60 protein-coding genes, 1 tRNA gene and 1 pseudogene (1 of these 62 only partly in view) are annotated in these 54477 nt (G+C 70.0%); 25 read left to right on the top strand and 37 right to left on the bottom strand.

Annotated features, from left to right (window positions below; all coding sequences use genetic code 11):
• The 20 genes from ACT53R_RS18110 to ACT53R_RS18015 form a co-directional block, all read right to left on the bottom strand.
• Positions 1-603, bottom strand: the 5' portion of a protein-coding gene (locus tag ACT53R_RS18110; protein WP_476173316.1) for a phage adaptor protein. 108 nt of this gene lie to the left of the window's left edge; 603 of the gene's 711 nt are visible here — the first part of the coding sequence; its start codon is at positions 601-603; the stop codon falls past the left edge of the window.
• A complete protein-coding gene (locus ACT53R_RS18105) occupies positions 603-1004 on the bottom strand; it encodes a hypothetical protein (protein ID WP_476173315.1) in 402 nt (133 codons plus the stop codon). The genes ACT53R_RS18110 and ACT53R_RS18105 overlap by 1 nt, the downstream gene beginning before the upstream one ends.
• Positions 1005-1072: 68 nt before the next feature.
• Positions 1073-1702, bottom strand: coding sequence for a hypothetical protein (locus ACT53R_RS18100; RefSeq protein WP_476173314.1), 630 nt, complete (start codon positions 1700-1702; stop codon positions 1073-1075).
• Between the two features lie 20 nt (positions 1703-1722).
• Complete coding sequence (locus tag ACT53R_RS18095; RefSeq protein WP_476173313.1) at positions 1723-2673, bottom strand: hypothetical protein; 951 nt, start codon at positions 2671-2673, stop codon at positions 1723-1725.
• Between the two features lie 107 nt (positions 2674-2780).
• On the bottom strand, positions 2781-3833 hold the full coding sequence (locus tag ACT53R_RS18090; RefSeq protein WP_476173312.1) for a hypothetical protein: 1053 nt from the start codon (positions 3831-3833) through the stop codon (positions 2781-2783).
• 163 nt (positions 3834-3996) lie between these two features.
• Positions 3997-4266 carry a hypothetical protein gene (locus ACT53R_RS18085; protein WP_476173311.1) on the bottom strand — a complete coding sequence of 90 codons (270 nt, stop codon included), beginning with the start codon at positions 4264-4266 and terminating at the stop codon, positions 3997-3999.
• Positions 4263-4658 carry a hypothetical protein gene (locus ACT53R_RS18080; RefSeq protein WP_476173310.1) on the bottom strand — a complete coding sequence of 132 codons (396 nt, stop codon included), beginning with the start codon at positions 4656-4658 and terminating at the stop codon, positions 4263-4265. The genes ACT53R_RS18085 and ACT53R_RS18080 overlap by 4 nt, the downstream gene beginning before the upstream one ends.
• 17 nt (positions 4659-4675) lie before the next feature.
• Positions 4676-6049: a hypothetical protein gene (locus ACT53R_RS18075; protein WP_476173309.1), complete on the bottom strand. Its 1374-nt coding sequence runs from the start codon at positions 6047-6049 to the stop codon at positions 4676-4678.
• Positions 6050-6094: 45 nt separating this feature from the next.
• Positions 6095-6679, bottom strand: a complete 585-nt coding sequence (locus ACT53R_RS18070; protein WP_476173308.1) for a hypothetical protein — start codon at positions 6677-6679, stop codon at positions 6095-6097.
• Positions 6680-6692: 13 nt separating this feature from the next.
• Positions 6693-7073, bottom strand: a complete 381-nt coding sequence (locus ACT53R_RS18065) for a hypothetical protein (RefSeq protein ID WP_476173307.1) — start codon at positions 7071-7073, stop codon at positions 6693-6695.
• Positions 7063-7398, bottom strand: a complete 336-nt coding sequence (locus ACT53R_RS18060) for a hypothetical protein (RefSeq protein ID WP_476173306.1) — start codon at positions 7396-7398, stop codon at positions 7063-7065. Before ACT53R_RS18060 ends, ACT53R_RS18065 begins: the two co-directional genes overlap by 11 nt.
• A 54-nt stretch (positions 7399-7452) precedes the next feature.
• Complete coding sequence (locus ACT53R_RS18055; RefSeq protein ID WP_476173305.1) at positions 7453-9546, bottom strand: hypothetical protein; 2094 nt, start codon at positions 9544-9546, stop codon at positions 7453-7455.
• 9 nt (positions 9547-9555) lie between these two features.
• Positions 9556-11013, bottom strand: coding sequence for a terminase large subunit domain-containing protein (locus ACT53R_RS18050; RefSeq protein WP_476173304.1), 1458 nt, complete (start codon positions 11011-11013; stop codon positions 9556-9558).
• Entirely contained in the window at positions 11000-11599 is a 600-nt protein-coding gene (locus tag ACT53R_RS18045) for a terminase small subunit (RefSeq protein WP_476173303.1), read from the bottom strand. Before ACT53R_RS18045 ends, ACT53R_RS18050 begins: the two co-directional genes overlap by 14 nt.
• 4 nt (positions 11600-11603) lie before the next feature.
• Positions 11604-11768, bottom strand: coding sequence for a hypothetical protein (locus ACT53R_RS18040; protein WP_476173302.1), 165 nt, complete (start codon positions 11766-11768; stop codon positions 11604-11606).
• Positions 11769-11963: 195 nt separating this feature from the next.
• Positions 11964-12248, bottom strand: coding sequence for a hypothetical protein (locus ACT53R_RS18035; protein ID WP_476173301.1), 285 nt, complete (start codon positions 12246-12248; stop codon positions 11964-11966).
• 200 nt (positions 12249-12448) lie between these two features.
• On the bottom strand, positions 12449-13018 hold the full coding sequence (locus ACT53R_RS18030) for an N-acetylmuramidase family protein (protein ID WP_476173300.1): 570 nt from the start codon (positions 13016-13018) through the stop codon (positions 12449-12451).
• Positions 13019-13485: 467 nt separating this feature from the next.
• Positions 13486-14313 carry a hypothetical protein gene (locus tag ACT53R_RS18025; RefSeq protein ID WP_476173299.1) on the bottom strand — a complete coding sequence of 276 codons (828 nt, stop codon included), beginning with the start codon at positions 14311-14313 and terminating at the stop codon, positions 13486-13488.
• A complete protein-coding gene (locus ACT53R_RS18020) occupies positions 14310-14939 on the bottom strand; it encodes a helix-turn-helix domain-containing protein (RefSeq protein WP_476173298.1) in 630 nt (209 codons plus the stop codon). The genes ACT53R_RS18025 and ACT53R_RS18020 overlap by 4 nt, the downstream gene beginning before the upstream one ends.
• 99 nt (positions 14940-15038) lie before the next feature.
• Positions 15039-15314: a hypothetical protein gene (locus ACT53R_RS18015; RefSeq protein ID WP_374298022.1), complete on the bottom strand. Its 276-nt coding sequence runs from the start codon at positions 15312-15314 to the stop codon at positions 15039-15041.
• Between the two features lie 87 nt (positions 15315-15401).
• On the opposite strand from ACT53R_RS18015, the gene ACT53R_RS18010 reads away from it, so the two are divergent.
• The 3 genes from ACT53R_RS18010 (at position 15402) to ACT53R_RS18000 (ending at position 16899) form a co-directional block, all read left to right on the top strand.
• A complete protein-coding gene (locus tag ACT53R_RS18010; protein ID WP_476173297.1) occupies positions 15402-15845 on the top strand; it encodes a helix-turn-helix domain-containing protein in 444 nt (147 codons plus the stop codon).
• 98 nt (positions 15846-15943) lie between these two features.
• On the top strand, positions 15944-16315 hold the full coding sequence (locus ACT53R_RS18005) for a hypothetical protein (RefSeq protein WP_476173296.1): 372 nt from the start codon (positions 15944-15946) through the stop codon (positions 16313-16315).
• A 311-nt stretch (positions 16316-16626) separates the two neighbouring features.
• Complete coding sequence (locus ACT53R_RS18000) at positions 16627-16899, top strand: pyocin activator PrtN family protein (RefSeq protein WP_476173295.1); 273 nt, start codon at positions 16627-16629, stop codon at positions 16897-16899.
• Here the strand turns inward: ACT53R_RS18000 and ACT53R_RS17995 are convergent.
• Positions 16891-17961 carry a site-specific integrase gene (locus ACT53R_RS17995; protein ID WP_476173294.1) on the bottom strand — a complete coding sequence of 357 codons (1071 nt, stop codon included), beginning with the start codon at positions 17959-17961 and terminating at the stop codon, positions 16891-16893. The genes ACT53R_RS18000 and ACT53R_RS17995 overlap by 9 nt on opposite strands.
• Before the next feature lie 169 nt (positions 17962-18130).
• On the opposite strand from ACT53R_RS17995, the gene dusA reads away from it, so the two are divergent.
• The 5 genes from dusA to ACT53R_RS17970 all read left to right on the top strand — a co-directional run bounded on the left by dusA (position 18131) and on the right by ACT53R_RS17970 (position 22908).
• Positions 18131-19081, top strand: a complete 951-nt coding sequence (gene dusA, locus ACT53R_RS17990) for a tRNA dihydrouridine(20/20a) synthase DusA (RefSeq protein ID WP_476173293.1) — start codon at positions 18131-18133, stop codon at positions 19079-19081.
• Positions 19081-19992, top strand: coding sequence for an arginine deiminase-related protein (locus tag ACT53R_RS17985; protein WP_476173292.1), 912 nt, complete (start codon positions 19081-19083; stop codon positions 19990-19992). Before dusA ends, ACT53R_RS17985 begins: the two co-directional genes overlap by 1 nt.
• Positions 19993-20146: 154 nt before the next feature.
• Positions 20147-20518, top strand: a complete 372-nt coding sequence (locus tag ACT53R_RS17980; RefSeq protein WP_476173291.1) for a hypothetical protein — start codon at positions 20147-20149, stop codon at positions 20516-20518.
• 188 nt (positions 20519-20706) lie between these two features.
• Positions 20707-21393, top strand: a complete 687-nt coding sequence (locus ACT53R_RS17975; protein ID WP_476173290.1) for a response regulator transcription factor — start codon at positions 20707-20709, stop codon at positions 21391-21393.
• Between the two features lie 102 nt (positions 21394-21495).
• Positions 21496-22908 (top strand): ATP-binding protein, encoded by a 1413-nt coding sequence (locus ACT53R_RS17970; protein WP_476173289.1) that lies wholly within the window; start codon positions 21496-21498, stop codon positions 22906-22908.
• On the opposite strand, the gene ACT53R_RS17965 is transcribed toward ACT53R_RS17970, so the two are convergent.
• Entirely contained in the window at positions 22909-23718 is an 810-nt protein-coding gene (locus ACT53R_RS17965) for a M90 family metallopeptidase (RefSeq protein ID WP_476173288.1), read from the bottom strand. It abuts the gene before it with no gap.
• Between the two features lie 13 nt (positions 23719-23731).
• Entirely contained in the window at positions 23732-24022 is a 291-nt protein-coding gene (locus ACT53R_RS17960) for a hypothetical protein (RefSeq protein ID WP_476173287.1), read from the bottom strand.
• Positions 24023-24162: 140 nt separating this feature from the next.
• Here ACT53R_RS17960 and ACT53R_RS17955 point away from each other — a divergent pair, with 140 nt between their 5' ends.
• The 10 genes from ACT53R_RS17955 to ACT53R_RS17910 all read left to right on the top strand — a co-directional run bounded on the left by ACT53R_RS17955 (position 24163) and on the right by ACT53R_RS17910 (position 31985).
• The gene (locus ACT53R_RS17955; RefSeq protein WP_476173286.1) at positions 24163-26037 is read left to right on the top strand and encodes a DegV family protein; all 1875 of its coding nucleotides are present in this window, start codon (positions 24163-24165) and stop codon (positions 26035-26037) included.
• Positions 26034-26417 (top strand): hypothetical protein, encoded by a 384-nt coding sequence (locus ACT53R_RS17950; protein ID WP_476173285.1) that lies wholly within the window; start codon positions 26034-26036, stop codon positions 26415-26417. The genes ACT53R_RS17955 and ACT53R_RS17950 overlap by 4 nt, the downstream gene beginning before the upstream one ends.
• An 82-nt stretch (positions 26418-26499) precedes the next feature.
• Positions 26500-26805, top strand: coding sequence for a hypothetical protein (locus tag ACT53R_RS17945; protein WP_476173284.1), 306 nt, complete (start codon positions 26500-26502; stop codon positions 26803-26805).
• Positions 26802-27431, top strand: a complete 630-nt coding sequence (gene plsY, locus ACT53R_RS17940; protein WP_476173283.1) for a glycerol-3-phosphate 1-O-acyltransferase PlsY — start codon at positions 26802-26804, stop codon at positions 27429-27431. The genes ACT53R_RS17945 and plsY overlap by 4 nt, the downstream gene beginning before the upstream one ends.
• The gene (locus ACT53R_RS17935) at positions 27428-28252 is read left to right on the top strand and encodes a biotin--[acetyl-CoA-carboxylase] ligase (protein ID WP_476173282.1); all 825 of its coding nucleotides are present in this window, start codon (positions 27428-27430) and stop codon (positions 28250-28252) included. Before plsY ends, ACT53R_RS17935 begins: the two co-directional genes overlap by 4 nt.
• A gap of 7 nt (positions 28253-28259) precedes the next feature.
• On the top strand, positions 28260-29000 hold the full coding sequence (locus tag ACT53R_RS17930; RefSeq protein ID WP_476173281.1) for a type III pantothenate kinase: 741 nt from the start codon (positions 28260-28262) through the stop codon (positions 28998-29000).
• The gene (locus ACT53R_RS17925) at positions 28997-29716 is read left to right on the top strand and encodes an SPOR domain-containing protein (RefSeq protein ID WP_476173280.1); all 720 of its coding nucleotides are present in this window, start codon (positions 28997-28999) and stop codon (positions 29714-29716) included. The genes ACT53R_RS17930 and ACT53R_RS17925 overlap by 4 nt, the downstream gene beginning before the upstream one ends.
• A gap of 74 nt (positions 29717-29790) precedes the next feature.
• Positions 29791-29866, top strand: a tRNA-Thr gene (locus ACT53R_RS17920).
• 32 nt (positions 29867-29898) lie between these two features.
• Positions 29899-30822, top strand: a complete 924-nt coding sequence (gene rocF / locus ACT53R_RS17915; protein ID WP_476173279.1) for an arginase — start codon at positions 29899-29901, stop codon at positions 30820-30822.
• Positions 30819-31985, top strand: coding sequence for a DUF4419 domain-containing protein (locus ACT53R_RS17910; protein WP_476173278.1), 1167 nt, complete (start codon positions 30819-30821; stop codon positions 31983-31985). The genes rocF and ACT53R_RS17910 overlap by 4 nt, the downstream gene beginning before the upstream one ends.
• A 16-nt stretch (positions 31986-32001) precedes the next feature.
• On the opposite strand, the gene ACT53R_RS17905 is transcribed toward ACT53R_RS17910, so the two are convergent.
• Entirely contained in the window at positions 32002-32802 is an 801-nt protein-coding gene (locus ACT53R_RS17905; RefSeq protein WP_476173277.1) for a hypothetical protein, read from the bottom strand.
• The gene (locus tag ACT53R_RS17900; protein ID WP_476173276.1) at positions 32799-33170 is read right to left on the bottom strand and encodes a Rieske (2Fe-2S) protein; all 372 of its coding nucleotides are present in this window, start codon (positions 33168-33170) and stop codon (positions 32799-32801) included. Before ACT53R_RS17900 ends, ACT53R_RS17905 begins: the two co-directional genes overlap by 4 nt.
• Before the next feature lie 73 nt (positions 33171-33243).
• Between ACT53R_RS17900 and ACT53R_RS17895 the strand changes: the two genes are divergently transcribed.
• The 6 genes and pseudogenes from ACT53R_RS17895 (at position 33244) to ACT53R_RS17870 (ending at position 37996) form a co-directional block, all read left to right on the top strand.
• A complete protein-coding gene (locus ACT53R_RS17895; RefSeq protein WP_476173275.1) occupies positions 33244-33522 on the top strand; it encodes a hypothetical protein in 279 nt (92 codons plus the stop codon).
• A 56-nt stretch (positions 33523-33578) separates the two neighbouring features.
• Entirely contained in the window at positions 33579-34313 is a 735-nt protein-coding gene (locus ACT53R_RS17890) for a fumarylacetoacetate hydrolase family protein (protein ID WP_476173274.1), read from the top strand.
• Positions 34314-34422: 109 nt separating this feature from the next.
• Positions 34423-34836, top strand: a complete 414-nt coding sequence (gene mscL / locus ACT53R_RS17885) for a large-conductance mechanosensitive channel protein MscL (RefSeq protein ID WP_476173273.1) — start codon at positions 34423-34425, stop codon at positions 34834-34836.
• A 139-nt stretch (positions 34837-34975) separates the two neighbouring features.
• Positions 34976-36409, top strand: a complete 1434-nt coding sequence (locus tag ACT53R_RS17880) for a M28 family peptidase (RefSeq protein ID WP_476173272.1) — start codon at positions 34976-34978, stop codon at positions 36407-36409.
• Positions 36410-36467: 58 nt separating this feature from the next.
• Positions 36468-36782, top strand: a pseudogene (locus ACT53R_RS17875) (RebB family R body protein); the annotation flags it as partial.
• 398 nt (positions 36783-37180) lie between these two features.
• Positions 37181-37996, top strand: a complete 816-nt coding sequence (locus ACT53R_RS17870; RefSeq protein WP_476173271.1) for a 3D domain-containing protein — start codon at positions 37181-37183, stop codon at positions 37994-37996.
• On the opposite strand, the gene ACT53R_RS17865 is transcribed toward ACT53R_RS17870, so the two are convergent.
• Genes ACT53R_RS17865 through ACT53R_RS17855 form a run of 3 tightly spaced genes read right to left on the bottom strand, consistent with a single transcriptional unit; the run spans position 37941 to position 39612 of the window.
• Complete coding sequence (locus tag ACT53R_RS17865; RefSeq protein WP_476173270.1) at positions 37941-38735, bottom strand: TrmH family RNA methyltransferase; 795 nt, start codon at positions 38733-38735, stop codon at positions 37941-37943. The genes ACT53R_RS17870 and ACT53R_RS17865 overlap by 56 nt on opposite strands.
• 24 nt (positions 38736-38759) lie before the next feature.
• Positions 38760-39242, bottom strand: a complete 483-nt coding sequence (locus ACT53R_RS17860; RefSeq protein ID WP_476173269.1) for a ribosomal protein L7/L12 — start codon at positions 39240-39242, stop codon at positions 38760-38762.
• 16 nt (positions 39243-39258) lie between these two features.
• Positions 39259-39612: a hypothetical protein gene (locus ACT53R_RS17855; protein ID WP_476173268.1), complete on the bottom strand. Its 354-nt coding sequence runs from the start codon at positions 39610-39612 to the stop codon at positions 39259-39261.
• Between the two features lie 76 nt (positions 39613-39688).
• On the opposite strand from ACT53R_RS17855, the gene ACT53R_RS17850 reads away from it, so the two are divergent.
• On the top strand, positions 39689-40201 hold the full coding sequence (locus tag ACT53R_RS17850) for an O-acetyl-ADP-ribose deacetylase (RefSeq protein WP_476173267.1): 513 nt from the start codon (positions 39689-39691) through the stop codon (positions 40199-40201).
• Between the two features lie 10 nt (positions 40202-40211).
• On the opposite strand, the gene ACT53R_RS17845 is transcribed toward ACT53R_RS17850, so the two are convergent.
• From ACT53R_RS17845 to ACT53R_RS17805, 9 genes are all read right to left on the bottom strand, one after another.
• Positions 40212-43334: an efflux RND transporter permease subunit gene (locus ACT53R_RS17845; RefSeq protein WP_476173266.1), complete on the bottom strand. Its 3123-nt coding sequence runs from the start codon at positions 43332-43334 to the stop codon at positions 40212-40214.
• 3 nt (positions 43335-43337) lie between these two features.
• A complete protein-coding gene (locus ACT53R_RS17840) occupies positions 43338-44516 on the bottom strand; it encodes an efflux RND transporter periplasmic adaptor subunit (protein WP_476173265.1) in 1179 nt (392 codons plus the stop codon).
• Between the two features lie 283 nt (positions 44517-44799).
• Positions 44800-45804: a class I fructose-bisphosphate aldolase gene (locus ACT53R_RS17835; RefSeq protein WP_476173264.1), complete on the bottom strand. Its 1005-nt coding sequence runs from the start codon at positions 45802-45804 to the stop codon at positions 44800-44802.
• A gap of 122 nt (positions 45805-45926) precedes the next feature.
• On the bottom strand, positions 45927-46784 hold the full coding sequence (fabD, locus tag ACT53R_RS17830) for an ACP S-malonyltransferase (protein WP_476173263.1): 858 nt from the start codon (positions 46782-46784) through the stop codon (positions 45927-45929).
• A 117-nt stretch (positions 46785-46901) separates the two neighbouring features.
• A complete protein-coding gene (locus ACT53R_RS17825) occupies positions 46902-47483 on the bottom strand; it encodes a hypothetical protein (protein WP_476173262.1) in 582 nt (193 codons plus the stop codon).
• Between the two features lie 67 nt (positions 47484-47550).
• Positions 47551-49017 carry a pyruvate kinase gene (gene pyk / locus ACT53R_RS17820; RefSeq protein WP_476173261.1) on the bottom strand — a complete coding sequence of 489 codons (1467 nt, stop codon included), beginning with the start codon at positions 49015-49017 and terminating at the stop codon, positions 47551-47553.
• Positions 49018-49120: 103 nt separating this feature from the next.
• Entirely contained in the window at positions 49121-51505 is a 2385-nt protein-coding gene (locus ACT53R_RS17815) for a tetratricopeptide repeat protein (RefSeq protein WP_476173260.1), read from the bottom strand.
• Complete coding sequence (locus tag ACT53R_RS17810) at positions 51502-53553, bottom strand: DUF3857 domain-containing protein (protein WP_476173259.1); 2052 nt, start codon at positions 53551-53553, stop codon at positions 51502-51504. Before ACT53R_RS17810 ends, ACT53R_RS17815 begins: the two co-directional genes overlap by 4 nt.
• A gap of 37 nt (positions 53554-53590) precedes the next feature.
• On the bottom strand, positions 53591-54265 hold the full coding sequence (locus ACT53R_RS17805; RefSeq protein ID WP_476173258.1) for an HAD family hydrolase: 675 nt from the start codon (positions 54263-54265) through the stop codon (positions 53591-53593).
• Positions 54266-54477 lie beyond the last annotated feature (212 nt).

Genomic DNA, 54477 nt, shown 5'->3' with positions numbered 1-54477 from the left:
CTGCTTGGCGAAAGACTGCGCCGATTCCATGTCGACGGAGTAGGCGCGATACAGCATCCACTCGATCAGCGCGTTGTGCATGCGCCCCGGCGTCACCAGCACATCATTGCGCGGATCGGCATCGTCGAGGTCCGCGAGCGTGATCGCCGCGGGGCAATGCTGGCAGACCAGCGCGATGGTGTACGACTGCCCGTCGTCCGGCACCGGCGGATCGACGAAGAACGCCCGCGGGTCCTGCGGCGTGAAGCTGTAGCCGCTGACGCGGTACCCCGCCTCGTCGCAGGCCCACATGCAGCCGGTGCCGGCAAAGGCCTGCAAGAGCCCGTCGTCGACCTTGCGGGCGCGCCCTGCGTCGCCGGAGGAGCCGATGACCTTCTGCAACTGGCAGCCATCGGGCAACGGCCCCTGACGAGGGCCGGGGACCAGCTCGAACACTTCCGACCGCGCGTACAACTCCGGCCGGTACAGGTAGACCTGTCGCTGGGCGTCATTGAGGTACTCCAGCAGATCCGCGCGGGTCCAGCGGATGTGCTCGTAGCCGGGCTCGGCGTCGTTGAGCAGTCGCGCGGCTTCGACGATGAGCGCAGCAGCGAACTCGGCCATTACAGCAGCGCCCCATTGGCGCCATCGTCGATTCGCTCGTTGCGACGCTTGACGAGATCGCGTCGGGCCTCGCCGATCCGGTTGTCGGTATCCTCGAACCCGCCCTCCAGGCCGGCGGTCGCCACGTCCAGCGGATTGCCGTGGATGTCGGTCTCGATGGTCGGAACAGTGAGGATCGAGCCGACCTTGCGGATGGTCTCGCCGGCACGCTCGAAGTCGCGGCCGTTGGTGGTGTAGCCGGGCGTGAGCCCCGGGAGCAACTCGAACTCGTCGTCGCGCGGGTACAGATGGCCGTGCTCGTCCTGGAAGACGGCCATCTTCTCGCCGGTGTGTTCGATGTTGCGGTGGACGTCGAGTGACGTGTGCGGCTGGGGCGTCTGAGGCAAAGCGAAGGGTTGCATGGGAGTCCTCGGGCAACAAAAAGCCCCGCCGAAGCGGGGCTGTGGGACGGAAACGATGGGAGGTGGGCTCAGTTGCCGGTGTCCGGATGGAAGACGACCGCCGAGACGGTGAGCCGCAGCTTCGTCGGACCGGTCGCAGGCCAACCGGACACGGCCAGCGTCACCGCGTCGGCGGACGCCTGCCAGGCGTTGACGACGGCGTAGCCGCTGCCGAGGACCGAGGCATCGATCGGCACCTCGAAGGCGTTCCGCACGGTGGACGCCTGGAAGGTCACGCCGGTCTCGGCGGACTCCACCTTCCAGTAGAACCCGTGCAGGAAGCAGCCCGGCGGGATGACGATCGGATAGATCACGTCCTCGTTGCCGATGTCGTGGCAGATCAGGTACTGCTGCAAACCGGGCTGCAACCGGCCCTCGTCGCCGTTGGGCACGACGCAGTCGCCACGCATCGTGTAGCCGGTGTCGACGAGCCCCGGATAGAAGTCCAGCGAGCGCGAGAGGCCGTAGGCGACATGGAGCTTGTGGCCGGCGGCTTCGGTGTTGACCCGGTCGAGCAGTTCGGTGGTGAGGGCGCCGGCCAGATCAGCCGGCGTCGGACAGGCAGCGCAACCATCGTCGATCCAGCCGGCCGCGTTCTGGCCGAACAACGCATCGAACGGGGTCTTGCCGCCGCCGTGGTACAGGTGGTGATAGGCCATGTAGGTGTTCTCCTCTGCGGTCAGTTGAAGCGCACGTAGGCGACGCCAAGCTGCTCGGGGAACAGCGGCTTGTGGCCGAAGATCGACAGACCGCGGAAGTAGCTGCCGAAGAAGTGCTCGGACTTGATGACGTCCGCATCCGAAAGTTGCTGCACGTAGCCGGTCGCGTTGCGACGGCCGAAGATCACGAAGCTGCACTGCGCGTTCGCCGTGGTGTCGTAGACGGTCGGGACGAAGTTGCTCCCGAGCAGGCGGAAGCCGGCCGGATCGATGTTGCGCATCGGTTTGCCGCTGGCATCGACGAGGAAGCTGCGCGGCAGGCCGGTGACGAAGGCGTTGGACAGCGGCGAGGTGAACAGCGGCGCGGTCGCGGCGGGCGGCAGGATCATGAACATCTCGCCCGCTTCCCAGACGTTGCCCTCGGCCATGACCTGGTTGCAGCGGGCGAAGAACTCCAGCAGGTTGCCGCCGGTGATCTGGAGCGGATTGCCGACCGCACCGAGGTTGACGTTGCGACTGTTGAGGCCGGCGTTGATCCCTTTGTTGTAGGGCGCCGCGTCGCGGATCATCTTGGCGAGGATCGCCTTCTCCTGGGCGTAGCCGACCGAGCGGCCACCGGAGCCGATCAGGACGTTCTGCAACTCGTCCGCGTTGCGGATCTGCTTCGCGTCCACGCGATCGAGCTTGTAGTTCCAGTAGAACCCTTCGTCCACGGTCAGCGTGGTGGTGTCGATCTCCGGGGTATCGGTCTGAAGCCGGATGTTCTTCTGGTAGCGGTGGATGCGCGCGACCGGCTCGCGCTGGAAGGTGATCTGGTCGCCGAACTGGCGCAACTGGCCGGTGTAGCTGGTGGTGGTGATGTCCTTCATCAGCGTCTCCGCGTAGGAGCGCATGAGGAAGCGCGGATAGAAGTGCGGCTGGATCAGCGACCCGCTGTACTGCGGGTAGCCGGTGGCGGCGGGAATCGCCATGGGAAAAGTCTCCGTGCATCAGCGTTGGGGATGCGCTGTCCACGGCCCTCAAGCGAGGAGGCAATGCTGTCGACACCCGCACGATGCGTGCGTGTGCCGGTGATCGATCAGGGATCGACGCGCCCCTCGCGCAGCGCCTGCTGGAAAGCGCGCTCGAACTGCTGAAGCTCCTGGAACGTCTTCTGCCCGCGTTGCCACAACCCCATCATCGCGTCCATGTCACCGCCCCGGAATCGTTGGCCCGGCGTCGGCGTGCCGCTCGCGTGGACGCGATCGGGCACGGCGAGCGCATCCAGCCCCGACGGGGAGGCGCTACGTTCGGATGAGGGGGGCGTGCGCTGCTGGAACGCCTGCACGATCTCGACGATGCCGTCGATGTCGCGCCGGGCGTCGGCTTCCAGCAGCGCCTGGTTGAAGGTCTTGCCGCCGCCGAAGGGGATCGGCTGGAACACGAAGTCGGCCCAGGCCGCGTCCTTGAACACCGATTGCGCGGCGCCGAGGCGCTGGGCGAGGCGTTCGCGGAAGCCTTGGGCTTCGGTCTGCGTCAGGCGCGTTTCCAGCGGCTTGACCTGCTCGGCGACCTGCTGCTGCAGGCCGTCGACCTTGGTCAGGAGCGCACGGATGGCCTTGGCACCGTTCTCGCCGAACTCGAAGGCGAGGTCGTCGTCGTTCAAGTCGCCCAGTCCATCACCCGCCGCAGGAGCACGCGCGGGGTCGGTCAGAGCTTTCTGCTTGAAGGCGTCGATTTCCTGCGCCTGTCGCTGCGTCAGATCGCGCAGCAATTGCAGTTCGGTGGTCGTGTCGATGCCGTCGCCCTGTCCGCCCCGCGCCTTGAGGGTGCGGACTTCTTCGGACAGGCGCGGGACTTCGGCGTCGTACTTGCCCTTCAGGGCGTGGTAGCGGGCTTCCCACTTCGCGTCATCGGCGCTCGGTGCGGCGGTATCCGACCCGACAAGCGCGGGATCGGGTCGCCAGTGTTCGAGGTCGACGTACTGCGCGTCAGCCGCATCCGGGGCGGCCGGCGGAGCCGGTGTCGCAGCAGATGCGGGCGCAGCGGGAGCGGGTTGCGTTCCAGGGGCCGATGTCGGCGGCGTGCGCGTGGCACCCGGCGCGGCATCGGCCTGCTGTTGCAGTTGTTCAAGCGAGAAAAAATCGGACATGGGTACCTCGGGATCGGAGCCGCGAGCGTCCCGCACGTCATCGCGCCGGAGTCGTTCCTCTGGGCTGGCCAGCCGAGAGGGAACCGGTGTTCCGGTGCGATACCCGCGTGGGCGTCGTCGGTATTCCTGGGAGGAGAAGCGAGCCGGCTTGCGCCGGGGAGCACTACAGCAGCGGGCCGTTCGGCGCCGCGACCGTGGTGTGGTGGGCGCTGTCGGCGGAGGCCGCCAGCGCATAAATCTGTCGGATGGCACGCGCTGCGCCCTGCTGGCGCAGCATGTCGTGGGTGTCGTCCATGCCGACCAGCCGGTCGGCGGCGTCCTGATCGAGCTGCGCGAGGTAGCCGACGAACACGCGCCAGGCATTCGGATTGGCGGACAGCGAACGCACCGCCTCGCGCACGCGCATCAACTCGCGCTGCGGGTCACGGCTCATGCCAGCGCCTGCATCGGTGCGTTGCGACGCAAGACGATCACGGTCGGCATGTCGATGCCGACCGCGACGCCCTCGGCGACGAGGCGATAGCGTCCCGGCCAGACCACGGCGAGTTGGGTGTTGTCCGCGTCCAGCCGCAGCGGCCGGCCGTTGTGGACGACGGGCGCGTACAGCGTCGAGTCGCGGTAGCCGCTGACCGCCTCCACGCGCACGCGCTGCCCGGGCTTGAGGTCGAAGGCAGTGACGATCGCCGCCGCAGCCAGTACCTCGAACTCCGGCGACTCGATCGAGTCGGACTGCGGCGAGAGGTACACCTCGTCGCTGCGCCCGGTCGTCGGCGCAACGCAGGGCAACCCGGGGTAGAACCCCGGGGGATCGAAGATGCTGGTCATGGCGGGCGCGTCGTGGATCAGGGACAGGTGGCGTTGATGCCGGTGTAGACCTCGAAACCGCCGAACGCTTCGTCGACGGTGACTTGCTGGTCGGCGATGCGCCGGATCTGCACGTTGCCGGCGATGTTGGCGTGCGTGCCGCAGCCGAGCGTGCGCGTCCAGTGCCGCGCAATGCCAAGCGGCAACCACACATTCAGCGCATCCGGGCCTTCCGACAGCGTGCCGGTGACACGCACCTCGTAGTCGGCCGGGTTCACCCCACTGCTGCCGATCCAGTTGCCGCCGTCGCCCGCAGCGGTGCCGCCGATGGCGCCGTTGGTCGCGATCGACAGGTCCGCCAGGTAGAAGTTCGGATCGGGTGGCGTGCAGGCGAGCGCGAAGCACGACCCGGCATCGCGCATGAGCGCGCCCGGCGGCAGGCCGGGCGGCCCGTCGTTGTCGGTGATCGTCACCGGCACGCTGGCGCCAGGAAAGGTCGGCAGGCGCGCGGCCGTGCCCACGTCCAGCGTCAGCAGGCGATTGGGCTCGTCGACGGTGTCGTCCACGGTCTGCACGCACAGCGTCGCGCTGGACTGTCCGATGGACACCATCAGCGGTGAGACGATGGGATAGGCGTGGATCGCCTGCTCGTCGCCGGAGAGGCCGACCGGGATCGCGAGCGCGGCGCCGGCGACGGGACCATTCAGGACGATCTGGAAGCAGACGTTGGTGCCTTCGGGCGCTGTCTCCCCGGGGAAGACGTTGATCGCCTCGATCGTGTGGGTCGACGGCGGCGTGCCGTCGTTGTCGAGGATGTGGACGCAAGCCTGCCCGCCGGCCAGCAGCGACGGCGCCTGCACGTGCAGGCACAGGTCGCGCTCGCCAAGGACCGACTCGTCATCAAGCGTCGGCACGCAGACCTCCACCGCAGTCTGCCCGATGGGGATGACGATGCCGCTCGGGACGGGATAGCCGCGCAGGTCCTGTTCGCTGCCGGAGAGCGTGAGGGTCAGCGGCAGGTCGCTGCCGGCGACGACGGGCGTCACCTCGATCCGCCAGCAGGCGGGCTGGCCTTCGACGATCGGCGTCGTCACCGGCGCGATGCCGACCAGCTGGTACTGCGCATCGCAACAGGTGTTGGAGATGATCCGCGTGCCGCCCGGCCCGATCGTGATCGCGATGCCGGGACCGGCGACGATGCGCGCCAGCGTCGCCTGGATGGCGAGCTGGATCGCGGTGTTCATCTCGGCACAGGTCGGGATCGCATCGCCCGGCTGGTGGTCGGCGCCAGCGCAGGTCTTGAACGTGCCCGCGAACACCTCCGGCGGGATCACGCCGGGCGGCAGGGTGTCGCCCGGGACGAACGGAGTGTGCTGCCCGTTCTCGTACTTGAGGGGGGTCTTCTCGGCCATGGGGGCTCCGCGACGAATCAGGCAAGGGGCGTCGGTCGATGACGCTCAGAGGGTCTCGGTGCCGACGGTGCCGCCGCAGTCGACGAAGGCGTAGTACGGCAGGACGTAGCCGCCAATGTTCACCCAGCCGGCAGGACGGCCCAGCAGCGCATCGCGTGCGCCGTACAGCGTTGTCGGCAGTGTCGGGGTCTCGGTGGTGGTCGGCGGGTTCGCACCGGTGATCGCGAGCCGGCTGCCGGCGATGGCGTCCTGCATCTGCGCGCAGGTCGGCAGTTGCGCACCGGCCGCATGCGGCTGGCCGGCGCAGTCGCGGAATACCGCCGCCACCTGCTCCGGCATCACCGGAACATCCGTCTCCACGGTCGAGCCATCGGAGAAGGTCAGCACCAGCCGGCCATCGGCGGTGAAGGTGATCGCCGTGACCCGCGGCATCGGCGCCGGCAGTGTGGCGAGCGCGGCGTCGAGGTCGGCGCACGTCGCGAGCGGATGCTGGCCGGCGAGGACATCCCCGCCCGCGCAGTCCTTGCCGATGACGGTGCCGAGCAGGCTGCCGCCGATGATCCGCGCATTGATGAGCGTGATGTTCTGGACGGTGGTGCCGTCGATGTTGGTCTCGTCGCAACAGGCCATGCCGGTTCCTCAGTCAGTGGGACGTGGGCACGGGCAGCAGCGCCCGGTTCGCCAACGCCTCGGATTCTTCCCAGTAGACGACCGTGTCCAGGTCGCCGTGGCACACGCGCACGCGGTAGGTGCCCGGGATCGCCAGCACCATCTGGTTGTGCTTCTCGCACAGCACCTGGCGGCAGCCGTCGATGCGGTAGGTCGCCCACAGCTCGGGCGCGCTCGGCGGCGCGCAGCAGGCGTCCGCCATGTCCTTGATGCGCGGATGGATCAGCAGTTCCACCTGGGCGCAGCCGTGGCCGGCGAAGCGCAGGATCACCGGCGCGAAGGTCACTTCCACGTTCGGCGCCTCGTCCGCCAGCGTCGGCAGCGCGCCGTAGTACAGGAAACCCTCACGTGCCATGGCCGGCCTCCTGCGGGGGTTCGTGCGCGATCACTTCCACCAGCGGATCGCGCTCGATCGTGCGCCATAGCGCCCGCACCATCCGCAGCAGCAGTTGCCACTTCGCGGAGGACTTCGCGGGCACGAACACCACCGGGTCCTGCCAGTACAGCGTCCTGCGCTGCGCGCGGTCGCTGACGCCGTCCGGTCGGTAGCCGGCGCTGCGGTTGCCGAAGCGCACGAAGAACGCCTGCGCGTGCGCATCGATGCGGTGGACGAAGCCGGGGCCGTAAACGATGTCGAACACGGCATCGCCCGGCAGGATGTCCTCGCCGTCGAGTTTCATGTTGGGCTCTTGTTGGGATCAGAGGGGTGGATCAGCGGGATCGGATCGGTCGCATCACAGCGCGTCGCCGCGGAGCGCATCGACGACGCTGCCCTGACGGCCGTCCAGCGCCGGCATGGCCGTCGCGGGCGCACTCGCGGACACCGGTCGGGCGCCGACGCCGTCCTGCCCGGCTTCGCCTTCCGGCGGCGGCACGCCAGGCGTGTTCATCGGCAGCGCCTTGCCGAAGATCAGGTCCGGGTTGAAGCCTTGCAGGCCGACCCAGTCGCGCAGCAGGTTCACGATGCCCTCGCGCGGCAGCAGGCCGCCCTGCGCGAACGGCGTGATCGCCTGCAGCGTCTCCACGGTGCGCGCCTGGCGCATCTCGCGGACCATGATCCCCTTCGCACCGCGGGCGACGACGGTCGCGTCGGCCTTCAGGCTCACGTCGGGATTGAGCAGCATGTTCAGCAGGTAGTACGCGCGGATCGTTGGCTCGATCAGCTGTTTGTCGAGGTTGCCGATGGCCTGCTTGATGCCACGCAACGCGCTGTTGTAGAGCAGGCTCAGGCCGCCCATCGTCGCCGCAGCGCCGGTCGCCGGCGCGGTGCCGCCGTAGGCATAGGCGGGCACGCCGCTGACCTCGTCGGCGAGTCGCCAGTAGGCTTGCAGCACCGCATTCAACTCGGCCGCGACGCTCGGAATCTTCTCCATGTTGATCGCCCGACCCTTGCCGGCGCCCTGCGTGTAGAACACGCGGTACGGCCGTATCAGGTTCGGCGTGTCCTCGCTCTCGTCCAGCAGGTCGAGGTTGATCTCGGCGATGGGGCCGGAGGCGTAGGCCATGTTCTGCACCAGCCGGCGCGCCGCGGAGTTCACCTGCCGCTGCACGTCGCGCAGGATCTGCCCGAGGCCCTCGCCCCAGAAGCTGCCCGGCAGGCGCGAGAACGACGCCACCTGGTACGGCCGCTGCCCGGTCGGGATCGGGTTGAGCAGAGAGCGCAGCACCAGGTCGCCCAGCAGCCAGACGTTCGCCTCGTAGTAGGCGTCCGGGTCGACGGGCCTGTCGGCGAACACGGCCTCCGGGGCAAGTCCTTCCAGACCGCACCACTCCAGCAGCACTGCACCGGGCACACGGCCCCAGAAGTCGATTACGTCGTACTGGCCGTCGTGACCCTGCGACGAGCCGTTCACCGCGCCAGTCTGTCCCTGCCCCTCCAACTGCGACCGCTCGCTGCGCGCGGCATCGTGGCTCGCGTAACCGGTCGGATGCAGGGTCAACGCCGCGCGGATCGCCCGCTCGGAGAAGTTCGGCAGGCCGATGCAGTCCGACAGCGCCTTGCCGGTCATCGGCATGCGCTCGCACAGGTAGCTGCCGTCCTGCGGGTTGGTCGCATCCGGTGCCGGGTACAGGTCGAAGGGCGAGACCCGCTCGACCTTCACCTTGGTGCGCGCGACGGTGCGCAGCCGTTGGCCGTCCCACTGGGGCGCCTGCATCCGGCGCACGATCGGCGCCTTCAGCACGGCCGCGGGGAACACGGTCAGGTCTTCGATCGCCGCGTCGAACGCATCGCGCCAGCCGCCTTCCTCCAACTGGTCGGCGATCTGCTTCTCCATGCGTGCGCAGGCCTCGCGGGCCGTCTCCAGTGCAAGGTCCGCGGCCACGTCCTCCAGTTGCCGCAGGCGCTGCTGCACCTGGTGCGGCGCGAGGTACTGGAGTTCGACCCCGCTGCGCTGCACCTCCAGCGCGAACGCCTGCCGCACCGCCTGCTTCCCCTCGTCGGAGAGTTCGGGGATGGGCGTGGGCTCCACCGTCCACGGCTTGTCCTCGGCGTTGGCCAAGGTGTCGCGTATCCACGCCTGCGCGGCCCGCATCTTCATGCTCGCCAGCGGCATGTAGACGTCGATGCCGTCCAGCGCACGGGCCAGTTCGGGGTCGTACTCGTTGTTGCGCATGCGCAGGCAGCGCATCATCGTCTCGTGGACGCTGGCGCCGTTGCGCCACACGACCGTTTCCTTGTGTCGTTTGGCACGCACGAAGGCGTCGCTCACGAACGCGCCCAGGCGCGAGCGCAGACCGATCGACTGCTCGGCCTGATAACCGTGCGCAGCCTGCTCCCGCCGCAGCAGGAGATCGCTGGCGGCGTTGGCGGGGTCTGCGAAGATCACGGGGAGAGATCACCAGGCAAAGTTCGAGTCCGAAGGGGCGGCGCGGCGGACGCTGCTGGTCCCCTTCGGGAATACGGCGCCGATGTCGTAAACACGCGCCATGCTGTCGAGCATGTCGTCGTGGACGCCGGCAGGGAACGTCAGGTATTCCTCGTTGACGAACCGGTCGACCACGTCCACCGGCGTGCCGTCGTTCAACGCCTTCGGCAGCGCCTGCGGCAGCCACCAGCGGCCGTTCTCGAAATCCGGCTCCAGACGCTTGATCCGGGCCTCCTTCGACATCTGCCCGCCCAGTTCCAGCACCGCGAAGCGGTAGTTCTCCGTCTCCATCGCGACGCTGAGATGTTCGATGTCCGCGTCCTTGCCGTACTTCTCGTACCCGACCTTGTGCGGCTTCCACTTGCGATGCATGCGGATCGTCATCGCCGCGCGCTCGCGCAGGTTGAGCCGGTCGCGCACCGCATCAAGCAGGTAGTAGCGTCCATCGGTGTTGAGCCCGACCACGACCGCGGCCGTGAAGTCGGACTTCTTCGCCTTGCTGCCGGCCGGATCGACCAGCAGATAGCGATTCATCGGCCGGGCGATGGTGATCGGGATGCTGTCGTACTCGCGCAGCCACGCGCGTTTGAAGAACCCGCCGGTGCCAGCGACCGGACGCTGCATGTAGAGCGCTTCCCAGTCCCGGCTGCCGCTGACGACCCGCTTGCGCGCCAGCGCGTCCTCGCTGAAGCGCTCCGGGCACAGCGCCTGCCCGACCTCGCGGCCGAGCGCATCGCCCTCCAGCGCCAGCGCCGGCAGGTTGATGACATCCCAGTCCTCCTGCGGATGCTCGCGCAGCAACCAGCCGGCGAGGTCGTCCTCGTGCCAGCGCGTATGCATCACGATCAGGATCGAGTCCTCGGCCAGACGCGGGTACACCACGGAGGTGAACCACGTCTTGGTCGACTCGCGGATGCGCTCGGACTCGGCTTCCTCGCGCGACTTGAACGGGTCGTCGATGATGAAGACCTTCGCCGGGAAGCCGGTCGCGCCACCGCGGATCGTGGTGCCGAGGTACAGCCCGCCCTCGGTGGTCTTGAAGTACGTCTTGCCTGTCGTGCTGCCATCCAGCCGCGAGCCCGGGAACACCGCCGCATGCACGGGCGACGCCAACTGGTCGCGGACGGCCTGCCCGTTCTCCTCCGCCAGGTCGATGCCGTAGCTGGCGGCGATGATCGGCCAGTCGGGGTGCTTGCCGAAGATCCACGGCGGTAGCTGCTTGGACACCAGCCGGCTCTTGCCGTGCTGCGGTGGGGCGAAGACCATGATCCGGCCCCGCCCGCGCGCAACCGCAGCCTCCAGCCGCCGCGCGACATGGCGATGCCAGCGGTACGCGACGTACTTCGGGTCGCCCAGGATGGAGTAGGCCAGCAGGTTGTCCTGCGCTTCGCACAGGAACGCCTGCACAGCCGGATCAGCCTGGCGCATCCCGCTGGAGAATCTCTTCGGCAAGTTTGCGGCGCTGCTCCTGCGTCAGGTGTTCGCTGGGGTCGAACACCCCCACCGCGCCGCTGTGCTTGTGCTGCTGGGCGAACATGCCGATCTGCAGGCCCAGCAGATGCAGCGGCTTGATCCGGTCGACCAGCCGGAAGCGCTTGGTGTGGCCCACGACCTGACGCTCGCCGTCGACGACCGCCTCGATCTCCTGCACCTCGATCGACTGGATCAGCGCCGCCTGTTGCGAGGTCAGCTCGGTGATTTCGCGCACGCTGCCATCGGCGTTGAACAGCGCGCGGATGTCGCCCATGCCCATCCACGCCAACTGGCGCATGATCGCGGCCTGGTCGACCTCCGCCATCGCCTGCAGCGCGCTCTGGCGCCCGCTGAGGAAGCTTTTCACGGCGTCGTTGGCGAGCAACCGCGAGGCGGCGTCCTGTGCCAGCTTGCGCGTGCCGGCCTTGTAACCGGCGCGCAGGTACGCAGCACCGGCATCGAAGTCCAGCAGGTACTCGTCGCAGAACCGGCGCTGCATCGGGTTGAGCCCGGTCGCCGGATCGACTCTTACACGGGGCATGGCATCACGCCTGAAGGATCGCCAGGACCGCCAGCGCCACCGCGCAGGCCATCGCGAACCCGACCACCGCGCCGCGCCAGAACAGGCACACCGCGCAGTCGATGAACAGATAGTCCGGCAACCACGCCAGCACGCGCCACCACAGCGGATCGCGGTCAGGCGCGGTCACGACGCCACCGCCTCGCCCGCGGGCGGCGATGCAGGGGTGCGCGCAGGCTCGGGAGCCGGCGTATTCGGGACAGCAGGGGTCGGCGCGGCGGGCCGCGGCGCGTGCGCAGGGCGCACCTCACCGGGCCGCACCAACGGGCGGCAGCGACAGGGCATGGGATTGTCCTTGGGGGAAGGGAGGCGGCAGAAGCGCCGATTACGTGCCTTGTGGCGCGCTCAACGCGCGCACGGTCAGTTCGCCGCGCGCATGCTCGACCAGACGCAGGTTCTCCAGCGGATTGCCGTCCGAGCACCACACGCGCAACACCCCGGCCTGGTCGCGAACGACGATCAGGATCGAGCGTGCCCCTGTGCCGGCTGCGGCGATCAGGGCGTCATCGACGGGGTTGCACGGCTTCGTGCCGGAGGCCGGGGCCATGCCGGCGCGCAGCGTGCGCGAACGGCGGGCCGATCCGGGGCAAGTCTTGCGCGGGGAGGTCATGTTCCTTCTGCCTTGGTTGTGATGCATCAATGCGTCGGAGCCCGCTGCGCGCCATTCCGCACACCGGCGGAACGCCCACGCACGGCCACCGTGCGCGTCATGCCGGCGAAGGACCTCCCTCGCCGACGATCCTCTGGCCCATTCTGGCCATTGCGTTCAGGTTCCCCGGAACGACGATGGCCACACGCGCCAGGCGGGGCTCAGCCCCGCATCAGGCGGGCCAGCGCGGCCCGCATGCGTTGCGGATAGCGGTTCTCCGCGTATCGCGGGCCGTTGTAGCCCTGCGCGAACGCCTCGAAGTCGCTCCGCACCAGCGCATCGGCCAGTCCTTCGCTGCGGATGTAGCGCACGAAGGCGTCCAGGTGACGCTGTTCCTTTTCTTGCATCGCGAACGCCATGTGCGTGACGTTCGCGAATCCCGCCTTCTCCGCGTTGAAGCCCATGATCTGGAACAGGCCCCACGATGCGGACTTCAGCGCGGCCTCGGGATCGAGTTGCAGCGCCTCTTCCAGGCGGGCGTATTCGACCTCTCCGCCTCGATACAGGTTCCGGTTCCACGTCTTCGACGAAATCGCCGGGTGCGTCGTGTCGAACCGGTGCCCGGTCAGGCGCGAGAACACGTGCGCCTCGAACAGGATCACCACGCGGCCAGAGGAGAGCATGCCGCGGTCCAGCGACTCGACCGTCGCCACCGCCTGCACGACCTCGCGACGACAACCCAGCGCTTGCGCTGCGCGTTCGTAATCGGCAACCGACAGGCTTGTGGACATGGCGACCTCGATGAAAGGTGGCCCATGCCGACGTTCGGCGTGTGCAGCGAGGGAACAGGAACCGCCGTCGACCTTGGGGGGAAGTCGATCGTGCGGGGACTGCACACTGGCGCGGCGACGCCTCTCGGCGAACCCGGTGGCGCATTGACCGCCCGGCATGGGCCATGAAGTGAACCCGCCGACCTGGTGCGGTCGGGGGCATCGGCTCGGGAGAAGCATCGGCTACCGCCAGACGCACATCTCCACCATGGCCCTTTGTACCGGACGGGGCTGCTCCCGTCAAGTGTTTTAAACCTTGATATGTTTCTTTAAACCTACGCCATCCTTCGCCACTTCAAATCCCCTGCATTTCCGGTGTTTCGCACATACCGCGCAGCGGTGTCAGGGAACTACCGTCGCGCTTCACAAAATGTTTACACCTTCCGTGACGAATTGCAAAGTCGCGCGCGACTGTCACGCGCGCCACTTCACCGACCCAGTCGCTGCGAGAAGCGCCGCAGCGCTTCACGCTCCAACTCGCGCAGCACCGCCAACTCACGCTCGTGCAGTGCGTTGATCCACACGCGATAGAACTCGCCGCGCACGCCCACCGCCTTCGCGCGCCGTTTGTACGACCACGCCGTCGTGCCCTGGCCGCGGCAGCCCTCGCACGATGCGAAGTCCGCACGCACCTTGCGCGTCGTGTCCGCGACCAGCCGCAGCCGGTGGCCCACGCCCTTGCACACCGCGCACGGCCGCGGCTGCGCGTACTCGGCCAGCACAGCGCGCGCCACGGCCTCCCAGAACGCGTCCTGCGCGATCCGTGGCGCGAGTGCGGCCTCGGCCTCCGGCGAGGACTGGGCGAGCGCCTGCGCCTGCCTGCGCGCGCGTGCGGCCACCAGCGCGACCAAACGCAGCTTGCGGCTGTACTCCAACGCCTGCACCCCGCGCCGGCAGGCCGCCACGCGCTTCGCGACGTCGGACTCGGGCGAGACCCGCCTCCTGCTGACCCCCTCGCGACGGGGGACGGGCGACGACACGTCCGTAGCCGACGCCGGCGCAGCCGCGACCGTGCGTACCTCCGGCCCCTCGAAGGCTTCCGGCCAGTGCCGCAGGCACAGCACCTCGACCGCCAGGCGGTCGCGCACGCTGCCGCGCGCGGCCAGCCCCAACGCCGCTGCGATGTCCTGCGGCGTCAGCGAGGGAATGCCGCCCTGCCCCGGCATGCGCGGCATGGACTTCGGTGCCAGTCGCGCCAGCAGTTTCGCGGCGCTGCCCAGGCGATCGGCGTCGTCGAACGATCCCGCGCCGCTCATGCCGCACCGCCTTCGCCCGGAGCGGCGGGATCTGCCTCGATCGCCGGCGTCGACCCCGGATGCCGATAGGGACGCAGTACCCGCGCAAGGTCGTCGATGACGGCCTGCACCGATGGATTGACGCATCCGGCACCCGCGTCGTCCGACGATTCGGTGGCGTCTCGAATGTCGTCCTTGACGCGCGGATGCGCGGACAAGTCCCTATCCCTGTCTATAGATGAAGTTCTATTCGTGGCCCTTGTTTGCCGCGTTTCGCGGTCGTTTTTGGGCCTCTTTGCGTCCTTGCTAGGGCCTGTTTTTGGCGGTTTTGCAGTCATCTGTGCATTTCCTGTGGGTATCCGTTCGAGCATGTGCAAGCGATACACCACCACCTGGCGCGTCTTCCCCATGCGCCGACCGGTATCCGACAGCAGTCCCCAGCGCTGCAGCTTGCCGAGGTTGCGCTGGAGCGTCTTGCGGTTCTGGCCGGTGGCATGTGCCAGGTACTGGCTCGACGGATAGCACTCGAACCGCTTGAACGAGGTCATGCGCGAGCGGTACGAGAGCACCAGCAGCAACGCCTTGGCCGACGAGGTGCGAGGGGGAAGGACGATCCGCAGCGCCCAGTTCATGGCGGCGATACTCATTGCGGGGGTGTCTCGGAACAGGTGGGTGGGACAACGGGCGTGCAGCCGCCCGCTGCGGCGCATGCGCGCCACAGGTCGGGATGCACGGGGCGGGATGGCTCAGGACGCCGCGGGAGGCGCGCGCGCGGACAGTCGCGCCCGCATCTCGATCAGGGTCAGGCCGGTGTCGGGATCGATGACGTAGTCGCGCGCGTGCGGCAGGCGATCGACCAGGCGCCGCGTATACAGCTCCGGCACCAGCGCGCCCCAGGTCCGTGGCAGGAACCGCGAGACCCCGAAGGCGCGTGCCACCGCGGCATGGTTGACCCGGCCGTTCGGGAACGTCGCCCCGAGCAGGACCGCGGCATCGCTGAGGCGGATGTTGAACATGGCCATAGGTGTAACACGTTAAACCTTTGCTGTTCAACCCGACGCTACACTGCTATCCTCATCGGACTTTCCATCACCGCCGGGGGGCTGGAGATGAATCTGGTCGGCGAACGCATCAAGCACGCGCGCACGTCCTGCGGACTGAGCCAGGCGCAACTGGCCGAGGCCATCTCGGCCGCCACCGGCGGCAAGGTCACGAAGTCGTTGATCAGCCAGTGGGAGTCAGGCCGCGTCGCGAGCCCCAATACGGCGAACCTGCTGGCGATGCAGTCCGTCACCGGGTTCCGGGCCGAGTGGCTCTTGCAGGGGATTTCCCCGCAAAAAATCGAAGAATCTCCCGCCAAACGCGGGAGCAGGCCCGCCGAACTCGATGTGGTCTTGCTGGAGCGCATCCTGCGCGAAGTCTTCAAGACCACGACCGATCCCAAGCGCGCCGCCAAGTCAGCCGTGCGGATGTACCAATCCCTCGCCGGCAGCGACGGCAACGTCAATCCCCTGACGCTCCTGGCACGCTTCGCAGCAGCCGCACAGGACTAGGAAGGCAGGACAACCGGACCCCGAAAGCGGCTTGCGCGGCAGGTCGTCGGGTGGTATTTATCGCCCTTGAGTTGTATTTATTAAACCCAAGGACGCCCATGCCCCGCCTCCCCCACCTCCATCTGCACCGCATCGTCGTCGACGACACGCCGCTGCCCTTGGTCATCAACGGCCGCTCGCAAGCTGCCGTACGTGATCACTTCCTCGAACGCCATGTCCGCATCGAGCGACTGTCGCCTGCAGAGGCGTTCCGGGCCGGCATGAGCGGCGCCGTCATCGAGACGGTCGGAGAGCATGTCGATGCGCCCGGCAGCACGCCGGCGCCCACCGGCGCCACCAGCGAGCCCGGCCTGTTCGATCAGACGCACGGCCCCGGCGCCACGGCAGATCCCGCAGGCGCAGCACCCCGTCCGAATCAGGGGCCGGGACCTGGCTACGCCGCCGCCGTCAGCGAGGCCGCGACGCTGTGAAGCGCGATCGGGCCGCGCGCCTGGCCTGCCTGGCGTCGCTGGCATGGTCGGCGGTGTTCATTCCCGTCGAGTTGGCCATCGGTGCCTGCGGCTATGCGCTGACGCAGGGCGGACTGCAGATCGTCGTCCTCGTCCTGCTGTCGTATTGGTCGTCTACGGCTGCGAGAGCACGTGACGCATTGCCAGCCCCGGTGCATGACGATCGTCATCGCTCAGCGAATCAGTAACGCCAAACCTACAGAGTCTCGGACCCATGTGCATCAGACGCAGTCCGGTATGCACCGCGGGGCGACTTACATCATAGATATGCCATGAACGGCACGCGGACATTGTTCTTTCTGATGGCGGAGTTCGGCACCGGACACATTCCGCTCGATGCTTGCGCATTCCATTTCGGTCTTTCGACGGGTGAAGCCAAGAAAGCGGCGGCTCGCCAGCAATTGCCCATCCCGGCATTCAGGCTGGGATCGCAAAAATCGCCATGGCTGATATCGATCGAGGACCTCGCCTCCTACATCGACACTCAGCGTAAGCAAGCTGAAGTCGACTGGACACGCATTCACAGTTCCGACCGCTCATTGTGACTTCTTGCGCGTGAGGTCCGGGACATGCTCGGGCCGCAAATGCGTGTACCTCTTCAAGGTCTGCCATGACTCGTGCAGAGTGAAGTGCACGACTTGCGGGATGTCATAGCCGGCCTCGAAGAATCGCGAGGTGGCTTCGTGTCGCAGATCATGGAAGTGCAGGTCCTCGATCCCCAAGATCGGCATGGCGCGAGTGAAGGCGGCACCAACCGACTTCGAGTCATAGGGAAAGACCCGCGGCTCGCCTTCGATCCTTGGTTGCGAATCGATGATGTCCCAAGCCTCCGCAAGCAGACGGAACTCTTTGTGGTTTCCTTCCTTTGACGTTGGATGCTTCACGTCACGCAACAAGGCAATCCCCTTCTTGCGATCGAGGTCATCCCACCGAAGTCGAGTGATCTCTTCTTCGCGTCGCGATGTTGCCAGCGCGAACCGCACAATGTCGCGCATCGGAATCTTCGCCGACCGTCCTCTCGTCTCGAAGTGCTTGAGGATCAAACCCTCTTCGCCCTCCTTCAAGCGGCGCTCCCTTCTCTTGGGCTTGGCGATGACCCGCTCCTGGCGGAGGTACTCTGCGGCACGGTTCAGCGCCTCCAAGGGAACCGGACAACCGAGCACGGCGTCAGCGGCACGGAATACCTGCCGGAACCAGATCAGGTCATTGGACGCAGTCGCCGGACCCGCCCCGGTTCGCCGGCGCTGCTCTGTGTAGGCGATGAAGTCAGACCTCGTGAGCTGGTCAACGCGCTTTCCGGCCAAGGCCCCCGCCTTCATGCGGGCAAGATCCGCCTTCTTGGTTCGACCCCACGGTTTGTCGGTGCGTTCGCGCCCCACGTACCACTCGATCATCTGCTCCACCGTCATCCGGCGGCCCAGCACCTCCCCCCTGGCCCGCTGCACCTGCAGCTCAGCTTCTCGCCGTCGCATCCACTCGCGCGCCAACACCTTGGCATCGAACGTCTCGGCTTCTGAATGCACCAACTTGCCGTCGCGCTTGAGCCGAATTTGCGCGGTGTATGCTGTCGAGCCGTCGCTGCGGCGGCGAGAGACGATGGTTCCCATAGTGCTACAGACCTCATTCTGTAGCACGAATTGTAGCACTCCAACGGCAAAAATGCCGAAAAACACGCCAGAATCCACCCAAATGCACCACCACGAAGCCACTGAAAAAACAGGGAAAAAACCGGGAAATCGCATCAATCCCAATGAAATTCGCCTGTCCGTGGCGCCGATGATGGACTGGACCGACACGCACTGCCGGAACTTCCACCGGCTGCTCGCGCCGCATGCGCGGCTGTACACCGAAATGGTGCACGCCAACGCGGTGCTGCATGGCGACCGGGCGAAGCTGCTGGCAAAGGACGACACCCAGCATCCGGTGGCGCTGCAGCTCGGCGGCAGCGATCCGGCGCTGTTGGCCGCCGCCGCGCGCATCGGCGCGGAGCACGGCTTCGACGAGATCAACCTCAACTGCGGCTGCCCGTCCGATCGCGTGCAGGCCGGCCGTTTCGGCGCCTGCCTGATGCGTGAACCCGCATTGGTCGCGGACTGCGTCGCCGCGATGATCGCCGCCGCGCCCGACACGCCGATCACGGTGAAATGCCGCCTGGGCGTGGACGATGACGTGGACTGGGATCGCTTCCTCGGCTTCGTCGACACCATCGCCGCCGCCGGCTGTGCGCACGTGATCGTGCATGCCCGCAACGCATGGCTGCAGGGGCTGTCGCCGAAGGAAAACCGCGAGGTGCCGCCGCTCCGCTACGACTGGGCGCACCGGCTGAAGCGCGAACGTCCCGCGCTGCAGATCGCACTCAACGGCGGCATCGCCGACCTCGACACCGCGACCGCGCAGGCGGCGCTGGTCGACGGCGTGATGCTGGGTCGCGCGGCCTACCACGACCCGTACCTGCTGCATCGCCTCGACGCGGCGTGGTGGGACGGCCCGCTCCGCAGCCGCGGCGAGCTGTTGCGCGCGTGGCGGCCCTACGTCGAGGCGCAGCTCGCGCAGGGCGTCGCGCTGAAGCACCTCACGCGGCACGTGCTCGGCCTGTTCCAGGGCCAGCGCGGCGGCCGCGCGTTCCGGCAGATCCTCAGCGAGGGCGCGCACCGCCCCGGCGCCGACTGGACGCTGCTCGAGCAGGCGCTGGCACCCACAGAAGCCCCGCACGAGCGCGCCGCCTGATGCTCACCCGCGACGTCGACGCCTTCTTGGCCTTCGCCCGCGGCTGCGCGCCGGACTTCGGCCCGGCCACCGCGCGCGCGGCGTTCCTGGTCGCGCCGGACGGCTTCGGCTTGGCCGCGGAGTCCGCCAGCGACAATCGCTACATGGCCGGCGCCGACGCCTTCGACGCCGGCCGCGCCTCGGCCCAGCACCGCGCGCTGCAACGCGCGCTGTCGACCGAGCTGCCCGTCGTCTGCTTCGCCGGCGACCCGGCCACGCCCGACGCGGTGTTCCCGAACAACGTCTTCGCCACCGCGCCCGGACGGTCGATCGTCGGCCGCATGCGCCACCCGGTGCGCCAGCGCGAAGCCGCACGCGCCGACATCCGCCGCTTCTTCACCGACACGCTGGGCCGGACGGAGATCGACCTGTCCTCTCAGCCCCACCCCTGCGAACTCACCGGCGCGCTGGCGATCGACCGCGCCCGCGGGCTCGGGTTCTGCGGGCTGTCCGAACGCTGCGACGAGGTCGGGGCCCGGCTCATGCATGACGCTTTCGGCCTGCGCGCGACCCTGCTGTTCGACCTCGCCCCCGGCGAATACCACACCAACGTGGTGCTGGCGTTGCTGGCCGGCCAGGCCGCGCTGGTCTGCCCCGATGGTTTCGCCGACGATGCGCCGCGCGGTGCGCTGCAGGCGCTGTACGGCCCGCACATGATCCCGCTGGACGCGCACGAACGCGCCGCGTTCGCCGGTAATGCCATCTCGTTGCGCGACGACAGCGTATGGATGAGCGCGACCGCCGAGGCCGCGCTGACGCCTGCCACGCGTGCCGCCCTCGCGACGGCCGGCTTCCACGTCCGCAGCGTGGCGCTGGATGCGATCGAAGCCGCGGGCGGATCGCTGCGCTGCTGCGTCGGCGAGGTGTTCTGAACGCCCCGGGACGCCGCCCGGCTGAACCCTGCCGGGGTGTCGGCAAGCCGTAAGAAAAAGTTAAGGACGGATTCACCGCACGGTTTCGAGAATGCAGCTCCAACGCGCGATGATGTGTTCCGTCGATCGCCCGACCCGCTTCCGAGTGCCGCCCATGTCGCTGCCGTCCCGTCGCCTGTCGCTGTCCGTGCTGGCCGTCGCCCTGGCCGGCGTCGCCTTGCCGGCTTCTGCCCAGCAAGGCGGCCATGGACGCCAGGACGAATCGCAGGCGGACAGCCCGCGCAACAGCAGCGCCGGCAACGACGCCGTCTCCGACGCGGTCCGCCGCTTCGAGCGCGCCAATCGCGGCCAGGTGCTCAGTGCCGAACGCATGCAGTTCGACGGCCGCGACGTGACCCGCATCAAGGCGGTCGGCGACGACGGTCGCGTCCGCGTCTTCATGGACGATCCGCAGCCCGCCGCGGACATGCCGCGCCCGCAGAATCGCGACGTGCCGCCGCCGCGCCGTCCCCGCGGCGATCGCTGACAAGATCGCGACTGCGGTCACCGCCCCGACGCCGCGGAATCGTGCGAATCGCATGTCGTTCCCGGCATTTTTCCCGCGAATAAGCGAAATCTGAACAGCTCCGGCCCGGCCGCCCCCGGCGGCCATCGGCCACGGCTATGCTCCGTTCCTGAACGAACCGCCGGCCACTGCCGGACCAGGAGCTCTCGATGCGCATTCTCCTCGTCGAAGACGAAGCCCCCCTCCGTGAAACCCTTGCCGCGCGCCTCAAGCGCGAAGGCTTCGCCGTCGACACCGCCCAGGACGGCGAAGAAGGCCTGTACATGGGCCGCGAAGTGCCGTTCGACGTCGCCATCATCGACCTCGGCCTGCCCAAGATGTCCGGCATGGAACTGATCCAGGCCCTGCGCGCCGAAGGCAAGCAGTTCCCGGTGCTGATCCTCACCGCCCGCACCAGTTGGCAGGACAAGGTCGAGGGCCTGAAGCAGGGCGCCGACGACTACCTGATCAAGCCCTTCCACGTCGAGGAATTGCTGGCGCGCATCAACGCCCTCGTCCGCCGCGCCGCCGGCTGGAGCAAGCCCTCGCTGGAATGCGGTCCGGTCACGCTGGACCTCGCCGCGCAGACGGTCAGCGTCAACGGCAGCAACGTCGACCTGACCAGCTACGAGTACAAGGTGCTGGAGTACCTGATGATGCATGCCGGCGAGCTGGTCTCGAAGGCCGACCTCACCGAGCACATCTACCAGCAGGATTTCGACCGCGACTCCAACGTGCTGGAGGTCTTCATCGGCCGCCTGCGCAAGAAGCTGGATCCCGACGGCGCGCTCAAGCCGATCGAGACCGTCCGCGGCCGCGGCTACCGCTTTGCGATCGCGCGCACCGGCGACAATTGAATCGCGACGCCTGCCCCGCACCCGACGCCGCGCCGACGAGGCGCGGCGTCGTCGCGTCCGTCGTCCGCACGGCGGCGCGCATGACCGCCCGGATCCGCGCCCATGCCGGCGCGTGACCGCTTCTGGCGCCCGCGATCGCTGCAGACGCGGCAACTGCTCGCGGCCAGCGTCGGCCTGATCGCCTTCCTCGCGCTGGCCGGCTACGCGCTGGACCACGCGTTCGTGAACACCGCCGAGAACATCCTCGAGGACCGCCTCCGCGACTACGCGCTCGACTTCGCCGGCAAGACCGAATTCGGCCGCGGCGGCGACCTCGTGCCGCCGATGGACAGCCAGTTGCCCGACCCGCGCCTCAAGCGCCCGGGCAGCGGCCTGTACGCGCAGATCGTGCTGCCGTTCGTGGTGTGGGAATCCGAATCCGCGCAGGGCCCGGAACTGCCGCCGGTGAAGATGCTGGCGCCGGGCCAGCAGGTGTTCGACGGGCCGATCGACATCGTGCGCGCCAACGGCCAGCGCGCCCGCGTCTACCGCTTCGGCTACGGCCTGGTGTGGCCCGGCGACGATCTCGCCGACGAGATGTCGTACACGATCTACATCGTCGAGGACACCGCACGCCTGCAGAGCCAGCTCAACGTGTTCCGGCGCGCGCTGTGGAGCTACCTCGGCGCGGTCGGCGCGCTGTTGCTGGCGCTGCAGCTGATCATCGTGCGCTGGAGCCTGCTGCCGCTGCGGCGCGTGGTGGACGAGCTCAAGCGCGTGCAGCGCGGCATCGGCACGCGCATGAGCGAACGCCATCCGCGCGAGCTGGAACCGCTGACCGAGAGCATCAACGCCTTCATCGAGAGCGAGCGCGAGAACCTCGAACGCCAGCGCAACATCCTCGCCGACCTCGCGCACAGCCTGAAGACGCCGCTGGCGGTGCTGCGCGCGCGGCTGGACAGCGACGCCTCCGAAACGGAGCTGCGCAGCGACCTCGACCAGCAGCTGCGGCGCATGAACGATCTTGTCGGCTACCAGCTCAGCCGCGCCGCGTCCGGCGGCCACAAGCTGTTCGCCGCGCCGATGCCGATCGAGCCCGACGCCGAGGAAATCGTGCGCGGACTGGAAAAGGTCTACGCCGCGAAGGGCGTGTTCTGCGAATTCGAGATCGACCCGGATGCGCGTTTCTACGGCGAGAAGGGCGACCTGCAGGAACTGCTGGGCAACCTGCTGGAGAACGCGTTCAAGTGGGCGAAGTCGCGGGTGCTGCTGACGGTGAAGACCGGCGCCACCGCGGCGCACCGCCGGCCGGGCTTGCTGATGATGATCGAGGACGACGGCCCGGGCATCCCCGAGGAGAAGATCGCGCGCGTGCTCCAGCGCGGCGTGCGCGGCGACGAGCGCGTGCAGGGCCACGGCATCGGCCTGGCGATCGTGCAGGACATCGTGCGCAGCTACCGCGGCGCGCTGGTGGTCGGCGATTCGGACGAACTCGGCGGCGCCCGCTTCGAGGTCACGCTGCCGCCGGGGCTGTGATCAAGCGTCCGTGGCGACGCCGGTGACGGCATTCGCGACGGGCGATGCCGCGAACGGCGACGGACCGTAGAAACGTTCGAGGTGCGCGGCCACCGTCGGCAGCGCCTGCCGCAGCCGCCCCGGTGCGCTGAAGTGGTATTCGCTGCACACCGCGAAGAACTCCTCCGGCGCCTCGGCGGCGCTGGCGTCGATCGCGGTCCGCCGGCCGGCGTCGACGCGCTCGGCGAAGGTGTCGTACGCGACCTCGAAATCCCGTACCCACGCGCGGCGCCATTCCCGCGGCAACGGCGGCGTGCCGCTGAAACCGCCTTCCAGCACGTCGAGCTTGTGCGCCATCTCGTGCACCGCCAGGCAGCGGCCGTCGCGGGGATGCCGCAATTCGTGTTCGATGTCGGCCCACGAGAGGATCAGCGGCCCGCGCTCCCAGGCCTCGCCATCCACGTCGTAGCCGCCTTCCTCCGCCAGCTCGAAGCCATCCGTCTCGTAGACCTCGGTGTAGCGGCGCTCGATGTGGAAGGCCTGCGGATAGACGATCAACTCCCACCAGCCACGCAGGCCGTCGGCGCCGAACTCCAGCAGCGGCAGGCAGCACAGCGCCGCGAGCATCGCGCGCTGGTCGTCGTCGAGCACGAGGTCGCGGGCCGGCGAGAAGGTCTTGGCGGCGAGGAACCGCGCGGCAAGGCCGGCGAGGCGGGCGTCGCGGACGGGATCGAGCGCCGCGACCCACGGCACGGCGGCGCGGACGCGCGCCCAGCGCTCGGGATCGATGACGGGGTCGGGACGGGAGAAGCGGTCGCGGAACCAGCGCAAGCTGGCGTCCGGATCAGCGGAACATGCCGGGCAGGAAACGGTGCCAGCGCGGGCCGCGGACCTGCAGCGTGTCGCCGCTGCGGGCGCTGGGCCGCGGCTTACCGGTCGCCGGGGCGGCGCTGGCGCGCTTGGCGGCGGGCTTGTTGGCGGGCGCGGGATCGTTGTCGGCGTCCACCGCCGGGACGTCCGTGCAGTCGCTGGAATCGCCGTTGGCCGAGGCCAGCGGTGCCGTGCGGGCGGCGACCGGCAGGCTGACGATCGCGAGCGCCAGAAGGGTCGGCAGGACGAGACGGGAGCGGCGCATGGCGGCGTCCAAGAAGAGGGAGGGCCCGAACAAGACACCGACTATACCGTGCATGTGACCGTCCGGGGCTGGCCGAAAGATGAACAGCGGCTTGCTGCAACGCAGCAGCCGGGCGCCCACGGTTGCGGCAGACTTCCGCCGTGAACGCCCATGCGCCCGACCGCCCGGATCCACCCCCGGCCTCGCCCCTCACCGCCCCGGCCCTGCGTCGCGCGCTGATCGCCGGCGCCCGCCGGGTGATCGCCGCCCGCGACGGGCTGAACAAGATCAACGTTTTCCCGGTGCCCGACGGCGACACCGGCAACAACCTCGCCTTCACGCTCGGCAGCCTGCTCAACGGCGCGCTGAGCCGGCGCAGCCGCCACATCGGCGAACTGCTGCGGCGGATCGGCGACGACGCCATCGACGGCGCCCGCGGCAACTCCGGTGCGATCCTCGCCCAGTTCCTGCACGGCGTGGCCGAACACGCGCGCAGCAGCCCGGTGCTGGACGCCGCGACCCTGGCCGCCGCGGTCCGCCATGGCGCCACCAGCGCCCGCGGCGCCCTGGCGCATCCGGTCGAAGGCACGATCCTGAGCGTGATCGACAGCTTCGCCGATGCACTGGAGGAAGCCGCGACCGAACTGCGCGGCGACCCGCGCCCCGGCTTCGCGCGCGCACTGGCGCAGGCCCGTCGCGCGCTGGCGCGCACGCCCGAGCAGATGGCCGCGCTGCGCGACGCCGGCGTGGTCGATGCCGGCGCGCAGGGCTTCGTCGACCTGCTGGAAGGCATCGCCGAATTCGTCGAAGGCGGCCCGCGCGCGCTGCGCGTCCGCGGCGGCCTGCGTGCCGCGAACGAAACCGCCGCCGCGCACGACGACGCACCGCATCCGCCGCACGACGAGGTCGATCCCGACCGCCGCTGGTGCACCGAATGCCTGCTGATCGCCGACGCCGAGCGCGACGCGCCGATCGAGCGCGCGGCGCTGCGGGCAGCGCTGGACGCGATCGGCGCCGATTCGATGGTGCTGGCCGGCGGCGCCACGCGCATGCGCGTGCATGCCCACGTCGGTGCGCCGCAGGCGCTGTTCGACGCCTGCGCGGCGTTCGCGGCGGTCGAAGGCATGAAGGCCGACGACATGCTGCTGCAGGCGCGCAGCGTCGAGCGCGGCGACCGGGTCGCGATCGTCGTCGACAGCGCGGCGGACCTGCCCGAGGCCATCGCCGAACGGTTCGCCATCCACGTCGTGCCGGTGCGGGTGAACCTGGACGGCCGCGACCATCTCGACAAGGTCGGCCTGGCCACCGGCGAGTTCTACCGGCGCATGGCGCTGGCGCGCGAACTCCCGCGCACCAGCCAGCCGCCGCCGGGCGATTTCCGGCGCAGCTTCGAGTTCCTCGGTGCGCATCATCCGGCGGTGGTCTACGTCGGCCTGTCGCGCGCGATCTCCGGCACGCTGCAGTCGGCCGAGCACGCGGCGGCGCGCGGCGGCGACGGCAAGGTGCGGGTGTTCGACAGCATCAACGTCGCTGGCGGCCAGGCGCTGCTGGCGTGGCGCGCGGCGGAACTGGCCGAGGCCGGCGCCGACGCGGCGGCCATCCTGCGCGCACTCGAAGCGCTGCGTCCGCGCACGCTGACCTGGGCGACGGCGCGCGACATCACCCACGCCGTTCGCGGCGGACGCATCCCCAAGTGGGCGGAACCGGCGGTGCGCTTCACCGGGCTCACGCCGGTCGCGAAGGTGAAACCCGACGGTCGGCTCGCCGTGGTCGGCGGCCTGTTCGCGAAGGCGAAGGCGCCGGAGGCATTCGCGCGCTACGTCGCGAAGCGCGCCGCACGCGCGCTGGGCGCCGACACGCCACTGCGGCTCATCGTCGGCCACTGCGACGCCCGCGCCGACGGCGAACGCCTGCGCGATGCGCTGTGCGCGCGGCTGCGCATCGACGCCGCGTACCTCGTCGAGACCGGCCCTGCCGTCGGCGCCCACGCCGGTCGCGGCACGCTGGTGGCGGCGGTACAGCCGGTGACGGAATGAACGGCCGCGTGCGGACGCTGCTCGCCGCGTTCGCCCTCGGCCTGCTGCTGGCCCCCGCGAGCTGGTGGAGCGTGCGACTCGCGACCGACCGCTTCGAACCCTTCGACAACGGCGCCGGCTTCTTCCTCTGCCAGGCCGTACTGGCGCTGCCGATGGCCGTTCTCGCCTTCCGCCGCGGCATCGTCGCCGCGCTGCCGGCGCTGCCGGGCGCATGGCTCGGCATGCTCGCCTACGCATACGCCTTCGGCAGCGACGAGACCCGCGCGTGGATCGTGCTGCTGATGTTCTCGTCGCTGACGCTGCTGATGTTCCCGCTGGCGGCAACGGTGATCGGCGGGATCGGCCATGCGCTGCGGCGGCGAAGACGCGTCGCGACCTGACCCGCCGCCGCATGACCCGCGACCGCACGACCCGCGGCGGCATGCGATCATCCGCCGCAACGCAGACGAACCCGCACGACGCATGGGCTGGGCGACCCGATACATCGAACGACTGAAGCAGGGCGAGACGGTGGCGTTCCGGCCACGCGGCGGCTCCATGACCGGCCGCATCGAATCGGGACAGCTGTGCACGGTCGAACCGGTCGTCGATGCCGCCTCGCTGCGCGTCGACGACATCGTGCTGTGCCGGGTCCACGGCGCCGAATACCTGCACCTGATCAAGGCCATCGACGGCATGCGTTTCCAGATTGGCAACAACAAGGGCTACATCAACGGCTGGATCGGTGCGAACAACGTGTTCGGCCGCTGCGTGAAGGTGGAACCGTGAGCGCGGCGCTGCTCGTCCTCGCCGCCTACCTCCTCGGCTCGCTGTCCGGCAGCCTGCTGCTGGGCAGGCTGCGCGGCGTCGACATCCGCACCCAGGGCAGCGGCAACGCCGGCGGCACGAATGCGTTCCGCACGCAGGGGCTGAAGTTCGCGCTGGGCGTGGTGGCGATCGACATCGGCAAGGGCGCGCTGGCCGCGTGGCTGGGGCTGCGCTTTGCCGAGGCGCCGAATGCGGCCTGGCTGGCCTACGCGACCGCATTCGCGGCGGTGGTCGGGCACGTGTGGCCGCTGTGGCACGGCTTCCGCGGCGGCAAGGGCGCGGCGACGGTGATCGGCGCGACGCTGGTGCTGTGGCCGTCGGCGGTGCCGGTGCTGCTGGCGACGTGGATCGCGGTGCTGGTGCTCACCGGCTACGTCGGCCTCGGCACGGTGCTGGCGGGACTGGCGTTGGCCGCGCTCGCGACGCTGACGCATGCGCCGACGCCGCGACTGGCGTTCGCGCTCGCCGCCGCGGCGCTGCTGGCGTGGACGCATCGCGGCAACCTCGCGCGGCTGCGCGCCGGCACCGAATCGCGCTTCGAGAAGGCGCGGCTGCTGCATCGCCTCGCCCGGCGCGGACGCGCATGAGCGACGCCCTCGACGCGGACGCGATCCGCACGACGCTCGACGGCGACGCACGCGCCGGATTCGCCACGATCGAGGTCGTCGACGTCATCGATTCGACCAACAGCGAACTGCTGCGCCGGCGCACGCCGGACACCGGCCTCGCCGCGCTGTTCGCCGAACGCCAGGACGGCGGCCGCGGTCGTCACGGCCGCGCGTGGGCATCGCCGCCGGGCGCGAATCTCTATCTGTCGCTGGCACGGACGTTCGCCGGCGATTTCGCGAGACTTGCCGGGCTGAGCCTCGTCGTCGGCGTCGCCGCCGCGGACGCGCTGCACGCGCTCGGCGCGACCGAAGTCGACCTGAAATGGCCGAACGATCTCGTGGTCGACGATGCGCACGGCATGCTGCGCAAGCTCGGCGGCGTCCTGATCGAAGGCGGATTGCAGGACGGCCGCCCGCGCGCGGTGATCGGGCTCGGCCTCAACGTGCGCATGCCGGCCGACGCCGCGGCCGCGATCGACCAGCCGTGGACCGACCTGCACGCGTTGCTCGGCGCGCGGACACCGTCGCGCGACATCGTCGCAGCGACGCTGCTGTCGCGGCTGGCGTCGGCACTGCGCCTGTTCGATGCCGAAGGATTGCGACCGTTCCTGCCGCGCTTCGATGCGCGCGACGCACTGCGCGACGTGCAGGTGACGGCGCGCATCGGCGAGCGTGAGGTGATCGGCATTGCGTCGGGACTCGACGACGACGGCGCGCTGGTGCTGCGTACGCGCGAAGGCCCGCTGCGGCTGCACGCCGGCGAGGTCAGCGTGCGCCGGCAGGCGGGATCGTCGACGTGAGGCGCGCATGAGCACGTGGCTGTTCGACCTCGGCAACACCCGGCTGAAATGCGCGCCGCTGCGCGACGACGGCGGCATCGGCGAGGTCGTCGCGATCGCGCACGACGGTGCACGCCTGCCCGACGGCTGGGACGCGGCGCTGCCCGCGCGCTTCGACGAGGCGGTGCTGACCAGCGTCGCCGCGCCGACGTTGCGGGTCGCGCTTCTCGACGCACTGACCGCACGCTGCGGACGCATCTCGATCGCGCGCACGGCGTCGCGCTGCGGCGACCTGCGCATCGCCTACGCCGACCCGTCGACGCTGGGCGCCGATCGCTTCCTCGCGATGCTCGCTGCCCGCGCGCGGCATCCGCGGGCGGCGACGCTGGCGGTCGGCATCGGCACGGCCCTCACGATCGACCTCGTCGACGCCAACGGACGCCATCACGGCGGACGCATCGCGCCCTCGCCCGCGCTGATGCGGGAGGCGCTGCATGCGCGCGCGGCGCAACTGCCGGAGACCGGCGGCGCGTTCCATGCCTTCGCCGACACCACGCCGGACGCGCTGCGCTCCGGCTGCGACGGCGCCGCGGCGGCGCTGGTGGCGCAGGCGCTGCGCGATGCGGAGGCATTGCTCGGTGTGGTGCCACCCCTGCTGCTGCACGGCGGCGGTGTCGACGCGCTGGCGGCGGCGCTGCCGGCCGGCGGCGAACGCGCGCCGTCGCTCGTGTTGGAGGGGCTCGCGGTCTGGGCGAGAATGCCGGGATGACGATGCGCGCCTTTCTCGTGCTGCTGGTGGTCCTGAACCTGGGGGCGGCCGCCTGGTGGCTGTTGCACACCGACAGCGCGACCACGACGCCGGCCGAGGCGCCGTCGGGCATCGCCCGGCTGTCGCTGGTCAGCGAACACCCGGACCTGCGGCCGGACCCTGCGCCGGCACCCCATCCCGCCCCGGTCGACAGCGGGGCCGTCCCGTCCACCGTGGCCGACATCCCGCCGCCCCCGCCTCCGCCCTCGAACGACACCTGCCTGCGCCTCGGCCCGTTCACCGACGCCGCGACCGCGGGCCAGGCACAGGCCGCGCTGCGCGCCGGCGCCACCCGCATCGCGATCCGCGAACAGACGCTGCCCGCCGGGCGCGACCGCGGCTGGCGCGTCTACCTGCCGGCCGCCGCCGACCGCGCCGCCGCCGATGCCGCCGCCGGGCGCCTGCGCGCCGCCGGCTTCACCGACCTGCTCGTGGTCGGCAACGGCGCCGAAGCCAACAGCGTCGCGCTGGGCCGATTCAGCACCGAGGACCGGGCCCGCCAACACGTCGCGGCCCTGCGTGCGGCCGGGTTCGAGGCGAAGGCCGAGGCGCTGGGCGAGACCCGCAGCGCCTTCTGGGTGGAATTGGCCGTGGCCGGTCCTGCCGATGCCGGCGCCCTCCGCCGCCGGGTCGGCGCCGCGCAGGCCCGGCCGATGGACTGCGAAGGCCAGCGCTGAACCCCTGCGGGCGTCGGCCGGACGACGGCTGCTAGAATCCGGGTTCCCGATCCGCACCCGTGGCATCGGCCCGTGCCGGCATAGCTCAGCTGGTAGAGCAACCGCCTTGTAAGCGGTAGGTCGTCCGTTCGATTCGGACTGTCGGCACCATCCTTCCCCCCGTCGTCATCCCTGGACTCCGCATGCAGCGCAGCTTCCCGCCCGTGTCCCTGATCGGCGTGCCCACCGACATCGGCGCCGGCCACCGGGGCGCCCGGATGGGGCCCGAGGCGCTGCGCATCGCCGGCCTGGGCGAGGCGCTGGCCGCGCGCGGCATCGACGTGGTCGACCGCGGCAACCTGGCCGGCCCGGCCAACCCGTGGCAGCCGCCGGTCGACGGCTACCGCCACCTGCCCGAAGTCGTGGCCTGGAACCGCCTGCTGATGGACGCCGTCGGCGCCGAACTGACGGCCGGCCGCATGCCGATCGTGCTGGGCGGCGACCATTGCCTCGGCGTCGGCTCGATCACCGCCGTCGCCCGCCACTGCCGCGCCACCGGCCGCAAGCTGCGCGTCCTGTGGCTGGACGCGCACGCCGACTTCAACACCAGCACGGTCACGCCCTCGGGCAACGTCCACGGCATGCCGGTGGCCTGCCTCTGCGGCCTCGGCCCCGAGGCGCTGGTCCGCCTCGGCGGCGACGCGCCCGCGCTGCGCCCGGACGAGATCCGCCAGATCGGCATCCGCTCGGTCGATCCCGAGGAAAAGCGGCTGGTGAAGGACCACGGCCTCGACATCTACGACATGCGCTACATCGACGAGGTCGGCATGAAGCGTGCGATCGAGGAAGCGCTGGAAGACCTCGACGCCGACACTCACCTGCACGTGAGCTTCGACGTCGACTTCCTCGACCCCAGCATCGCGCCCGGCGTCGGCACCACCGTGCCCGGCGGCCCGAACTACCGCGAGGCACAGCTGGTGATGGAGATGATCGCCGACACCGGCCGCATGGGCTCGCTGGACATCGTCGAACTCAACCCCGCCCTCGACAGCCGCAACGCCACCGCCGAACTCGCGGTCGACCTCGTGGAAAGCCTGTTCGGCAAGTCGACGCTGATGCGGGATTGAGCGGCAGCCACGCGATGGTCGACACCACGTTCGCCGTCTGTCCCGAGGTCGAACTCGGCGGACTCCAGCCGGTCATCGACCACGCGACCGTGCTGCGCAAGGCGCTGCGTCGTCCGATCGAAGCGATGTGGAAGCCGGCCCGGCCGCTGATCGCCTGCGAGGAAGACCACGCGCTGCTGTCGGCCATGCGCACCGCGTTCTACGAACACCTGCCGCTGCGGCTGTCGCCGGACGCGATCTGGCTGACCCTCGCGCGCGGCTTCGCGCTGCACGTGAACCTGCACGCGGAAGCGCTGCGGCATCGCTTCGTCCGCCATGCCGGCAAGGAGAAGCTGGTCGTCGTGCGCCCGGACTTCTTCCCGGGCATGGACAATCCGTGGGAAGAGGCGTTTTCCGCTTTCGCCGGGCAGATCGACGCGCACACCGGCGGCGCCTCGTCGCTGCTGGAAGCGGACTTCAGCACCAGCGGCCCGCTGGAGCGCGCGGTCTCTCAGCTGATGGCGATGGAGACGTTCCAGGCGTATTTCGAGTACCTCATGATGGCCGGCTGCGGGATCCCCGCGATCACGCTGACCGGCACCGAAGCGGACTGGCGGGCGCTGCGGCGCAAGGCGTCCCGCTTCGCGGACTACGGCCTCGACACGTGGATTGCCGCACTCGATCCGGTGCTGGCGGAATTCGAGCGCACCAGGCGCGGCGAAGTCGATGCCGATTTCTGGCGCTCGATGTTCCGCTACCGCAGTGGCTCCGGCCCGGCGGTGATGACCGGCTGGGCGAACGTGCTCTTCCCCTATGTCAAGGACGGACGCGATCGCGAGGAACGGCTGGTCGCCAATCCGTATCTCGGCGACTGGCGCAGGCGCTTCGAGGTGGATGTGGCCCAGACGGGACTGGATCTCTGGAATTCGCCGCAGGGCACGGGCATCGGCGCATTCCCCGCCTGCACGACGTCGGTGCCGTTGAAGATCGTCTGGGGTGCCGTCGAAACCGACACGTTGCTGGTCGGTGGATTGGTCGGGGTTTCGCAATCGCCGGACGATCGGTCGGTCTCCGCGGAATGCGGCTGGGTCATCGCCTACGCGGAGCCGGTCGATCCGGAACCGGAGACGGGCATCGACCACGACCTGCCCTTCGACGAAGTGACGGGCCTGCCCTTCGCCTGAAGCCTCCGCCTATGGCTCAACCGCCCGGATCGCCCGGCAAAATCGGGTAGACGCGGGCGATCGAGCAGCCGGCCTGCGCGGCGAGGCCGCGTTCGACGATGCGGCGGGCGATGCCGGCGCCGAAGGACAGTTCGTCCTCGTCGCGCGAGAACACCGCGCGATCGCCGGGATGGCCGCAGATCGCGGTACCGCCGACCTGCGACTTCAGCACGAGTTGGGTCATCGTGCCCATCTCGGAGCAGACGCCGTTGAATTCGACGCGGTAGTAACGATGCCCGTCGCTGCGCGTCGGAGAGGTCTCGAGCACCAGGTCGCTGCCGTCGTCGCGCCAGCCGCGGACGTAACGGGCGTCGACGCAATACGCCGTGCTGCCGACGAATCCACGCACGCGCTTGCCGCGGACGACGATCGTGTCCAGGTCGTCGGCCGTAGGCTGCGCGTTGCGAGCGAGCAGCGCGTGGTCGGCGTATTCGCGGGCATCGATGCGGGCGACGTCGAGCACGGCGCAGCGGCGGTCGCCGCGATCCAGCCATGCGCCACCGCGAGTGCACACCTGCCCGCGCGGGCTGAGCAGACGCGGCTGCTCCGACCACAGCGCGTTGGGGCAGCCTTCGCCGAGCGCGAGGCGCCAGCGGCTTTCATCGTTCAGGCGGACGACGAGCGTGCGCGCATCGCTCTGCCGTGCTTCGCGCACGTCGCGCGCGCTGAAGCACGCAGGCGCGGGCGTCGCGGTCGCGTCCGGCGTACCGTCGGCGAAGGACGCCGCGGGCATCGCCAGCAGCAACGACAGCGCGAGCGAGCGGGCGACAAGGGTCATGGCGTCGCGAGGAACACGCCGTCGCCGATCACCGCCACCGCCACCGCGCGCAGCGACTGGCCGCGGCACGGGCCGGCGACACACAGGCCCGCGTCGGTCTCGAAGGTGGCGCCGTGCGCGGCGCAGACGAGCTGCCCCTTCGACAGCAGGAAACGACCCGGCGCCCAGTCGAGCCGGCGCCCTGCGTGCGGGCAGATGTTGAGCCAGGCGCGGACCTTGTCGCCGCGACGCAGCAGCACCAGCGATTCGGCGCTGCCGTCCACCGTCGCCTCGACTTCGATCGGCACGCCGTCCGCCAACGCGGACAACGCGATCAGCGGTGACGCATCCGTGCCGGAGGTCACACCGGGGTTTAACGAAGTCCTCACACCATCCGTCATGAGCCGTCCGATACTGCGACCACTGGCCGCTGGCCGTCCTAGTGTGTCACGACACGCCCGCATGTTCGCGTTCCGCTCGTCCCGTCATCGCCGCCGTTTCGACGCCTTCTTCGCACCGCGCAAGCCGCGTCACCGCGTGCTCCGCGTCGTGCTCGCGCTGTTCGGCGTGGGCCTGCTCGCGGTGTTGCTGCTGTTCGGGCTGGCGATCGGCGCGGCGATGCTCACCGCGGGCCTGCTGTATCGCCTGTGGAAGCAGCGCAACAAGCCGCTCGCCGCCGGCGCGCCGCTGGACGCGGAATACCGCGTGGTGCGCCGCCCGGCGCTGACCGTCGGCCGCTGAGCGATCCCGCCGCGGCGAGACTCGACGCCACCCCGCGCCCGCGCGATCATGCGGGCATGAACGACTCCCCTCGCGATCTCCTCCCGCCGCCCGCCATCGTGCGCGTCCCGGTGCGTGGCCATGATGTCTCCGGCGATTTCCCGGTCCGCCGCATCTTCTGCGTCGGCCGCAACTTCGCCGACCACGCCCGCGAGATGGGCGCCGCGGTGCCCGCGTCGAAAGCCGATCGCGGCACGCCGGTGTTCTTCACCAAGCCCGCCGACGCGCTGGTGATCGACGGTGCCGACGCCGCCTACCCGCCCGGCACGCAGGACCTGCACCACGAGATCGAACTGGTGGTCGCGCTGGGCGAAGACGCGCCGCCCGGCGTGCTCGACCCGGAAAACGCCGGCGCGCTGGTGTTCGGCTACGGCATCGGCCTGGACCTCACCCGCCGCGATCTGCAGGCCGCGGCCAAGGCCAAGGGCCTGCCGTGGGACATCGCCAAGGCGTTCGACGAATCCGCGCCGATCTCGGCGCTGCGGCCGGCCGACGAGATCGGCGCGCTCGGCCCGCGCACGCTGTCGCTGCTCGTGAACGGCACGCTGCGCCAGCAGTCGACGCTGGACCAGTTGATCTGGGACGTCCCGGAGATCCTGCACGAGCTGTCGAAGCTGTTCGCGCTGAAGGCCGGCGACCTGGTCTTCATGGGCACGCCGGCCGGCGTCGCCGCGCTGCAGCCGGGCGACGTCTGCGAAGGCACGCTCGACGACGTGCTGGCGCTGACCTGCCGGATCGCGCCGCCGCGCTGAGGCCCGCACCCGGCGGCGTGCCCCGCCGGAAATAAAGCCCGCCCCGACGCCCACGGGCCGCGACCGCGGCGATAGACTGCGTCCACATCCATCTCCGGGGAGCAGCGTCATGGGCATGATGTCCGAATTCAAGGAATTCGCGATGAAGGGCAACGTCGTCGACCTCGCCGTGGGCGTGGTGATCGGCGGGGCCTTCGGCAAGATCGTCAGCGCGCTCGTGGACGGCGTGATCATGCCGGTCATCGGCTTCCTCACCGGCGGCGTCGATTTCAGCAAGGCCGCCTTCGTGCTGAAGGACGCGGTGATCGGTCCCGACGGCAAGGAAACCGCCGCGGCGGTGGCGATCAAGTACGGCGCGTTCGTGCAGACGATCATCGACTTCACCATCGTCGCGTTCGTGCTGTTCCTCGTGATCAAGGCGATGAACCGGCTCAAGCGCGCCGAGGAAGCCGCGCCCGCCCCGGCGGCGCCGGCGGAAGACGTGGTACTGCTGCGCGAGATCCGCGACCTGATGAAGCGCTGACGCCGATCCGCTGAAACACTGATCTTCCCCGTCGCCACCGGTCCCGGGACCGATGGCAGGGGGCCTCGGAAGCCGCGGGCTGCTACGCTCGCGGCTTCCGTGTTTTCGTGCGCCGGAACACCGGCCGGGAGAAGCGTCGATGCGTCAGAAGCTGTCGTGGTCCCTCGCCGTCGCCCTCGCGGCGATGTCCTCCGCCGCCGGCGCCGCCTCGCCGCCCGAGACCCGCATCCCGGACGCGGCCATGGCCACCGCGGCGCAGCTGCGCGAGACCGTGCTGCACGACCGCACCGCGTGGGACGCGGTCGAATCGCTGACCACCGAAGTCGGCCCGCGCCTCGCCGGCAGCGAGGCCGACGCCCGCGCCGTGGCCTGGGCCGAAGCGAAGTTCCGCGCGCTGGGCTACGACAAGGTCTGGCGCCAGGAAGTCACCTTCCCGAAATGGGAGCGCCGCGGCGAATCCGGCGCCGTGCTCGGCGCGCACGCGCAGGCGCTGCACCTGACCGCGCTGGGCGGCAGCCCGGGCGGCACGGTCGAAGGCGAGGTGGTGCGCTTCGCTGATCTCGCCGCGCTGGAGGCCGCGCCCGCGGGCTCGCTCGCCGGCAAGATCGCGTTCGTCGATTACACGATGGCCCGCGCCCGCGACGGTGCCGGCTACGGCGAAGGCAGCAAGGTCCGCGGCCGCGGTCCATCGGCGGCGATCCGCGCCGGCGCCGCGGCCTACGTGATGCGCTCGGCCGGCACCGACCACCACCGCAACCCGCACACCGGCATCACCCGCTTCGACGACGGCCTCACGCCGATCCCGTCGGCCGCGCTCTCCGTGCCCGACGCCGAACAGTTGGCGCGTCTCGTCGCGCTGGGCGCGCCGGTGCGTATCCGCGTCGCGCTGGACTGCGGCTGGGACGGCACCGCGACCTCGTACAACGTGATCGGCGAAGTCACCGGCACCGACCGCAAGCTGCGCGACGAAGTCGTCGTGATCGGCGGGCACCTCGATTCCTGGGACCTCGGCACCGGCGCGATCGACGACGGCGCCGGCGTCGCCATCGGCATGGGCGCGGGTCGCCTGATCGCGCAGTTGCCGAAGGCGCAGCGCCCGCCGCGCACGATCCGCGTGATCGCGTTCGCCAACGAGGAGCAGGGCCTGTACGGCGGCAAGGCCTACGCCGACGCGCAGAAGCCGAACGTCGCGAAACACCAGATGGTGGCCGAGAGCGATTTCGGCGCCGGCCGCATCTACGCCTTCGCCACCAGCGCGCCGCCGCAGGCGCAGGCCGCCGCCGCGCGCATCGCCGAAGCGCTGAAGCCGCTGGGCATCGAGGCCGCGGCCGACGGCCATCCGGCGTCGGACGTCGGCGCCATCGCCGCCGAAGGCGCAGCGTGGGCGTCGCTGAAGCAGGACGGCACCGACTACTTCGACCTGCACCACACGCCGGACGACACGCTCGACAAGATCGATCCCGACGCGCTGGCGCAGAACACCGCGGCGTATGCAGTGTTCGCGTATCTCGCCGCCTCGGCCGACGGCGGTTTCGGCAGCGCGCCGAAGCCGGCGGAGACCGCGAAACCCTGATCGCCGCACCGCACGCCGCACATTCGCCCTTCACTCCCGGATCAAGGACAGACCACCCATGGCATTCCCGACCGCCGTCAATTCGCAGATCACCGATTCGATCACCCAGGCCAACGTCAAGGTCATCGCCGAATCGCCGGCCATGGCGATGGGCAGTCTCTACCAGTCGCTCGCGCACTCGACCGGCATCCTGTTCGAGAACGCCGTGGCCGCGCAGCAACAGCAGAACACGCTGGCGCAGGCCGCCGCGAACATGGGCGTGATGCAGATCTACAGCCTCGACACCACCGCCGCGGCCGGCGCGACCGAGAAAATCGCGCAAACCGGCATCGCCGACAATCTGACCAGCCTGCTGACCGTGCTGAATGCCTTCCGTTTGCAGGCCGCGCCGAAGGCGATGGTGGCGGCGCCCGAGTCGACGGCCGACACCGCCACTGCCGCAACGGCCGAAGTCGCGGTGGCGCCTGCCGCCGCGACCGATCCGGCCTCCGACGATGCCGGCGCGACGGACATCGCGCAGCAGATCCGCGATGCGGTGACCTTCGTGAACGAGACCGTGCTCGGCAGCAGCGACGACTTCATCGCCGGCCTGCATGCGGCCGTCGACACGATGGCGCACGCGCTGCACACGATCGACCGCAGCGAGCACGAGGCCCGCGTCCACGTCCTGCAGGAAGCCGCGCTCGCCGCCACGCTCGCGGCGATGCTGCGCGAGCCGGAGAAGGCGAAGGAGTACGAGACGGTGCTGCAGGTGATCCAGCGGATGGAATGATGCGCCGCTCGGCCGCCGTCCTGTGGTGCCTGCTCTGCGCCGTCACTTCGGTGGCGGCGCAGGACACGTTCGCGTTGCCGCCACCGGACATCGCGACCGCGCAGCACGTCCGGCTCTGGGCCACGCACTACAACGTGCATCCGGCCACCGTGGCGACGACGGGCCTGCCCTTGCTGGATCTCGCCGGTGCGACGATCGGCCCGATGCTGTCCCCGCGCGACTGGTGCCTCGCCGCGCTGGAAGGCACGGTCGCGGTGACGACGGATACCGGCACGTCGACCTACAACTACGCGGGCAAGGCCGCCGAGGCGCAGGTCGACTGCGTGCAGGTGCTGGCGCTGGATCCGGCCGGCAAGCCTTGGGCCGGCGCGCTCGGACGCTCACGCTTCAAGCGCTCGCGCGGGCCGTACGGCGAAGGCACGGGCAGCTACGACCTGGTGCCCTACCGCACGATCGCGGTCGACCCCGACACGCTGCCGTTCGGCTCCGTGCTGTACGTGCCCGACGCGCGCGGCGTGCCGGTGACGCTGCCCGACGGCACGCAGGTCGTGCACGACGGCTATTTCTTCGCGGCGGACACCGGCGGCGCGATCAAGCAGGCGCACATCGACGTGTTCTGCGGCGTCGCCACGTCCAACTGCTTCCCGGGCGTCGTGCACAGCGACGCGACGAAGACGTTCGACGCCTGGGTCATCGACGACGCGAAGATCGCGGGATTCCTGTCGGGCCTGCATCGCCCGACCGCCGACGCCGCCGTGCTCAGCGACGCCGCGCCCACGCCGCCAGCAGCACCGCCGTCGCCGCCGCCACGTTGAGGCTTTCGACCGCGCCGGTGCCGGGAATCGACAGGCGCTGGTCGCAGGCCTTCGCGAGTTCGGCGTCCATGCCCTCGCCTTCGGCGCCGAGCACGTAGACCAGCCGCTCGGGGAGTTTCGCCGCGAACAGGTCGCCGCCGCCGCGCACGACGGTGGCGGCGAGGCCGAAGCCCGCGCCGTGCAGCTGCGCGATCGCGTTGTCCTCGCGGCCCAGGCGCACGAACGGCACCGCTTCGGCGCCGCCCTCGGCCACGCGCGCGGCGGCGCCCGACAGCGCCAGCGTCGAATGCTTCGGCAGCAGCACCGCGGCGATGCCGAAATGCGCGGCCGAGCGCAGGATCGCGCCGAGGTTGTGCGGGTTGCCCACGCCGTCCAGCCACAGCGCGCAGCATGGGCCGGGCGGCAGGTCGCGCAGCCACGTCGACAGCGGCGTCGGCTCCTCGCGCAGCACCTCGGCGACCACGCCTTCGTGGTGCGCGCTGACGGCGAGCTTCTGCAGTTCCTCCGGCGCCACCACGCGGTAGCCGACGCGGTGCGCGACGCACCACTTCAGCAGCGGCTGGAGCTTCGGGATCGTCGCTTCGGCCAGATAGACCTTGCGGAGGGCCTGCGGGCGGCGGGCGAACACGGCGCGCACCGCGTTCAGGCCGTACAGACGGAGTTCGGCGTCGCGACGGCGACGCGCTTCGCCGCCGGGCGCGGCGGGGGGCGGGAAGGAGGACGGGGGAACCGATGACATCCCCGCATTCTACGCGCCGCCGGCTCAGCGGCCGAACCACCACCACGCCGCCAGCGCGACCGCGACGACCAGCGCGAGGATCGGCCCGATCCCGACACCGCTGCGCCCCGAGACCACCATCGGCATCGGCGCCGCGGCTGACGACCGTTGCCCGGCGACACCCGCGCCACCTGCCTCGTGTGCTTCGACCAGATCCTTCGCTTCCTTCAGGCCGAGGCCGGTGGCCTCGCGCAGGCGCTTGATCGCCTCGATCTTGTTCCCGCTGCGCAGCGCGTCCAGCACGTCGTCGGGCAGCATCGACGCCGCGGCCTGCGACAGCGCCGCCGTCGACACCGACAGGCCCGGCAGCGGCGGGAGCGGCTGATCGTTGGCGTACGCCTCGACGGCCGCGTGCGCGGTCTTTAGGTCGATTCGAGCGGCTTCGCGCAGGCGCTTGATCGCGTCGATCCTGTCGCCGCGGGCAATCGTGTCGATCACGTCCTGCGGCAGCGTCGGGCCTGGGTCCATGCGGCAACGCCTCCCGTCAGTGGGTCAGCGCCCAGACCGCGGCGGTCGTGAGCAGGATCACCAGCCAGAGCACGCCGCGACCGGGGTGATCGCCGGGCATCACCGTGGGCGTGCGCTTCTCGTCGAACAGCGCCGCGGTGCGCCGCTCGGCGGCCTGCATCGACTGCGGCTCGGGCGTGCGCGGCCTGTCGGCCGTGCCGGCGCCGGCGCCATTCGATGCCTGCGCTTCGGCCATCATCCGCTGCACCAGCGCCAGCGTGCCCTTGAGGTCGCCACCGCCGGCCTCGCGCAACCGCTTGATCGCCTCGACCTTGTCCCCGCGCGCCAGCGCTTCGGCGACGGCCCGCTGCACTTCCTTCGACGTGTTCATGGCAGCTTTCCCGGAAGGCAGTCTCGTCGCAGCATAGCGCGTCCCCCGCCTCCCCGCGGGCCACGGAACCGCCACCATGCCCATCGAGGTTCGCCAGGGCGACATCACCGCGCTGGACGTGGACGCCATCGTCAACGCCGCCAACGCGGCGCTGGCCGGCGGCGGCGGGGTCGACGGCGCCATCCATCGCGCCGCCGGCCCCGGGCTGTCGGCGGCCTGCAAGGCGATCCCGATGGTACGGCCGTTCGTGCGCTGCCCGGTCGGCGAGGCACGGATCACGCCCGGTTTCACGCTGCCGGCGCGCTGGATCATCCACACCGTCGGCCCGGTCTGGCACGGCGGCCGCGAGGGCGAGCCCGAACTGCTCGCGAGCTGTTACCGCAAGAGTCTGCGCCTCGCGATCGAGCACGACATCCGGTCGATCGCCTTCCCCGCGATCAGCTGCGGCGTGTTCGGCTATCCGCCCGATCGTGCGGCCGAGGTCGCCGTGCGCACGCTGCGCGCGCATGCGCCCGCGGAGCTGCGCGTGATCCTGTGCGCGTTCGACGCGGCGATGGCGGAGCGCTACCGGCGCGCGCTGGCGGGCTGATGCGGCGGGCTCAGTGCCCGCCGACCTGTGGCGTCTCCGCTTCCAGCGCTTCGAGCTTGCGCTTCAGCGCTTCCGGCGAGCGCGTGTACGGCGCGATCACGCGGTAGAACGCGGGCACCACGAACAGCGACAGCAGCGTGGAGAACGCGACGCCGGCGATCACCACGATGCCGATGGTCGAGCGGCTGGCCGAGCCCGGGCCGCCGGCGACGACCAGCGGCACCGCGCCGACGATCGTCGCCACCGACGTCATCAGGATCGGGCGCAGGCGCACCGCGCAGGATTCGAGGATCGCCTCGCGCACGTCGCGGCCTTCGTCGCGCAGCTGGTTGGCGAACTCGACGATCAGGATGCCGTTCTTCGCCGCCAGGCCCACCAGCATCACGATGCCGATCTGGCTGAAGAGGTTGAGCGTGCTGCCGCCGATCCACAGGCCGAGCAGCGCGCCGGCCACGCCCAGCGGCACGGTCAGCATGATCACCAGCGGGTGCAGGAAACTCTCGAACTGCGCGGCCAGCACCAGGTAGACCACCAGCAACGCCATCGCGAAGGTGATCAGCACCGCGCCGCCGGCCTTGCGGAACTCGCGCGATTCGCTCTTCCAGTCGATCTGCGCGCTCGCCGGCAGTTCTTCCTTCACCGCCTGCTCGGTCCACGCGATCGCGTCGCCCATGCGATAGCCCGGCGCGAGGCCGGCGGAAATGGTGATCGCGCGCAGGCGGTTGAAGCGATTGAGGCTGCCGGCCTCGGCCATCTCGTCGATCTTCACCAGGTTCGACAGCGGGATCAGCGCGCCGTTGCGGCCGCGCACCTGGATCGCCGCGAGGTCGGACGGCGTCGCGCGCACGGCGCGGCCGGCCTGCAGCATCACGTCGTATTCCTCGCCGTTGTCGACGAAGGTGGTGACGCGGCGACTGCCCATCATCGTTTCCAGCGTGCGGCCGATCTCGTTCACCGACACGCCGAGGTCCGCGGCGCGCGCGTGGTCGATCTCGACCCGCATCTGCGGCCGCGTTTCCTTGTAGTCGGAATCGGCGGAGAAGAAGTTCGGGTTCTTCTCCATGCGCGCGAGGATGCGGTCGCGCCACTGCGCGAGTTCGGCGTAATCGGGGCCGCCGATCACCAGCTGGAACGGCTGGCCGTTGTTGCGGGTCAAGCCGGTGCGCAGCTGCGGATTCACGCGCACGCCGGGCAGGCCACCGAGTTCCTTGCGCACCTGCGACACGACGTCGTCGGTGGTCGCCTTGCGCTTGTCCCAGTCCTGCAGGAACACGATCGCCTGGCCGGTGTGCATTTCCTCGCTGGCGCCGAAGCTGCCGGGCACGCGCGTGTTGACGCGCTGCATCGGCTTGCCCGCACCGGTGTCGCGCAGCAGGATCTTCTCCACCTGCTGCACCTGGCCAACGGTGTAGTCGAAGCCCGCGCCCTCGGGGCCGACGACGCTGGCGAAGAACACGCCGCGATCCTCCGGCGGCGCCAGTTCGCTCGGCACCAGTTTGAACAGCACCGCGCTGCCGCCGAGCGCGGCGATCATCAGCACGCCGAACAGCCACGTGCGGTCGAGGCTGCGGTCGAGCAATCGTCGGTAACCCTGCGCCGTGCGGTCGAGCAGGCGCGCGATGGCGCCGTGGAAGCGGTTCGGGCGATCGGCCGCGTGCGGACGCACCAGCTTCGACGACATCATCGGCGTGAGCGTCAGCGCGACCAGCGCGGAAATCGCGACCGCTGCGGCCAGCGCGACCGACAGTTCGCGGAACAGGCGCCCCGTGTTGCCTTCGAGGAAGCCGATCGGCAGGAACACCGCGACCAGCACCGCGGTGGTGGAGATCACCGCGAACGCGACCTGCGCGGTGCCGCGGCGCGCGGCGACCAGCGGCGGCTCGCCGAGGTCGGCGCGACGCTGGATGTTCTCCAGCACCACGATCGCGTCGTCCACCACCAGGCCGATGCACAACACCAGCGCCAGCAGCGTCAGCAGGTTGATCGAGAAGTCGAAGGCGTACAGCGCGATGAACGCGGCGACCAGGCACACCGGCACCGTCACCGCCGGGATCAGCGCGGCGCGCGCGCTGCCGAGGAACAGCCAGATCACCAGCAGCACCAGCACGATCGCCTCGAACAGCGTGTCCCACACGCGCGCGACCGCGGCCTCGATGAACACCGTGGTGTCGTAGGCGACGAAGATGCGCGTGCCCTTGGGCAGGCTCGTCTGGATGCGCTCGGCCTCGGCACGCGCGGCGCGGGCCACGTCGAGGCTGTTCGCGGTCGAGGTCTTGATGATGCCGAGGCCGATGTTCGGCTCGCCGTTGCTGCGGAAGTAGGCGCGGCGCTCGGACGAGGCCAGTTCGACCTTCGCCACGTCGCCCAAGCGCACCACATAGCCGTCCTTGCCCTTGGCCAGCGGGATCGTCGCGAACTGTTCCGGCGTGCGGTAGCTGCGCTCGACGCGCAGGGTGAAGTCGCGGTTCGCCGATTCGATGCGGCCGGCCGGCAATTCCACGTTCTCGCTGCGCAGCGCGCTCTCGACATCGCCGGCGGTGAGGCCGCGCGCGGCCAGCGCGTCGCGGTCCAGCCAGATGCGCATCGCGTAGCGCTGCTGGCCGCCGATGCGCACCTGCGACACGCCGTCCAGCGACGACAGGCGATCGACCACGTAGCGGTCGGCGTAATCGCTGAGCTGCAACGTGTCCATCGAGGTCGAACTCATGTTCAACCACAGGATCACGTCGGAATCGCTGTCGGCTTTCTGCACCTGCGGCGCGTCGGCTTCTTCCGGCAGACGGTCGGCGACGCGACTGATGGCGTCGCGCACGTCGTTCGCGGCGGCCTCGATGTCGCGCTTCAGCGTGAACTCGATCGTCACCGTCGAGCGGCCGTTGACGCTGCGCGACTGCAGGCTCTCGATGCCCTCGATGCCCGACAGCGCGTCTTCCAGCACCTGGGTGATGCGGGTCTCGACCACGCCCGCGGACGCCCCGGTATAGCTCACGTCGACCGAGACCACCGGCGGATCGATCGCGGGCAGTTCGCGCAGCGTGAGCCGGCTGTAGGACATCAGCCCGAGCACGATCAGCAGCAGGCTCATCACGGTCGCGAAGACCGGACGCTCGATCGAGACGTCGGACAGGCGCATCGGTCAGCCCTTCGCCGCCACGGGCGCGGCACCGGCGGAAGGCGCAGCGCCGGCGGCCTTCGCCTCGACGAACTTGCCGCCTGGCCGCAGCTTGCCGGTGCCTTCGATCACCACGCGATCCCCGGCGCGCACGCCGGAGACAAGTTCGACCTTGCCGTCGGCGCGCGCACCGAGCGTCACCGCGACCTGTTCGACGGTGCCGTCGTCCTTCGCGCGGTAGACGAAGCTGTCGCGACCGATCTGCACCACCGCGATCTCCGGCACGCGCAGCGTGTCGCGCGCGGCGCTGGGCAGGTCGACGTTGATCAGCATGCCCGGGCGCAGCAGGCGCTCGGGATTCGGCAGGTCGGCGCGCACCGTCACCGCGCGCGTGGCGGGATCGATGCGCGCGTCGATGGCGGAGACGTTGCCGGTGAAGCTGCGACCCGGCCACGCTTCGGCGCGACCGCTGATCGGACGCCCCGGCGCGACGGTCGACAGCAGCGCCTCGGGCAGCGGGAAATCGACGTACACACGCGAAACGTCGTCGAGCGTCGCCACCGCGGTGCCCGGCGCGACCAGCGCACCCGGGCTGACCTGGCGGATGCCGAGCGTGCCGGCGAACGGTGCGCGGATGATGCGGTCGGCGAGTTGCGCGCGGATCTGTCCGACGCGCGCGTTGGCGACGTCGCGCGCGGCGCGCTGGGTGTCGAACTGCGAGCGCGCGATCAACTGCTGCGCGGCCAGTTCGCTCTGGCGACGGTAGAGGCGTTCGGCGTCCTCGGCGTTGGCCTGCGCTTCGACGAGCGCCGCGCGCTGCTGGCGATCGGACAGCGTGACCAGCGGCGCACCGGCGTGCACCTCCTGCCCGCTTTCGAAATGCACCGCATCGACGAGCTCGCTCACCTTCGCGGTGATCGTGACCGATTCGTGCGCCTTCACCGTGCCGATCGCGGACGTGCGCTCGGCAAAGGATTCGGGTTGCAGGCGCTGCGTGGTGACGGTGGCGGGGCGATCATTGCCACCCGGGCCGCCGGGCTTGCCGGCCGCGGCGTCGTCCTTGCCGCCGCAGGCGACGAGAAGGCAGGCGACGAAGGCGACCGTCGCCAAACGGATCGTCGCGCCGCGCGTGACCGCGCGGACGGGATCGAAGGAACGCAGGGCGCACCGGGGCGCCGCGTCCATGGGCAGGCGTGGGAGCATCGGGCAGTCCTTCAAAGCAGTGATCCCGATTGTAGCGGCAGCATCCGCGATTCCCGGCATTCGCGAACGGCTTGCAATTCGCATTGATCGTCGGGAAACCGGCGTTTTCCCGGGGAAAACGCACGCTTGTGGCCGACATGCATGACCTTCGGCCTATGCCGGCACATCAACGGCAACGCAGCGTTTCGCAGGCCCGGAACGACGGACGCCGGCACGAGGCCGGCGTCCGCGAAGCACTTGCGACGATCGCCTCAGGCGATCGCATGCGACCAAAGTCGAACGCTCAGCCGCCCCACTGGCCCAGCGCGGCCAGGCCGTTGTCGCGGGCGCGGGCGAACACCGTCTCCTGCGCCTTGCCGAAATTGGCGACGAGGTCCTGCGACCACAGCTTCAGCGCCGCCGACTGCATGGCGCGGCCGTACGAGAACGACAGCGGCCACGGGTTCGGGCCCATCTGGTTCATCGCGTTGAGGTGCGCGGTCGCGTCCTCGTCGCTCTGGCCGCCGGAGAGGAACACGATGCCCGGCAGGATCGCCGGCACGGTCGAACGCAGGCACATCAGCGTGTATTCGGCGACTTCGTCGACCGAGGCCTGCTCTTCGCAGTCCTTGCCGGAGACGACCATCGACGCCTTCAGGATCGTGCCCTGCAGGTCGACGTTCTGCTGGTACAGCGCGTCGAACAGCGCGCGCAGCGTGGCTTCGGTGACGTTGTAGCACTCCTCGATGTCGTGCTCGCCGTCCATCAGCACTTCCGGCTCGACCATCGGCACGATGCCCTGCTCCTGGCACAGCGCGGCGTAACGCGCGAGCGCGTGGACGTTGGCGTCGATGCAGGTGCCGGACGGGGTGTCCTCGCCGATGGTGATCACCGCGCGCCACTTCGCGAACTTCGCACCGAGGGCGGCGTATTCCTTCAGGCGCTCGCGCAGGCCGTCGAGGCCTTCGGTGACGACTTCGCCCGGGCAGCCGGCCAGCGCGTGGGTGCCCTTGTCGACCTTGATGCCCGGGATGATGCCGTTGTCCATCATCACCTTCGCGAACGGCACGCCGTCCTTCGTCGACTGGCGCAGCGTCTCGTCGAACAGGATCGCGCCGGAGATGTGCTGGTTGAGGTTCGGCGTGGTGAGCAGCAGCTCGCGGTAGGCGCGGCGGTTCTCTTCGGTGTTCTCGATCCCGACGCCGGCGAAGCGCTTGGCGATGGTGCTGTTGGATTCGTCGATCGCGATGATGCCCTTGCCCGGGGCGACCATGGCGCGGGCGATATCGGCAAGCTGTTCGATGCTCATTGGAAGGGTCCTGGAGGAGCGGCGGGGAATCCCGGGATTATACCCGCCCCTCCTCCCCGCCCCTCCCCCGCCGGGGGGCCGGACCGACGCCCGGCCCGGCTGTCCGGGCCGGGTACCGGGACTCAGGCGGCCCGGATCTGCTGGACCAGACGGGCGAGGACGTTGCCCGGGCCCATTTCCTCGAAGCGGTCCACGCCCTGCGCGGCGAGGTAGCGCACGCTCTCGACCCAGCGCACCGAGCCGGTGATCTGGCCGACCAGCAGCGCCTTGGCCGCCGCGCCGTCGGCCGGATACGGCTGCGCGCTGAGGTTGGCGATGACCGGCGTCCGCGGCGCCGAAAATTCGAACGGCGCGAGGAAGGCCTCGAACTCGCGCGCGGCGTCGGCCATGTAGCGCGAGTGGAACGCCGCGCTGACCGGCAGCGGCATGCACATGCGCGCCCCGGCGGCCTGCAGCAGCGGGCCGGCGCGGTCGATGTCCTCGACCGGACCGGAGATCACCGTCTGCGACGGCGAGTTGAAGTTGGCGACGTCGGTGGCGACCAGGCCGTTGTCGCGCAGCACGTTCGCGATGATGCCGGCGTCGAGGCCGATCACCGCCGCCATGCCGCCGCCGCGCGCCTGCGACATCAGTTCGCCGCGCTTCTGCACCAGACGCAGGCCGGTCATGAAATCGAACACGCCCGCGGCCAGCAGCGCGTTGTATTCGCCGAGGCTGTGGCCCGCCAGCCACTGCGGCCGCGCGCCGCCGGCCAGCGCCTTCTTGGTGTGCAGCGCATTGACCACGTACAGCGCCGGCTGGGTGTAGCGGGTGTCCTTGAGCTTGTCCTCGGGATCCTCGAGGCACAGCTGCCGCATCGAATAACCGAGCAGCGCATCGACCTCCTTCTCGATGCCGGCGTATTCGCCGACCTCGTCGAACAGGCCCTGGCCCATGCCCTTCTTCTGCGAACCCTGGCCGGGGAAAACGAATGCGAGCATGACGGACTCCGTGGTGACGATGTGGCGACGATGGGGATGACGACCGCGGGGCGGCGGTGCAGGCCGGGGATTGTATCAACCGCGACCGAGACCGGCTTTCCTGCGCGCTTCTCCGGATCAGTGCCGAGTGTCGGGCACCAGTACGGGCGCCAGTTCCGGCTCGGGCACCTTGCCGGCGTCTGTACCGTGAGCGGCCATCCACGCGGGCAGGTCGTCGATCCGGCAACTTTCGCGGAGGCGATCGGAGAATTCCGTCTTCCGTGCATCGCTCAGCTGCGACGCCAGCTTCTGGCCGAAGTACGGAAGAAAAGCCACGGTGAACACTTCGCGGCGCGAGGCATTCGCGGCGGCCGGCACATACGTGCCCAGCAGGCCCGTGCTGTTGTGGAACAGGATCAGCAGCTCCCGGCGTCGCCATTTTGGAACGCCCGACGACAGCGCCCATCGCAGGACGCGTCCGGGCACGATCCGACCCTCGCGGTCGATCACGAAACCCTGCGCGACGCATCCGTAGCTGTCGTCGCGCGACTGGCCGAAAGTGAGATACGAAGCGTCGTTGGCGCCCATGCCCTTCGCGATCCAGAACTCGGACAGTCTCCCGGGATCGACGACGGCCACGCCTTCGGCGGCGAAGGCATGCCCGGGGATCGAGGACAGCGTCGTCAGCAGGAGCGAGAGCATCACGGCCATGCACTTCATCGGAACGCCTCCCTGGTGAACCGGGACGGAAACGGGTATCGGCAGGGATCGCACTGCCACCGATCGCTCAGAGCTCGCCCAACCCCTCCGCCGTGCCGTCGTCGCCGACCTGCAACAGGCGCAGGGTATTCGTGGCGCCGTGGGTTTCCATGTGCTCGCCGCTGGTGAACACCACGCGATCGCCGGGGCCGAGCAGGCCGGCGTCGACCAGCTTGCGGATGCTGCCGCGCGCGGCCTGGCGCGGGGTCTCGCCGCGGCTGTCGTAGTCCATCGGGAACACGTCGCGCATCAGCGCCATGCGGTGGCGCGCGGCCGGCACGCGGGCGAACGCGAAGATCGGCGCACGGCCGCGGAAGCGCGACAGGAAGCGCGCGGTGCCGCCGGATTCGGTCATCGCCACGATCGCGCCCACGCCGATGTGCTCGGTGAGGAACATCGCGGCCATCGCGATCGCCTGGTCGGCGCGTTCGAGGTTGCGCGGCGCGTCCTCGAAGTCGGTGTCGTGCTCGAACTGGCGCTCGGCGCCGAGGCAGATGCGCGCCATCGCCTCGACCGCGCGCACCGGATACATGCCGGCGGCGGATTCCTGCGACAGCATCACCGCGTCGGTGCCGTCGATGACGGCGTTCGCCACGTCCAGCACTTCGGCGCGGGTCGGGATCGGGCTGCTCACCATCGACTGCAGCATCTGCGTCGCGGTGATCACCACCTTGTTGCGTTCGAGCGAGGTGCGGATGATCTTCTTCTGCAGGCCGGGCAGTTCGGCGTCGCCGATCTCCACGCCGAGGTCGCCGCGCGCGACCATCACCACGTCGCTGGCGTCGACGATCTCGACCAGGTTCTCGATCGCCTCGGCACGCTCGACCTTCGCCACCACCCAGGCATCGCTGCCGGCGGCGCGCGCGACGCGGCGCGCTTCCTGCATGTCCTCGGCGTTGCGGCAGAAGCTCACCGCGATGAAGTCGGCGCGCAGTTCCGCGGCGACGGCGATCAGTTCGCGGTCGCGCTCGGTCAGCGCGCCCAGCGAGAGGCCGCCGCCCAGCTTGTTCAGGCCCTTGCGGTTCGACAGTTCGCTGTCGTTGAGCACGGTGGTGACGATGCGTTCGCCCTCCACCGCTGTCACTTCCAGCTGCACCACACCGTCGTCGAGCAGCAGCACGTCGCCCGCGACCACGTCGCCGGGCAGGCCGAGGTAGCTCACGCCGACCTGCGTCTCGTCACCGGGCGGCGCGTCCTCGCGGGCGACCAGCGTGAAGGTGTCGCCGGCGCGCAGCTTCACCTTGTCGTTCGCGAACTTCTCGATGCGGATCTTCGGCCCGGGCAGATCGACGAGGATGCCGACCTCGGTGCCGACGCGCGCCGCGGCGGCGCGCACGGCCTCGGCGCGCGCGACCTGCCCGGAGGGGTCGCCGTGCGAGAAATTCAGGCGGACCACGTCGACGCCGGCGCGCAGGATCGCGTCGAGCACGCCCGGGGCGTCGGTGGCGGGTCCGAGGGTGGCGAGGATCTTGGTGCGTCGGCGCTGGAAGGTCATCGGTGAGCACGAGGCGGTAACGGGCGACCCGCAACGCTACCACGCCGACCCGACCGGATCGGCATCGTCGCGCGGTGCATACGTTGCCAGCGCCGCGCCCCGGTCAGGGCGCGGATTCGCGGTAGGCCTTGCCGGCGCGATACAGCGCGAGGCGGTCGAACATGCCCCGGCCGCCGTCCGGCCGGCCCTGCGCGTCCTTCGGCAGCGCGTCGATGGCCTGCTGCTGGTGCCTGGCAGCGCCGGCGAAGTCGCCGTCCGCGGCCTGGCAGGCGGCGACGGTATCCAGTTCGGCCGGATCCAGCGGCCCGGCCGCCAGCATGCGCTGCGCCAACGCCCAGCCCGCCACGGGATCGCGCACGTCGTCGTAAGGCGAGACGCACAGCATCCAGGCGTGGCTGTTGCGGAGACTGTCGAAATCGTCGCCCGCGGGGTCGGCTTCTCGCAGCAGGGCCAGCGCGCGGCGGCGGCGCTCCGCGGTCGATCCCTTGCCCGAATGCAGCCATTGCGCCAGCGCGTTGCGCGCACGATTGGACCCGGCGGCGATCGCGCGCTCCATCCAGCGCATGCCCGCGTCCGGATCGGCGGACAGTCCGTCGACGCCCTCCAGCAGCAACGCGCCCAGCAGCGTCTGCGATTCGACGTCGCCGCGGTCGGCATCGTCGCGCAACAGCGCGACCGCGCGTTCGGGCTTGCGCTTCATGCCCCGGCCCTGGATCGACAACTGCGCCAGCCGACGGCGTGCACGCGCGCCCTGCGCGCCGGGCGTCGTCGCCATCGATTCGTACAGGTCCACCGCGGTGGCGAGATCGCCCTTCAGCTCGGGCCGCCCCGATTCGTAGGCCGTGGCGAGATCGTGGATCGCGTCGACGTCGCCGGCGGACGCCGCCGCCAGCAGCCAGTTGGTCGCGGCCCGCCATTCGCCGCGCTGCCAGGCGGCATGCGCGAGCGTGCGCATCGCGAGCGCATCGCCGCCCTGCGCCGCGGCTTCCAGCCAGACCTGCGCCTCGGCCGCCATCTCCGTCCCGCGCTGCGTACCCGGGTGCGCAGCGCGCACCTCGCGCTGCAGCGCGTAGGCCAGTTCGCGCTGCATCATCGCGTTGCCCGCTTCCGCCGCCTGCCGGCGTGCCGCCTCTTGCGCGGCCTTGTCGCCGGCCTGTTCGTGATAGCCGGCGAGGATGGCGTGGCCCATGCCGGTGCCGTTCGCCGCGGGTCGCGACAGCAGTTCGCGTTGGGCGGGCGAAAGCGCGCCCTCCGGCCGGGCGATGATCTGCCGTACCACGCGCAGCAGGGCGGCGTCGACATTCCCCGCCGCATCGGCCAGGCGCAGGCGCTCCAGCACGAAGGGATCGCCCGCGGCGCCGCCGATGCGGGCCTGCAACTGGGCATAGACGACGCTGGCGCCACGGCGGTACCAGCGGCGGTCCGCGGCCTCCAGCAGCGCCTGCGCCGCCTGCATGTCCTTCGCCACGCCCACGCCTTCGGCATGCGCCAGCGCCAGGATCACCATCGGCATCGCCTGGCGCTGTTCGGCCAGCGGCAGCAGCGCGTCGACCAGTTCCTCGCCGCAGCCGGACGGACGCGCCTGGCGGCACACCGCCAGCCATTCGCGCATCGAGGCGATGCCGCCGCGCCGCACCGCCTCGCGCAGCGCGTCGAGGCGATCGGCCGCGGTGCCGGCTTCCTGCGCCGCCTGCATCGCGGCGATGTCCTCGCCGATCACTTCGCCGCTCTCGCGTTCGCTCTTCACGAACGCGTCCACCAGATCGTTCCGCATGATCGGGAACCCGGCATGCTCGTCGTCGCGATCGACGGCGTAGGTGGCTTCGATGAAGTCGAACGCCAGGTGATGCTCGACCTTCGCGTCGGGATCCCATGCGGCGACGACCAGCGGCATGGTGCGTTCCGGGCGCACCAGCCGGTAGTAGTCGTAGCGGAATTCGTAGCCGAGCATCGCCACCAGGGCATAGATGTCGCTGGGCGAGAACACGCGGATCGGCCGGCGGTAGTAACCCTCGCCGGCATTCGCCAGCGCGAGCTTCGACAGCGCGGCCAGCGCCGCGGCCTCGCGATCGGCCTGCGCCGCGTCGCCGACCGCCTCGGCGCACAGCAGCGCGGCGCGATGCAGGGCGATGCTGATCGGCACCTGCCGCACGGATTCGCGCAGGGCATCACCGTGGCTGCGGCAGGCCTCGGCATCGACGCTGGCGAGCGTGTAGCCCACCGCGTCCATCGCGTCGTAACGCTGGTAGGCATCGCCGAGGTCGGCATGGGCAAGGAACCGCGTCCACGCCTGCGCCGGATCGGCCGCCACCTGCTCGGGCGTGGACGCTGCCAGCGCGCGCTCGCGCGCCGCCGACGTCGCGTCGCCGTCCTTCGCACCATTGGTCTTCGCCGCCTGCACGACTGGCAGCGCGCAGGCGCAGGCCAGCGCGAGCGCCAGTGCGCACGAGGCCCGCGAACGGTCGTGGTCCCGCCGGCGGCCGCTCACTTCGCGTTCTCTTCCATCACCTCGCGCAGCAGGGCGCGCAGGCGTTCCTGGCGCTGCTGCGCGCCGACCGCGGCGGGCAGCGCGAAGCGCAGGGTCGCGGACAGGTCGTCGCGCACCTTGCGCAGTTCGGCCAGGTGCGCGGCCACCTGGTCCTGCGGCACTTCGCTGCGCTTGACGTCGAGTTCGTACACCACCGTCACCGATTTGTCGCCGACTTCCACGTCGCGATGGAAGCCGAAGGCGTCGGCGTTGCGATCGGCGCGCTCGGCGGTGAAGGTCGGCTTCCAGCGCTCCGGCAACTGCACGACGATCTCGTGGCGGTAGCGCCCGCGGTCGGCAAATTCCAGCGGCCCGTGGCGCTCCAGCGCGTCGGGCAGCTCGCTCGCGGCCTGCAACGCCTCGGCGTAGACCTCGAGCGAACGCACGCCGGCGGCGGCGTCGCCGAACGGCGTCTTCAACCGGTAACTTTCGCTGATGCGCAGGCGGTTGTGCTCGGGATCGTCCTCGATCTTCGGCTCCGACAGGGTTTCCACCTCACCGTAGCGCTTGCGGTAGTACTCCGAATAGCGGCGCGACAGGTCGGTGCCGCGCTCGCTCAGCGTGTTGCGGCGCTGGTAGTCGGCGGAGGCACCGGTGTAGATGGTCTCGACCTCGAAGGTGGCTTCCTTGCCGTCGGCGGCGGGCAGGAAGCGCTCCTTCACCTCGATGCCGGCGTTGCCCTCGCGCGGGCGGACGACGGTTTCCAGCGCGGTGACGCCTTCGGCCACCGGCAGCACCATGCCGTAGTCGCCGAGGTCGAACAGGCGCGGGTCACCGCCCTGCTGGGTCATGGTCGGGTCCACCCACACCGTCTCGCCGCCGATGCGGGCCCGCACGATCACGTGGTTGAAGACCGACGCGCTCGGCACGAAGTCGCCGATCGCGCGGCCGCGGTCGGTGGACACCAGCGCCGGCGCGGCCTCGATCCCCAGCCGGTGCAGCAGCGTGGTCAGCAGGTAGACCTTGTCCTTGCAGTCGCCGTAGCGGCGCTGCCACACCAGCCCGGGCGGATTCGGGCGATGGCTGTTGTCGCCGATCTCGATGCCGAAGTAGCGCACGTCGTTCTGCACCGCGCGCAGCGCCGCGGTCAGCCGCGCGGCCGGATCGGGCAGCGTCTTCCACTGCGCCAGGCGGCGCTCCAGGTCGTCGTCGAACGGCTGGTCGAAGCGGGGATACAGCGGCAGCGCCCAGCGCACCACCTCGCCCCAGCCGCGGTCCGGCGCGATCTGCACCGTCGGGAACGGCTGGTACCACGCCGGGTAGCTGTCCTCGTACACCGTGGCCGGCAGGCCGCGCGCCTGCACCTGTACCTCCTCGGCGTCGGCGAGATGGCGGACCTGCGGCGCCAGCGCGGTGTTCTCGCGATGCACGCGGAACTTCGTGCCCGGGTCGTAGAGCACGCGCAGGCCGCTGCGCAGCGTCGGGTTGCGCCACGACAGCGTGGCCCAGTCCGAGATCTGCCCGGCGAGGATCGGGTTGCTGCCGGCGACGCTGTAGCTCACCCGCACGATGTCGTCCACGCGCACGTCGTCGAGCACGATCAGCGCGGTCACGGTGCCGTCGGTCATGTCCTGCTCGAAATCGGCCTCGCGCCGCGCCAGCGAGATGCGGTCGGGCACCAGCCGGTTCTGCCAGCGACCGTCGCGCAGCAGCTCGACCCGGTGGATCGTCAGGCGCTGGAACTCGGGATTGAAGTCGATCTGGAAACGGCCGGCGTCGCCGAGCAGCGACTGCGACTTCGGCTCGAACACATGCTCGGTGTAACTGATGTCCTGGCCACGGCGGCGATCCGACTGCACGTCGTACAGCCAGTAGCGCCAGCGATGGTCGTCGGCGCCGGCCGCGCCGGGATCCCAGCGCGCGGGCAATTCATGGCGGACCACGAACGCCGGCTCCGCGCCGGTCTCGAACCGCAATCCGCCGCTGACGTGTTCGGCCGCGGCGGCGCACGACGCTGCGCCCGACAGCGCGATGAACAGGGCCAGCGCCCAACCCCAACGGAATCCCATGCCTTTCCCCGACCGATCGACGTGCGCGGACAGGCTACTACGAAAGAAACGGGGCGCGAATGGCGTTGCGGAGCAGCGCCGGCAGCACGTCGGGCACGACCGCGAGCGCATGCGCACCGGCCGCACGCAGTTCGTCGGCATCGCCGAAGCCCCAGAGCACACCGACACCACACAGACCGTGGTGCGCGGCACCGACGATGTCCAGGTCGCGGTCACCGATCATCGTGCACAGCCCGGGCGCGGCCTCCGTCGCGATGCCGAAACGCGCCAGCGCTTCGGCGATCAGCTCGGGCTTGTGGCTGAGCCGGCCATCCAGGGTCGCGCCGATCACGTCGTCGAACCGGTGCCCGAACGGCAGCGTGTCGACGATCCGCCGCGCATGCGGTTCGTTCTTCGCGGTGACGACGGCGAGCCGGAACCCGGCCGCATGCAGCGCCTCGATCGCATCGCCGATACCGGCGTAGACCGTGTGCTCGGCCCAGCCCTCGACGTCGTAGCGCTCGCGGTACAGCGCGACTGCGCGTTCGACGTCGGCGGGGTCGTCGAACAGGCGCCCGTAACTCACCCGCAACGCGGGCCCGATCCAGCCGCGCAGCGCGTCCGCCGGCAATCCGGGATGGCCCATGCGTTCGAGCGAATACGCGACGCAGCGGGTGATGCCGACGGCGGAGTCGATGAGAGTGCCGTCGAGGTCGAAGAAGAGGGTGCGCATGGGTCAGTTTCGCGGGAGATCACGCAGAGGATCGCAGAAAAGGCGACGCGCCCAAAGCGCAGAGCAACGACCAGTCCCGACGGGAAAATCAACAGCTTCCGCGCTGCGCGCGGGTAACTTTCTTTTGAAAGAAAGGAGGGTGTCAGGAATTTTGTGTGTCGGGGCATACCATGACCCAGAGGAGGTCGTATGCCACGCAAGAAGAGACCCGC

The sequence above is a fragment of the Lysobacter sp. DMC104 genome, assembly GCF_056313665.1.
The sequence above is the reverse complement of the archived record's forward strand: the minus strand, read 5'-3'. Positions and strand labels throughout refer to the sequence as shown.

Coding starts and splice junctions, on each gene's coding strand:
- ACT53R_RS18010 (WP_476173297.1), top strand. CDS start 15,402: ATGAATCTGGTCGGCGAACGCATCAAGCACGCGCGCACGTCCTGCGGA.
- ACT53R_RS17930 (WP_476173281.1), top strand. CDS start 28,260: ATGAGCACGTGGCTGTTCGACCTCGGCAACACCCGGCTGAAATGCGCG.
- ACT53R_RS17865 (WP_476173270.1), bottom strand. CDS start 38,735: ATGTCATCGGTTCCCCCGTCCTCCTTCCCGCCCCCCGCCGCGCCCGGC.
- ACT53R_RS17810 (WP_476173259.1), bottom strand. CDS start 53,553: ATGGGATTCCGTTGGGGTTGGGCGCTGGCCCTGTTCATCGCGCTGTCG.
- ACT53R_RS18100 (WP_476173314.1), bottom strand. CDS start 1,702: ATGGCCTATCACCACCTGTACCACGGCGGCGGCAAGACCCCGTTCGAT.
- ACT53R_RS18020 (WP_476173298.1), bottom strand. CDS start 14,939: ATGAGTATCGCCGCCATGAACTGGGCGCTGCGGATCGTCCTTCCCCCT.
- ACT53R_RS17980 (WP_476173291.1), top strand. CDS start 20,147: ATGTCGCTGCCGTCCCGTCGCCTGTCGCTGTCCGTGCTGGCCGTCGCC.
- ACT53R_RS17850 (WP_476173267.1), top strand. CDS start 39,689: ATGCCCATCGAGGTTCGCCAGGGCGACATCACCGCGCTGGACGTGGAC.
- ACT53R_RS17960 (WP_476173287.1), bottom strand. CDS start 24,022: ATGCGCCGCTCCCGTCTCGTCCTGCCGACCCTTCTGGCGCTCGCGATC.
- ACT53R_RS17890 (WP_476173274.1), top strand. CDS start 33,579: ATGAACGACTCCCCTCGCGATCTCCTCCCGCCGCCCGCCATCGTGCGC.
- ACT53R_RS18015 (WP_374298022.1), bottom strand. CDS start 15,314: ATGGCCATGTTCAACATCCGCCTCAGCGATGCCGCGGTCCTGCTCGGG.
- ACT53R_RS17870 (WP_476173271.1), top strand. CDS start 37,181: ATGCGCCGCTCGGCCGCCGTCCTGTGGTGCCTGCTCTGCGCCGTCACT.
- ACT53R_RS17895 (WP_476173275.1), top strand. CDS start 33,244: ATGTTCGCGTTCCGCTCGTCCCGTCATCGCCGCCGTTTCGACGCCTTC.
- ACT53R_RS17840 (WP_476173265.1), bottom strand. CDS start 44,516: ATGCTCCCACGCCTGCCCATGGACGCGGCGCCCCGGTGCGCCCTGCGT.
- ACT53R_RS18050 (WP_476173304.1), bottom strand. CDS start 11,013: ATGCGCCAGGCTGATCCGGCTGTGCAGGCGTTCCTGTGCGAAGCGCAG.
- ACT53R_RS17805 (WP_476173258.1), bottom strand. CDS start 54,265: ATGCGCACCCTCTTCTTCGACCTCGACGGCACTCTCATCGACTCCGCC.
- ACT53R_RS18035 (WP_476173301.1), bottom strand. CDS start 12,248: ATGACCTCCCCGCGCAAGACTTGCCCCGGATCGGCCCGCCGTTCGCGC.
- ACT53R_RS18070 (WP_476173308.1), bottom strand. CDS start 6,679: ATGGCCTGTTGCGACGAGACCAACATCGACGGCACCACCGTCCAGAAC.
- pyk (WP_476173261.1), bottom strand. CDS start 49,017: ATGACCTTCCAGCGCCGACGCACCAAGATCCTCGCCACCCTCGGACCC.
- ACT53R_RS17855 (WP_476173268.1), bottom strand. CDS start 39,612: ATGAACACGTCGAAGGAAGTGCAGCGGGCCGTCGCCGAAGCGCTGGCG.
- mscL (WP_476173273.1), top strand. CDS start 34,423: ATGGGCATGATGTCCGAATTCAAGGAATTCGCGATGAAGGGCAACGTC.
- ACT53R_RS18025 (WP_476173299.1), bottom strand. CDS start 14,313: ATGAGCGGCGCGGGATCGTTCGACGACGCCGATCGCCTGGGCAGCGCC.
- ACT53R_RS17975 (WP_476173290.1), top strand. CDS start 20,707: ATGCGCATTCTCCTCGTCGAAGACGAAGCCCCCCTCCGTGAAACCCTT.
- ACT53R_RS17950 (WP_476173285.1), top strand. CDS start 26,034: ATGAACGGCCGCGTGCGGACGCTGCTCGCCGCGTTCGCCCTCGGCCTG.
- ACT53R_RS18045 (WP_476173303.1), bottom strand. CDS start 11,599: ATGCCCCGTGTAAGAGTCGATCCGGCGACCGGGCTCAACCCGATGCAG.
- ACT53R_RS17925 (WP_476173280.1), top strand. CDS start 28,997: ATGACGATGCGCGCCTTTCTCGTGCTGCTGGTGGTCCTGAACCTGGGG.
- ACT53R_RS17905 (WP_476173277.1), bottom strand. CDS start 32,802: ATGACCCTTGTCGCCCGCTCGCTCGCGCTGTCGTTGCTGCTGGCGATG.
- ACT53R_RS17835 (WP_476173264.1), bottom strand. CDS start 45,804: ATGAGCATCGAACAGCTTGCCGATATCGCCCGCGCCATGGTCGCCCCG.
- ACT53R_RS18105 (WP_476173315.1), bottom strand. CDS start 1,004: ATGCAACCCTTCGCTTTGCCTCAGACGCCCCAGCCGCACACGTCACTC.
- ACT53R_RS17995 (WP_476173294.1), bottom strand. CDS start 17,961: ATGGGAACCATCGTCTCTCGCCGCCGCAGCGACGGCTCGACAGCATAC.
- ACT53R_RS18030 (WP_476173300.1), bottom strand. CDS start 13,018: ATGTCCACAAGCCTGTCGGTTGCCGATTACGAACGCGCAGCGCAAGCG.
- ACT53R_RS18000 (WP_476173295.1), top strand. CDS start 16,627: ATGAACGGCACGCGGACATTGTTCTTTCTGATGGCGGAGTTCGGCACC.
- fabD (WP_476173263.1), bottom strand. CDS start 46,784: ATGCTCGCATTCGTTTTCCCCGGCCAGGGTTCGCAGAAGAAGGGCATG.
- ACT53R_RS18065 (WP_476173307.1), bottom strand. CDS start 7,073: ATGGCACGTGAGGGTTTCCTGTACTACGGCGCGCTGCCGACGCTGGCG.
- ACT53R_RS17970 (WP_476173289.1), top strand. CDS start 21,496: ATGCCGGCGCGTGACCGCTTCTGGCGCCCGCGATCGCTGCAGACGCGG.
- ACT53R_RS18095 (WP_476173313.1), bottom strand. CDS start 2,673: ATGGCGATTCCCGCCGCCACCGGCTACCCGCAGTACAGCGGGTCGCTG.
- ACT53R_RS18085 (WP_476173311.1), bottom strand. CDS start 4,266: ATGAGCCGTGACCCGCAGCGCGAGTTGATGCGCGTGCGCGAGGCGGTG.
- ACT53R_RS18090 (WP_476173312.1), bottom strand. CDS start 3,833: ATGTCCGATTTTTTCTCGCTTGAACAACTGCAACAGCAGGCCGATGCC.
- ACT53R_RS18005 (WP_476173296.1), top strand. CDS start 15,944: ATGCCCCGCCTCCCCCACCTCCATCTGCACCGCATCGTCGTCGACGAC.
- ACT53R_RS17860 (WP_476173269.1), bottom strand. CDS start 39,242: ATGGACCCAGGCCCGACGCTGCCGCAGGACGTGATCGACACGATTGCC.
- ACT53R_RS18080 (WP_476173310.1), bottom strand. CDS start 4,658: ATGACCAGCATCTTCGATCCCCCGGGGTTCTACCCCGGGTTGCCCTGC.
- dusA (WP_476173293.1), top strand. CDS start 18,131: ATGATGGACTGGACCGACACGCACTGCCGGAACTTCCACCGGCTGCTC.
- ACT53R_RS17985 (WP_476173292.1), top strand. CDS start 19,081: ATGCTCACCCGCGACGTCGACGCCTTCTTGGCCTTCGCCCGCGGCTGC.
- ACT53R_RS17945 (WP_476173284.1), top strand. CDS start 26,500: ATGGGCTGGGCGACCCGATACATCGAACGACTGAAGCAGGGCGAGACG.
- ACT53R_RS17935 (WP_476173282.1), top strand. CDS start 27,428: ATGAGCGACGCCCTCGACGCGGACGCGATCCGCACGACGCTCGACGGC.
- ACT53R_RS18060 (WP_476173306.1), bottom strand. CDS start 7,398: ATGAAACTCGACGGCGAGGACATCCTGCCGGGCGATGCCGTGTTCGAC.
- ACT53R_RS17825 (WP_476173262.1), bottom strand. CDS start 47,483: ATGAAGTGCATGGCCGTGATGCTCTCGCTCCTGCTGACGACGCTGTCC.
- ACT53R_RS17880 (WP_476173272.1), top strand. CDS start 34,976: ATGCGTCAGAAGCTGTCGTGGTCCCTCGCCGTCGCCCTCGCGGCGATG.
- rocF (WP_476173279.1), top strand. CDS start 29,899: ATGCAGCGCAGCTTCCCGCCCGTGTCCCTGATCGGCGTGCCCACCGAC.
- ACT53R_RS18075 (WP_476173309.1), bottom strand. CDS start 6,049: ATGGCCGAGAAGACCCCCCTCAAGTACGAGAACGGGCAGCACACTCCG.
- ACT53R_RS17845 (WP_476173266.1), bottom strand. CDS start 43,334: ATGCGCCTGTCCGACGTCTCGATCGAGCGTCCGGTCTTCGCGACCGTG.